The organism is Pseudoalteromonas sp. SWYJZ19, from assembly GCF_015864375.1.
Taxonomy (GTDB): domain Bacteria; phylum Pseudomonadota; class Gammaproteobacteria; order Enterobacterales; family Alteromonadaceae; genus Pseudoalteromonas; species Pseudoalteromonas arctica.
Map to the genome: position 1 here is coordinate 1 of NZ_JADYXI010000002.1, position 57,671 is coordinate 57,671.

The following is a 57,671-nucleotide window of genomic DNA, read 5'->3' on the forward strand; positions in this document are numbered from 1 at the left end:
TTTACTTAATAGAGGTTTTAGGTAATGCCCAGTATGTGAACGCTCACATTCGGCTACTTCTTCAGGCGTACCTGCAATCAGTATTTCACCACCGCCAGCCCCGCCTTCAGGCCCTAAATCGATAACCCAGTCTGCTGTTTTAATCACATCAAGATTATGCTCAATAACAACAATGGTATTGCCGTGATCGCGCAAACGATGAAGTACTACAAGCAGCTGTTCTATATCAGCAAAGTGTAAGCCTGTTGTTGGCTCATCTAATATGTAGAGTGTTTTACCTGTATCACGCTTTGACAGCTCACGCGCTAGTTTTACACGTTGCGCCTCACCACCAGAGAGAGTAGTAGCTGCTTGTCCTAAACGCACGTACGACAAACCAACGTCCATCAATGTTTTAAGTTTACGTGCAATAGCCGGTATTTTATCAAAGTAATCATGCGCGTCTTCAACTGTCATTTCGAGTACTTGGTGTATGTTTTTACCTTTGTATTGTACTTCGAGTGTTTCGCGGTTATAGCGTTTGCTCTTACATACATCACACGGTACATATACATCAGGTAAAAAGTGCATTTCAACTTTAATTAAGCCGTCACCTTGGCACGCTTCACAGCGTCCGCCTTTAACGTTAAAGCTAAAGCGACCTACTTTATAGCCTCGTGAGCGTGCTTCTTGTGTGCCTGCAAATAATTCACGAATACCGGTAAATATACCAGTGTAGGTTGCTGGGTTTGAACGTGGAGTTCGGCCAATCGGGCTTTGATCAATATCGATTACTTTATCGAAATGATCTAAACCGCTAATTGATTTATACGGTGCCGCTTCGGCAGTTGTTGCGCCATTTAGCTCTGTATGAGCAAGTTTAAATAAGGTGTCGTTTATTAACGTTGATTTACCTGAGCCCGATACACCTGTCACACAGGTCATTAAACCAAATGGGATTTTTAAATCTACATTTTTAAGGTTATTACCCGTTGCGCCAAATAGCTCTAGCCATTTTTCGTTCGTTGGGTGACGTTCTTTTGGTATTTCTATTCTACGTACGCCTGATAAAAACTGGCCTGTAACCGACTCTTTACTTGCTAAAATATCGTCGCGCGTACCTTGAGCAATAATATGCCCACCATGAACACCTGCACCAGGGCCAATATCAATAATATGGTCAGCGGCACGAATAGCATCTTCATCGTGCTCTACCACAATAACGGTGTTACCTAAGTCGCGTAAATGTACCAATGTTTGTAATAAACGGTCATTATCGCGTTGATGCAGCCCAATAGATGGCTCATCTAGGACGTACATTACACCTACAAGGCCTGCACCAATTTGGCTCGCTAAGCGAATACGCTGAGCTTCACCACCTGATAGTGTGTCGGCGCTGCGCTCAAGTGATAAGTAATTTAGGCCAACGTTAATTAAAAACGATAAACGGTCGCGAATTTCTTTTAGTATTTTTTCAGCTATTTGGCCTTTTTGTCCGGTTAGCGTTAACCCTTCAAAAAACTCCATAGCTTCACCAATACTCATGCACGTGATTGCAGGTAAGTTGGTTTTTCCAATAAATACATTTCGAGATTCTTCGCGTAAACGCGAGCCATTACAGCTAGGACATGCTTGGCTTGTTTGGTATTTAGCAAGCTCTTCGCGTACTGAGTTTGACTCAGTTTCGCGGTAGCGGCGATTCATGTTGTTTAACACGCCTTCAAACTCATGATTGCGCGTAATTAAATCGCCACGGTCGTTACGGTAATTAAACGCAATTTTAGTGCTACCAGAGCCATCTAAAATAATTTTTTTCGAGTCGTTGTCTAAATCTTGATAAGGCACATCTAAATCAAAACTATAGTGCTCTGCAACGGCTTGAAGCATTTGATAGTAATAAAAGCTGCGTTTATCCCAGCCTTTAATTGCACCGCCGGCAAGACTTAACTCAGGATTATGCACCACACGGTTAGGATCAAAATATTGGCGTATGCCTAATCCATCACACGTTTGACACGCACCCGCAGGGTTATTAAACGAAAACAAACGAGGCTCAAGTTCGGTCATTGCATAGCCACAAGTGGGGCAGGCAAAATTTGCTGAAAATAGAATCTCTTCAGCGCTGCTATCGTCCATATATGCTACATGTGCAACGCCGTTCGACATTTCAAGAGCGGTTTCGAACGATTCTGCTAAGCGTTGCTGTAAGCCATCTTTTACTTTAAATCTGTCTACAACAACTTCTATTGTATGTTTTTTATGGAGCTCAAGTGTTGGTGGATCAGACAAGTCACATACTTCACCGTCTATACGGGCGCGAATATAACCTTGGCTTGATAGCTGCTCTAATAACTTAACATGCTCACCTTTACGCTCTTTTACTATAGGCGCAAGCAGCATTAATTTACTGCCTTCAGGCAGTGCCAAAACAGTATCTACCATTTGACTAACGGTTTGCGCAGCAAGTGGTAAATCATGTGTAGGGCATCGTGGTTCGCCAACGCGGGCAAACATAAGTCGTAAATAATCGTAAATTTCGGTAATAGTACCCACAGTTGATCGTGGATTATGAGACGTTGATTTTTGCTCAATAGAAATTGCAGGAGAGAGGCCTTCGATGTGATCTACATCAGGCTTTTCCATAAGCGATAAAAATTGTCTTGCATACGCAGAAAGTGATTCAACATACCGGCGTTGTCCTTCTGCATAAAGTGTATCAAATGCAAGTGATGACTTCCCCGAACCAGATAGACCAGTAATAACTATTAATTTATCACGTGGGATGGTTAGGCTGATGTCTTTTAAATTATGCGTACGGGCGCCTCGGACTTCAATGTTTTCCATGCTATCTCGTTTATTACCAAAATTATTTACTCAGTATCGCATAATACGAAGCAATATTAATCCTTGATCAATGAAAAATCCTTACTTATAGGCGATTAATTATTGCCAAGCTTATGGTAGAATCCCAACCTCAATTTTTCATAGAGTAAGATCACGCAGATAATGACCGCATCTTCACTTAATTCACGAGAAAAACGCGCCGCAGTATCGCTGGCGAGTGTGTTTGCATTTAGAATGCTCGGCTTGTTTATGCTGATGCCTGTATTGGCTATTTATGGACAATCGCTTGAAGGTTTTTCGCCTATTTGGATTGGTTTTGCCATTGGTGCGTATGGTTTAACGCAAGCCGTATTGCAAATACCTATGGGTCGATTATCCGATAAAATTGGTCGTAAAAAGGTTATTGTTGGTGGCTTAGTCGTATTTGCTATTGGCTCTGTAGTTGCTGCATTAGCTGACTCTATTCAAATGGTTACCGTAGGCCGCGCTCTACAAGGTATGGGCGCAATAGCCAGTGCACTACTCGCGTTTGCTTCAGATTTAAGCCGCGATGAGCAACGACCAAAGGTAATGGCCGTTATTGGTATGAGCATAGGAATGAGCTTTGCCTTTGCTATGCTACTTGGGCCAATTGTTGCAGCTTCGTGGGGTATTGCGGGTGTATTTTGGTTGACTGCTATTTTAGCTGTTTTTGGTATATTTATAGTGACTATGCTAGTGCCAAATGCGGTAAATAAAGCGCCCAAAGGCGATACATTAGCAAGCTTTAGCGACATTAAAAAACTAATTAAGCACCCTCAGTTAGCACGATTAAATGCAGGTGTATTGCTATTACACTTAACGCTAACCACAATATTTGTCGTACTGCCGAGTCAATTAATTAAAGATGGCTTAGTTGCCGACCATCACTGGTATTTATATATTCCAGTGCTATTTTTAGCATTTTTATTAATGGTACCAATAATGATTGTGGCCATTAAAAAAGAGAAAGAAAAACAAGCATTTATTGGCTCGGTAGCCTTGTTAACTATTAGTATGCTAGCAATGTCGGTATGGGTTAATAGTGTAGTAGGCATTGCTGTGTGTATGCTGCTTTATTTTGTGGCGTTTAACTTTTTAGAAGCCACTATGCCTGCGCTTGTATCGCGAATAGCACCTGCAAGCCAAAAAGGTTCAGCAATGGGTGGCTACTCATCTAGCCAGTTTTTAGGCGCCTTTTTAGGCGGTATGTTAGGTGGCTATGTAGCACAAACAACAACGACACAAGCTGTGTTTGCGGCAGCAGCACTTGTTGGGTTAATATGGCTTATTATTGCGTGGAAAATGCAAGTCCCACCCAAAAGTAAAGTTATTAGTTTAATGACCAAATTAGATTCTGAAGAGCATGCTCAAACACTTGCTTCTCAGTTAGTTGCTTTACCAGGCGTAATAGAAGCAACTGTGGTTCGCGATGAAAGTCGCAGCTATTTAAAGATTAATGATAAAGAATTTGACCTAGACCAAGCACGTAAAGTAGCTGGTTTAATCTAACATTTATAGGAGATGGTTCCATGGCACGCGGTGTGAACAAAGTAATTTTGGTTGGTAATTTAGGGCAAGATCCTGAAGTTCGTTATATGCCTAACGGCAATGGTGTAGCAAATATTACCTTAGCAACTTCGGATAGCTATAAAGATAAAAACACTGGCCAAATGGTTGATAAAACTGAGTGGCATCGTGTTGTGTTCTTTGGCAAATTAGCTGAAATTGTTGGTGAATATTGTCGTAAAGGTTCACAAATTTATGTTGAAGGTAAACTTCAAACACGTAAGTGGACCGATCAACAAGGCCAAGAAAAATACACTACAGAAATAGTTGTAGATGGCTTTACTGGTCAAATGCAAATGTTAGGCGCACGTGGTGGCGATCAGCAAAGTGGTGGTTACCAAGGTAATCAGCCGCAAGGTGGACAACAAGGTGGTGGTTACCAAGGTAATCAGCCGCAAGGTGGTCAACAAAGCGGTGGTTACGGTCAAAATAACCAAGGCCAAGCTGCACAGCAAAGTGGCTATAATCCGCAGCAACAAGCCGCACCAGCAGCACAACCAAAACCGGCTCCAGCACCACAGCAGCAAAGTAATCAATATCAGCCGCAAGGTGGTTATGCACCACAGCAAAAAAGTGCACCACAACAGCAAGGTGGTTTCGCTCCTAAACCACAAAGTGCTCCGCAAGGTGGCGCATCAAACCCAATGGAACCAACCATTGATTTTGACGACGATATCCCGTTCTAGTTTTCTAACTTTTACAGTGTAAAGATTTATTATAGAAAAGCCCCGTTCATACGGGGCTTTTTGTTTTTATGAGGCTTGTATTAGTTGATATATAAATGATTGCAATCTATCCTCTACAGACTTTTTTTGAACGAATCTATGAGAAATATGAAAACCTATTTAGCGACTGTATTTCTTTTTTTTCAGCTACTGAGCCTTAATGTACAAGCGCTTATATCGCAAACAAATATTTCAGATACAATTGCTTCAAAAAAAATAATTCAAAAAAAAATCTCTTCAAAAAATACAACCCAAGTTTTACTTATAAACTCTCTAAACCAAGATTCTCCATGGCAGCAAAGTGTCGAGAGGGGATTACGTTCTGAATTATTAGAGCGCAATGCCGGTTTTGATCTTTTTATTGAAAATATGGACGTTGGTCGATTCAATGAAATGCGACAAAAGCGATTGATGAAGGCTTATTTACAACAGAAATATTACGATAAAAGAATAGATATAATTATTAGTCGAGGCGTTCCTGCTGCCTCATTATTATCTGAATTTGACACCTTATTTACAGGGATTCCAATAATATACCTAACACCGGGTGGTAAGTTTAAAGTACCAAAAAATGAAAATGGAATTATTATTCGACCCAAACTAAATTATAAGCAAGGGGTGATAAACGCTGTTAACTTAACAAACCCTAAAAAGTTAATTGTTATCCTGGATAGAAAAAGTGGTATAGGGTCTAATTTTTACCAACATCTTATGCCGATTATTAATAGAGACTTTTCGCATTTAACGCTAGAAAAATGGTTTGATTTACCTGCCGATGAGTTAATAAATAAAGTAAATAATGCGCCTGCTGATTCAATAATACTATTTACGCCGATTTTTAGACGTTATAACGATACGGTACTTAGCCCATTTCAATTTGTGGAGCGACTAACAAGTAACAGCTCTGTTCCTATTCTTAGTTATTGGCATTCACTGTTAGGTTCGGGGATTGTTGGAGGATATTTGCTATCTGGTGAAAAAATAGGCGCTCGAGTTGCCGAATCAATAGTTTTTTTTGATAATAATAAATATTTAGAACCGGTAGATAGCGATCAGTTAAGTACTTACTATTATGATTTTAAAAAATTAAAAAAGTTTGAGATAGCCTCCCAAAATCTTCCTGAACATTCCATTATTATTAATAATCAACCTTCATATTTCGAACAAAATAAAATGCTTATTTATAGCGCAATTGCAGTAATCACAATATTGAGTGGTTTTTTAGCTTTTGTACTACTTTTAAATAGTAAGCGGGTTCAATTATTAAAGGAACTTGATAGCGAAAAACTTAAATTAGAATATAGAGTTGAGCAGCGAACGGAAGAGTTGTTAATTGCAAAAAATGAAGCTGAACATTCAGCGTCAATAAAATCAGACTTTTTAGCTAATATGAGCCATGAAATTAGAACTCCAATGAATGGTGTTATTGGACTTACTAATATTTTATTAGACAGCAATTTACCACCAGAACAAAAACAGTATTTAGATAAAATAAAATATTCTTCTGACCAGCTGCTCATTGTAATTAACGATATTTTAGACTTTTCAAAAATTGAGTCTGGAAATATTAACCTTGAGGAATTTCCTTTTTCTGTAAATTCGGTTGTTGACTACATAAAAGCAACTTTTGATGAGCTAGCTCAAAGCAAAGGGATTACATTTGATATTGTCATTGGTAAAGAGGTTAAACTTGATTTAATAGGTGATGTAGTTCGAATAAACCAAGTACTGCTAAATTTATGCTCTAACGCAATTAAATTTACTACACACGGCTTTGTATCTGTATTAATAGAATCAAAAAGATCGTTAGCTGATCCTAAGAGCGTTTGTTTGTATTTCATTGTTAAGGATTCCGGTATTGGGATTGCTGAGCAAAGCCTTACCGATTTATTTGAATCTTTTACTCAAGCTGACAGCTCTACAACCAGGAAGTTTGGCGGCACAGGTTTAGGTTTAACTATAAGTAAGCGTTTATGCCAATCGATGGGTGGGGATATAACGGTAAAAAGTACTCAAGGTGTAGGTAGTGAATTTATAGCTTCGATTAAGGTGAAATTGAATAACCAAGCGTTGATTGATAACACTCCCGACCTAACTTTTACTGATCCGTTTGAGGTATTAATTGTAGATGATAATGAAGATGATCTTAAGGTAATTGAAAATCAGCTAACGGCTATGGGGCTGGTATGTACGGCCTGTCAATCTGCTAAACAAGCTATTGATATTATTGAGCAGAATAAAGAAAAATTTAAAGCCATTATTGTTGACAGGGCAATGCCAGCGATGAGTTGCGAAACCTTTTTAATACGTATTCATAGTATTAGCCCCCAGCTTTATAGCAAGATTATCGTACTTACAATGAGTGATGAAAGTTTAATTAATGATGCAGGCAAGAAAGTCAGTATACAAACTATTTTGCATAAACCTGTATATACGAGTGTTTTGTATGAGGCGATTGAACGTAAAGTGGTGGGCTCTATAAATAAAGCACCTGTAGCCAATATCGTCAGTGAAAAGTCACTGGCGGGTATCAAAATATTAGTTGTGGAAGATAACTCGATCAACAGAATAATCGTTACAAATATACTTGGAAATGCTGGTGCCCAAATTCATTTGGTCGACAATGGATTGGAATGTATTCAAATAGTAAAATCGGAAGCGTTTGATATTATTTTGATGGATATTCATATGCCTATAATGGATGGTGTTGAGGCGAGTCAAATTATTCGTAGTGATAATGACGAAACTATCGCAAACATCCCAATAATCGCCTTAACAGCTAACGTTATGAAAGATGATATTACACGATACTTATCCATTGGCATGAATGCCCATGTTGCAAAACCAATTAAAGCGCAAAAATTACGTGAAACTATAATCCTCTGCTTGAGTAAATAGTTGAGCCATTAAAATTAACTATATCAAATATCTACCATAATACCTCCCATTGTCTTGAGCTAATTTTAAATAACTTAAAAGTAAATTTTATAAAATAGAGTTTGACTCATAGGTCTTTATGTGTGAAATTTCATATATACGTTTTTTCATATACTTGTTTTTACCAAAGGTTGAGTTATCAATGTCAGAAGTTAATGGGTTACCAAATACAAATAAAGCACACAGTGTTGTTCCACTCACATCAAATTTTAACGTTAGTTTTTCTGAGCATAAACCTAAAATTTTATTGTTATATGGCTCATTAAGAGCGCGTTCTTATAGCAAGTTAGTTATAGAGGAGAGCGCTCGTTTATTAACGCATTTTGGTGCTGAGGTTAAAATTTTTAACCCTGAAGGTTTACCTCAAACCGATAGTGAAGATGAATCACACCCTAAAGTACAAGAGTTGCGAGATTTAATGCTTTGGTCAGAAGGGCAGGTATGGTGCTCACCAGAACGTCATGGCTCGATGACGAGTATATTCAAAAATCAAATTGATTGGATCCCTCTTAACCTAGGAGGTGTAAGGCCAACGCAAGGTAAAACATTAGCTGTGTTGCAAGTTAGTGGCGGTTCGCAATCATTCAATGTGGTGAACCAACTACGAGTATTAGGGCGTTGGATGCGCATGGTAACAATACCTAATCAGTCGTCAGTGCCACAAGCGCACTTAGAGTTTGAAGAAAATGGACGGATGAAACCCTCTGCGCTCTACAATCGGATTGTTGATGTTATGGAAGAGCTGATTAAATTCACTTTATTATTGCGAGATCAAAAAGATTACTTTGTAGATCGCTATTCTGAACGAGTGGAATCTGCAGAAGATCTTAGCCAACGCGTTAATCAACGCTATATTTAGGGGAGATAAATGGGATTATTTGAGCGGTATCTTTCTGTTTGGGTAGCCTTAGCAATCGCTGTTGGTATTTTTACAGGCTCAATAATACCAGAGCTATTTATACTCATAGCAGGCTTTGAATATGCGTATGTAAATATAGTAATAGCGGTACTTATTTGGCTAATGATTTACCCAATGATGGTTCAAATTGATTTTTCATCTATTAAAGACGTAGGTAAAAAACCAAAAGGACTATTACTAACCGTTGTACTTAATTGGCTTATTAAACCATTTACAATGGCGTTTTTAGGTTGGCTATTTTTTAAGGGTATATTTGCAGACTGGGTCGACCCAAAAACTGCAACTGAATATATTGCAGGCATGATTTTACTGGGTGTTGCGCCATGTACGGCTATGGTTTTTATTTGGAGCCAACTGACTAAAGGCGACGCTAACTATACGCTAGTGCAGGTATCTATTAACGATATTATTATGATATTTGCATTTGCACCCATAGCAGGTTTATTGCTGGGTGTAACCGATATAACAGTACCATGGGATACGTTATTTTTATCTGTGGTGTTATATGTACTTATACCGTTAATTTTAGGGGCGGTTACGCGTAAAAAGCTAGATAAAGCCGGGGATCATTCTCGACTCAATCAGTTTTTGAGCATTATGAAGCCCTATTCTATTGTGGGTTTATTAGCGACAGTCGCTTTATTATTTGGTTTTCAGTCACAAACTATTTTAGCCAACCCCGAAGCGATTGTACTTATAGCTATTCCGCTACTGATTCAAACCTATGGTATTTTTGCTATTGCTTATTTTGCCGCAAAAAAAATGAAGCTAGAGCACAATATAGCTGCGCCAGCGTGCATGATCGCAACATCTAATTTTTTTGAGTTAGCAGTTGCAGTGGCTATTTCATTGTTTGGTTTACACTCTGGTGCTGCACTTGCAACCGTAGTAGGTGTGTTAGTTGAAGTCCCTGTAATGCTAAGCTTAGTGTATTTTGCTAACAAAACACGTCATTGGTTTAACTAGGGCTAGAGCATGATTGCTATGCTGGATGGTTTCAATTGCGAAACATCTAATATTAACTTAAGCCTGAGGAGTTAAATTTAATCTATTCATAAAAGAAAGGGCATAGTTGTTTGTTTTTGTAAGTTCTCGTTTATTTTGGGCTTTTTTGTTTAGTGCTATTAATAAACGTTTAAACTTAGTTTATAGCCTTGTACTTCTATAGATATTGAACAACACTTTAGTTAATAATTTAACGGGTGGCAGGCTATGCAAAAGAGTAAAATCTGGCTTTTCAAGTACTTCAAAGGTATCTCTTTTGTCTTATTTTTAATGATGCTTATTAGTTTTAATTTCGTTTTAAATGATGCATTACATCAAAAAGTTCATGCTTCTGGGCAGCAGTTCGTTAAACACGTTTACGAGCTGAATTTATCCCCTTCTATAAACAATGAAGTGTTGGCTGCATTAGCTAAAAGTGAAGGTTTTGTGTTGGAGGTGCCAAAGCCTGCAGAGCATGTTAGGCATTTAGTGAATATAGAGCGCGAAGTTTTTTCTTACAAAACATTAAGTTTGAGCCTCTATCACTATCCTGCTTGGGTAACACAAAGTTACTTATTTATATTGCTAAACTTGATCATATTAGGCGCCGCTGGCTGGTCTTATCGCTGGTGGGGGTTATTGAATGTAAGCCGTAAAATTACGCCCAAAAATACAATGATACAACCTACTAAAATTATTGAACAAAAACAAAATAAAATACGATTAATTAAACAAGTAAAAAAATGCGAATTAAGTTCTTTGTATGGGGTTAATAGAGCATCACATAGCTTATTTTTACTCATTGAATGTGACTTTGATAAGAAAACCGATAAAGAAGCTATTTTTAAAGTGTTAATCACTAGAAAATTGACTGAATTTAAAGATGTGTCGGTAAAAATACTAAATTCCAGTTACTTAGCCGTCACCTTGCCACATATACCTACTCCCGAGTTAGACAGCTACGTTGAAAAGCTTCATCAGTGCGTGTTTTTACTATGCCAAAATTATCAAAAAAGTATAACTCATAAAAACATTAAAATAGGTGCGTGCGACTATCGATTAGGCGCAGATAAAATTGCGGTTTATCAGTTAGCAAAATCAGCACTTATGCTATCGCAAAACAGCTCAGTGCAGCACTTTCACCGCTTAGCGTTAAATTACTGTCAAGAAAAACCACTTTCTAGTAAGCAAGTTATCGAAAATATTAAAAAGAATAAATTTATATTATTCTTCCAGCCTTTATTTGAGCTCTCTAGCGGGGAAATTTTAGAACATGAAGCTCTTATCAGGGTTAGGCATAGCCAACTTGGTTTACTAGCTGCTCGTTATTTTATTAATCAGGTTTATAGTAATCAAGACGCTTTAATATTAGATAAAGCAGTAATAACACAAGTTAAAAAGCTAATGCTGAGTGAACCTTCGGCCTTAACAGTTAGTGTAAATCTACACCCTAAAAATTGGTTTAATACTGTATTTTGGGAGTGGTTAGCCAATCAAATGGCAGAGCTTAAGTTAAATACTAAATTACAATTTGAAATAAGTGAGGCAGAATTTTTTACTCATAGAGAATCGATAACTAATGCACTTAATGTAATTAAAAAAAGCCGTTCACAAGTTGTGATTGATAATGTAAAAAGTAGTGAGAAAGTAGCTGTATTAGCTAATTATAATCAAGTATGCGGACTTAAATTATCATACGAACTAATTCATTTATTAAATGAAAAAACTCAAAATCAAAGGCGAATAAAAAAGATAGTTGAAGCCGCAAACCTTTTAAATTTACCTGTGTATGCAGTTGGCGTAGAGACTCAAAAAGAGTTGTTTACGCTTGCCAAATTGGGAGTAGTAGGAGCTCAAGGGTTTTACTTTTCAGAGCCACTTCAAGAGTTTACGCAAGCGGTATTTAATTAAATTAATCCTCTATATTTAAGTCCATTTAGCCCCTGAAGCCCGCCAGTATGAACCGCAATAATTTTACTCCCAGATGGGAAATAATCTTGCTCGATAAGTTGCCATAATGCATACATCATTTTCCCGCTATAAATAGGCTCAAGTGGTAGATTATGTGTGCGGCTCATATCTTGGCAAAACTGCCATAACTCAGGTAAAAACTTACCATAGCCGCCACCATGAAACTCTGTGAGTAACTGCCAGTTGTTTTGATTATTAGCTTTAGCGCTCAGCTTTTTTATTTCTTCTTTTAAATAATTAGCTTGTTTTAATACCGCAATGCCTATTACCTTTGTTGTCGGAGCGCTACCTTCGATTAATCCAGCAAGCGTGCCGCCACTGCCGGTAGGGCACACTAAGTAGTTATGCTCAGGTAAGCTTTGTACTAACTCTTTACATCCTAATAAGGCGTGCTCGTTTGTACCACCTTCAGGAATAATATAAGCATTTGGAAAGCGCTCTTGCAGAGCATTAAGGTAATCGGTGTCGTGGCGTTTTCGATACTCTATACGATTAACTACATGTAGGTTCATACCACAATGTTTTGCAAATTGGATTGTTGGGTTGTTGTTATCCAGTTCAGGTCCGCGAATAATCGCGCGAGTTTTTATATTAAATTCTTTTCCGGCAGCTGCACAGGCGTGAATATGGTTTGAAAACGCACCACCAAAAGTCAGAAGTTCTGTTTTATTTATCTTTTGCATGTACGCTAAATTATATTTCAATTTACGCCATTTATTGCCACTTATTAGCGGATGGAGCAAATCATCACGTTTTATACCTAAATAAAGATTTCTCTTTTTTAGAAACGAGCTATCTATTTGTTGAATATAGTTATTTTCATCTATTTTGAATATTTCATGCATTTTGTTGGTTTTCAATTTGGCAAAGTAGTTAAAATGTACGACACTTATTTCATACACAATTAACAATAGTAGCTATATGAAAGAAAAGCTGTTTTCATGGTTAAATCGTAGTTTAGATCCAAATACAGCTATTGGTGTTGCAACTTACGCAGATACTGTTAACGCAGTATGTTTAAAAAAACAACGCGACCAATGGATGGTTCACAGTTCTCACAGTGTAAATGTGTCTGAGCAAACCGATTATACCGCTGCAATTGTTGCTTGTACAAATGAGGTTTCTACTGATATTTGTGCAGTTAATTTAGTCATACCGCACTACTTTTATCAAATAGTGCAAATGGATAAACCAAACCTTAGTGATGAAGAAATTATTCAGTCACTCCCTTGGACTACAAAAGGTTTAGTTGATATAGCTTCTGAAAATATTGTGGCTGATTTTATCGATTATCCAATAACGTTACCGATGCAAAGCAGTAAAATGAATGTGTTTATTACGAATAAGCTGCAACTACTTCCGTTTATAGACAGTTTTGAACAAACTAAACCTGTTTTGCGTGCAATGACCTCTGAAGAAATGGTTTTAGTTACCTTGTTTGGCTCATACAAAGAGGCGCATATGCTGATTGTGCAACATGCTAATCATGAACCTCGAATCTTAATTATTCGTGATGGGCAATTAGTATTAGCTAGGCGATTAAATGGTTTTTTGGGTATTTCAGATAAGGATCAAAATCAAGAATTGGTAGAAGCGTTAGGATTAGAAATTCAGCGTTCTATGGACTTTTTTGAAAGCCAGCTCAAGCAACCACCAATTCGCAGCATTCAGTTACAGTGCGATGATTTATCCTCATTAACTCTTAGAGCCGGGCTTGCAGAGTTTTTACAAGTAAAAGTTGTAGATTTTGAGTCTAACTTAGAATTAGCGCAGCAATTAGAGCCAAATTTTTATTATGCGCTTGGGGCAGCCTATCAATTAACAGATCCTGAGTCTGTGCTATGAAAACCCGGATTAACTTTTATCAAAAAACCTTACGCGTACGGCGAGACCCAGTCCCTTTGTCTGGAATGATTACGTTGTGGTTAGGTGCGCTATTAATTATTTCAATCACGTGGGCTTTTTACAGTTATAAAACATATTCTAGTGAGCTTGATTTAGAACAAAATAGGCAATACCTCAAACAAGGAAAAGCTCAGTTAGAAGTTGTAAAACAGCAGTTAGCAGAGAAACAAAATAAAACACTCTTTATTAATGAGCTAAAAACACTTCAGCAAGAGGTTTTGCACAAGCAGCAAATATTTAGCTATTTAGAGGAAAGTTCAGATCAGTCTGCAACCGATTACGCTCAGGTAATGCACGATTTAGCGAAGTATCATGAATCTAATATTTGGCTGACCCACATTAAGTTTGTAGGGCAAAGTGTGACGCTTCAGGGTCAAACATCGCAATCAAAATTCTTACCAATTTGGTTTGATAATTTAAAACAGTCGCCATTTTTTATTGATAAAGAGTTTTCAGTTTTAGAGTTATCTACGCAAGCAGGTGTGAGTGAATTTAATGTAGCGACAGACCTTAGTGATGAGGGCGATAAACCATGAGCCAAACAATAAGTAGCCAGAATAATAAAAATAAAGGTTGGCCATTATGGGTCAAATACCAAGCTCAGTTTGCATCGCTGCAAAAACGTGAGAAGTATTCCACCTTATTTGTTGGTTTGTTTATAGTGATTTACCTCGGTCTCTGGTTCGTTATTTTTCCACAGCAAGATGAAGTTGCCAACATACGTTCAAAGCACAATACAACGCTGCAAGAGTTACAGCAGATAAATGCGCAACTCTCCATGTTAAACCAAGCACTAAACTACGACTACACTAAGGTTTTACGCGGTCAAATTGCACAAACCAGAGATGAATTAGCCGAAATAAATAATCAACTTAATAGTTTTAGCCAAGGCTTTGTAGCTGCTAAAAATGTACCTGCCGTTTTAAAAGATTTGCTCGTAGATAGTAGCGACGTAAAAGTGAGTAGCTTTAATGTAAAACCAGCACGGGCTATCGATGTAGAAAAACTAGGTGAACATGATACGCAAACATTATTTTTTGAGCATCAGATGGTAGTTACTTTGCAAGGTAGCTACTTTAGCTTACAAAAATATTTAGCCGCATTAAAAAATAATCAAGATAAGTTATTAATACAAGAGTTTAGTTATCAGGTACTAGAGTACCCTCAGGCTGAATTAACTTTACAAATTGCTACAGTGAGCGCTAATGAAAAATTTATCGCGTTATAGTATTTGTACTTTGGCTTTTTACATTATTGCGCCGAGTGCGCTTGCGCAACTTCGCGATCCGACTCAGCCAAATATGTTCGTGAGTAACAATAGTCCAGTTAAGCAAAGTACAGAACTTAAATTGCAATCTATTATTAAAAACAGTACAGCATTTAAGGCCATTATTTCAGGCCATATTTATCGAGTTGGTGATGCTGTAGATGATTTTCGGGTGCTAAGCATTAACTCAAAACAGGTTGTGTTAGCAAATGATGATAAACAAATAAAATTAGAATTATATGACTATGAAATTAAAAAATAATTTATCTCACCCGTGGCTTGTTCTTCTATTGTTACCTACATTTTTAACTGCGTGCCATAGCTTTAAACCAGGTAAAGAGGTTAAAAATCATATAGAGCAAGAGTTATCTGAAAGACCTACAGAGGCTAAAGTAATTGCGCCTTTACAAATGCCAAGCGAACTTACACAAAGCTTATTGTCATCTATAAATAATGAGCAAACTATAAGTGATGATTTATCTATAAAGCGTTTTGATGTCGCAGCAAATGATGTCGAAATAGGCGCTTTTTTTGCAGGCTTAACAGACGATACCCCTTTTAGTGTTGCTGTGCATCCTGAGGTAAATGGCACAATTAATTTAAATCTTAAAAGCGTTACGTTTAATGAAGTCATTAATGTTATTAAGCGTATGTATCCTTTAGATATTGTTAATGAAGGACGAATTGTACAAGTACTACCAGCCAAAATGCGCACAGAAACAATACCTGTAAATTATTTAATGATGCAACGCCATGGTCAGTCTACAGTGAGTGTTGTTGCTGGTGGGGTGAGTCAATTTGCACAAAGTGGCAGTGGTTCGAGTGGTTCAAGTTCAGGTAATAGTAACCAGCAAAATAGTGAATTTGGCGGCGATAATCAAAGCTTAGATTTGAATGGTTCTCGAATCCAAACAATTAATAAAAACGATTTTTGGAAGGAATTAGAAGTTGCCCTTAAGTCTTTAATTGGCGCAAGCGATGGGCGCTATGTTGTTGCAAGCCCACAAGCTAGTTTGGTAACCGTAAATGCATTACCAAGCGAAATTAGTCAGCTAAAAGAGTTTTTACGTCAAAGCCAAGAAAACCTACAACGCCAAGTTATTCTAGAAGCAAAAATAATAGAAGTAACCTTAAAAGATGAGTACCAACAAGGGGTCAACTGGGAGCGCATAGCCAGTGGTTTAGAAGGCGGTATTTCGTTTGCTACAACAGCGGGTTCTACAATTAGCAATAGTATTTCGGCTGCCATTGGCGGAGCGTCATCGCTGACAATTCAAAAGGGTGACTTTAATGGGGTTATTAATTTGCTAGAAACCCAAGGTGATGTGCAAATGTTATCTAACCCTCGCGTTACGGCTACAAACAACCAAAAAGCAGTTATAAAAGTAGGGCAAGACGAATACTTTGTTACTAATGTATCAAGTACGACGGTAACTGGTACTGCTACAACTACCTCGCCTGAGATTGATTTAACACCGTTCTTTTCTGGTATTGCGCTTGATGTAACGCCGCAAATTGACAAGTACGGCTCAGTCATCTTGCATGTTCACCCTTCAGTAACTGAAACAGAAGAGCAGCTAAAGGTAATTACTTTAGACGATCAACGTTTTGAATTACCTCTAGCGCAGAGCAACATTCGAGAATCAGATACCGTTATTCGCGCTCAAAGTGGCGAAATAGTGGTTATTGGTGGTTTGATGCAAACGTCAACACAGGATGAAGAATCAAAAACACCCGTGCTGGGTGATATCCCCATATTTGGCAACTTATTCAAAAGTATTCGTAAACGCCAAGAGAAAAAAGAACTAATTATTTTAATCAAACCAACCGTTGTTATGCCCGATACTTGGAAAAAACAACAAGGTGAAAGCCGTCAGCTTTTAAAAACATGGTATGAAAACTAACTATGTATTTAAGCTTTTTTAATTTAAGTGAAATGCCTTTCACGCTAACCCCTAACACACAATTTTTTTGTGCACTTGAACCGCACCACGAAGCGATGCAAGTGCTAACAACAGCCATTGAAATGGGTGAAGGGTTTATTAAAGTCACCGGTGAAGTTGGGACAGGTAAAACGTTGCTTTGTAGAAAGCTATTAAACCAACTTGAGCCAGATTACATTGTGGCTTATTTACCTAACTCTTATTTAAGTCCTGAAGAGCTTAGATGGGCGATTGCAATTGAACTGGGTATGGATGTAGATAAAGCATTGGACCAACAAGCACTAGGGCAGCTTATAAATCATCACTTACTCGACTTACAAGAAGATAATGAACGCGTAGTGCTTTTGATTGATGAGGCGCAATGCTTGAGTTGGGAGACTCTAGAGGCGTTGAGATTATTTACAAACTTAGAAACAGAAAGCGAAAAGTTGATTCAAGTTGTGTTATTTGGGCAACCTGAACTTGATGAAAAACTGGCAAACAATAAAGTAAGGCAGCTGCGCCAACGTATCAGTTTTTCGTATAAATTACGGGCGATGACTGGCGCTGAGGTTGTTTATTATATTAATCATCGCTTACAAGTTGCAGGGTTTAATAGGCCTCCTTTATTTAATAATAGTATGGGGCTTAAGATTGCCAGAGCAAGTCGTGGAATTCCTAGGTTAGTTAATATTTTATGCCACAAAGCACTATTACAAGCTTATGGGGAAGGGTTAAATACAATAACAAATCGCCATATTCAGCTTGCCATAAAAGATACCGAAGACTGCGCAAAATATCGAACCGGTCAATATTGGAGCTACAGCGCGTTAATGTTTAGTGTTTTAGCTATTGCTGCCATATGGGTATGGAGGCAGTGGTTATGAGCGTTATAAATAATATGCTTAAAAATATTGAGCAACGTGAAGCTAAACAAGTGAATATTCAAGAAGGTATAAGCGTAAAGCCAATATATGATGTAAAAAACATTGTATTTAAAGCCGCAATTTTACTTATTATGCTAAGTGTCATTTTTTTAGCATACCTGTATTTACCGACCGCCGACAAAAAAGAAACTCAACGTGAGTCTGTGCTACCACAGCAAAAAATGGTCGCGGTTTTGAGCTCTAATTTATCTGATTCTCAAGATGAAAAAAGCACTGTAGAGCCTTTAGTTGAGCAAGAAGTTGTGAAGAAGGCTGTGCAAGTTGAGCAAATAAAACCAGAAGTGAATGATTTAGCTGAATCCAAGTTGAGTGAAGCAACATTACTGGTTTCTCAACCAACGGCTGAGCCGGTTGTAATTGCCGAGGTTAAACAAAGCCCTGCACTAGCTAAAGATAATGTGTTAGTGGCTAGTGAAGCTATTGTCAGCAAGCCAAAAATTACTTCAGTGACTAAAACTAAGCCACAAAATACTATGATCAAAAGTGCAGCAGAAACTAAGTCACCACAGGCTTTATTAGTCGAGCAATTAGCAGCAGCTAAACAGGCAATACAGTTTGGCTTATACAACGAAGCTATTAGTGATTTAAACATTATTTTAGCGCAATCGCCTTTACATGTTGAGGCTCGAAATTTACTGGCTGCAACTTACTTTAAACAACAAGATATAAATTCGGCAGAGCAGGTTTTGCAATCAGGTATTCGCCAAAACCCTAACGTACTTGAATGGCGTGTAATGCTAAGCAAAATACTCATTATGCAACAACAGTATGAAGGGGTATTACTGCTTTTAAGTGATGAATTTGAATCCCAGGCGAATCTTGATTTTTGGGTGCTGCAAGGTACTGCTGCGCAAAGTGCGAGTAAGCACCATAAAGCACTTGAAAGCTTTAAACATCTTACACAGCTCCAGCCTAGTCAAGCAAAGTGGTGGCTTGCACTTGCAACCTCAAAAGATGCACTAGGAGAGTACCTCGATGCTAAACAGCTTTATAAGGTGGCTCTAGATTTAGGTGGGTTAAATACCGCTATGACCCAGCATGCATTACAGCGTTTAGTTGCACTAAAGGAGGCCGTATGAGACCTAGTTTAAAAATGCGCTTAGGCGATTTACTTGTTCACGAACACATGATCACCGAAGCGCAACTAAGTGAAGCATTAAATGTTCAAGCTGCAACGGGCCGTAAATTAGGTTCGACACTTATTACACTTGAGTTTATTAGTGAGCCACAATTATTACGCTTTTTAGCGCAGCAATTACAGGTACCTTTTTTAGATATATCACAGCGAAAAATATCACACGATGTATCTAAGCTTTTATCTGAGGTTTATGCACGTCGCTACAGAGCATTAGTAATTGAAGACAATGGTGACTCTGTTTTGGTCGGGATGAGCGATCCTGCTGATTTAAGGGGCCTTGATCAACTTGCGACTATGCTTGCTCCTAAACGAATAGATTTAGCTGTTGTACAAGAAAGCCAAATCATGGCTGCGTTTGACAACGTATATCGCCGCACAGATGAAATTACCAACTTTGCAGCACAACTCCATGAAGAATATCAAGACGTAGAAGAATTTGATTTAAACTCTTTAGGTGATGAGACATCTGATGCAACCGTCGTAAAGTTACTGCAATCAATATTTGAGGATGCTGTGCAAGTTCGCGCATCTGATATTCACATTGAGCCAGATGAAGGTTTGCTTCGCATTCGTCAACGTGTAGATGGAATATTACAAGAGCACACTCTTAACCAAGTAAAAATAGCATCGGCACTAGTGCTACGTTTAAAGCTTATGTCGGGATTAGATATATCTGAAAAACGCCTCCCTCAAGATGGCCGGTTTAATATAAAAGTGCGCAGTCATAGTATTGATGTGCGCCTATCTACCATGCCGGTTCAGCATGGTGAATCAGTTGTAATGCGTTTGCTTGATCAATCTGCAGGATTACTATCGTTAGATGAAACAGGCATGCCGGCACACATATTAAAACGTGTGCGCAGCATTATAAAACGTCCACATGGCATGGTTTTAGTTACTGGGCCAACAGGCTCGGGTAAAACAACCACACTTTATGGTGCATTAAGTGAGTTAAACCAACAAGAAAGTAAAATTATTACAGTAGAGGATCCCGTTGAGTATCGTATTGGCCGTATTAACCAGGTACAAATAAATAATAAAATAGGGCTAAGTTTTGCCAGTATTTTACGGACCGCTCTAAGGCAAGATCCTGACATCATAATGGTTGGCGAAATGCGTGACCAAGAAACCGTAGATATTGGATTAAGGGCCGCTTTAACAGGCCACCTAGTACTATCAACGTTACATACCAATGATGCAATTACCAGCGCTATGCGCTTAATCGATATGGGTGCACCGGCTTACTTGGTGGCAAGCTCCCTACGCGCGATTATTGCTCAGCGATTAGTAAGGCGGGTATGTAATGATTGTAGAGTACCGTACTTGCCAGATCGCCAAGAAATAAGTTGGTTAAAATATTTAGGCGAAGAGATTACAGATGCTCAATTTTCTAAAGGGCAAGGTTGCACTGCATGTAATCACACTGGTTATAAAGGACGTGTAGGTATTTTTGAGTTGCTCGAAATGGATGATGCAATGATGGATGCCTTACGAGTTAACGACACACAAGGTTTTGCGAAAGCCGCTAAAAATAGCGCAAACTTTTCGCCACTCTCAGCAATGGCATTAAATTATGCTAAGAAAGGTATTACCTCTTTAGATGAAGTATTTAAAGTGGCTGAATATATCCCCGAAATAGTAGGGGATATTGATGCAACTATATAGCTATAAAGCGAAAGACAGCAAAGGTGTATTAGTAAAAGGCCAATTAGAAGCAAGTAACCAAGCTGGTGTAGCTGATAGTTTAATGAAGCGTCAATTTATACCCATATCAATTTCTTTAGTTGAAACAAAAAATAACATTAAAATTTTCGATAACTTATTTGTCGAAAAAATAACGCTAGACGACATGATTATGTTTTCTAGGCAAATGTATTCGCTACTAAAAGCAGGTATTCCAATTATACGAGCAATGGTTGGATTGGCAGATACAACACAAAATAAAGAATTCAAAAATGTATTGATGGAAGTTACTAGGCAGCTTGAGCAAGGCCGTGACTTATCCAGTGCAATGGCCATGCATAACTTGGTGTTTAGCCGTTTAACCGTGTCAATGGTGATGGTTGGTGAAGGTTCTGGCCGATTAGAGGATGCTTTTTATCAACTCGCTATTTATTTTGAAAAAGAACAGGAAACCCGCAAACGTATAAAAGCAGCAATGCGCTACCCTACTTTTGTTATTTTGGCTCTTGTAGCAGCTATGGTTATTTTAAATATTTTTGTAATTCCTACCTTTGCTAGCATGTTTGCCAAATTCGATGCCGAATTGCCGTTAATGACTCAAATATTAATTGGTACTAGCAGCTTTTTTGTTAATTACTGGTGGTTATTGTTGGTAATGGGTATTGGAGCGGTATTTGCGTGGAAGCGTTATTTAAATACAGAACCAGGACGTTTTAAGTGGGATCAATATAAATTAAAAATTCCATTTATTGGCGATATTTTAAAACGCACATTGCTTGCGCGCTACAGCCAAAGTCTAGCTATGGTATTGCGCTCTGGTGTACCTATGACCACGGGGTTATCGCTAACAGCGCATGCCGTAGATAATAGCTATATGGAAAAAGCGATTATTACTATGCGCCAAGATATAGAAAAAGGCGATAGCTTACTTAGAGCCTCAAAAAGTTCTGAGCTGTTTTCTCAGCTTGTATTACAGATGGTCGCTGTAGGTGAAGAAACCGGTCGGGTTGATGAGTTACTTCAAGAAGCAGCTGATTATTATGAGCGTGAAGTTGATTATGATTTACGAAGCTTAACTGCAAAAATAGAACCTATTTTAACTGTGTTTGTTGCCATTATGGTGCTGATTTTAGCGTTGGGTATTTTTATGCCTATGTGGAACATGATGTCGGCAATCAAAGGGAATTAAGGTGAACACAACCATAGCTTACTCAAAAGGTTTCTCATTATTTGAATTAGTTATTGTTGTTATTTTACTGGCAGTAATTTTGAGCTTTGCTATACCTCAATATATAGGTATTAAAAATCAAGCGCATAATGCAAGCGTAGATGCTATCGCAGGTGGTTTTTCATCGGCTGTTGGCATGGTTAGAGGTCAATGGGAGTTAGAAGGGAGACCAAATAGTAAGTCAAATAAAACATTTGTTAATTATGGAGGAGTAATAGTTGCTGTTGATGGATCGTTAGGTACACCAACGGGTGATGGAACAGAAAAAAAAGATACTCGCGCAGAGTCTATAAATCCTCATAAATGCCGCCAAGTATTAAATGCAATTTTACAAGATGCACCAAGTAGTACCTCAAGTAGTGAAATATCGATAATAAAAAGTGTAAGTTTTTTAGTTAGGTACAATGCAGAAAGTACGCAATGCGTCTATTATTTAACTCATACCATTGATATTAAAAGTATACCTACCAATACGGGTGAAATATCAGGTTTAACAGGTTTTTCATACTTTGCTAAAACAGGCAAAGTAAAAATATTTAAAAACTAAGTAATTAAAAAGAGGCTTATCTATGAAAACGCAATCGTTAAAAAGTTTACCAATAAATAAACAAGCAGGTTTTACACTTGTTGAATTGATCATCGTAATTGTTATTTTAGGCATTTTAGCCGTTACCGCAGCCCCTCGTTTTTTAAATTTGCAAGGTGATGCGAATGCTTCAACACTTGAAGGTGTACAAGGGTCGATTCGCAGTGGTATGAATATTGTGAATGGTAAGGCACTTATTGCTAATATACAAAATAAAGCAGAAACAGATACTCCAACACCTATTGTTGAAGGCGTAGCAATTCGATTTGGCTACCCAGTAGGGACTATTGATGCATTTGAGGCATTTTTAGATATAGATTTTGCAGATGTAACCGATGATCCTACTATCGCTGATAGTACTGACTTCAATTTGTCAGGAGGGGATGATGCTACAACTCCAGTCATTATTTATCCAAATAGCTACCTAGTCACAGATTCTTGTAAAGTTACTTATACTCCAGCTTTAAACAAAGATACTCCAGCAACAGTCGCTATCGATGTTAGCGATTGTTAATATTAAATGATAAGCAGTAGTAAGCAACGATTGCGTGGCTTCACACTCATTGAGTTAATTATTACTCTAGTGATATTGGGAATACTGTCGGTAACGGCAGTTCCCAAATTTCTGGGCAGCTCAACAGAAGATGCATACTCATATCGAGACCGTACATTAAATGCACTGAGAACAGTGCAGTTACGTGCAATGCAAAATACAGCAACAACAAGTTGCCATACTCTTTATATAACCTCCACACTTATTGCTCCCCCCACACCTGATACATGTATTGGTGGCGCTGATACCAACAACACCGATCATTTAGTGGTACAAATAAACACGCAAAGAAGTGATATAACATTTAGCGCTTTAGATAGTAACGCGAATATATTTACCCAAATTAGTTTTGATCCTTTAGGTAAATCAAATCAAACCTGTACTTCGCAGTGTCGAATAGACGTTGGATTAGCTGGCGTATGCATAAGTGATGAAGGGCTTATATATGCGTGCCCTTAAAGTAAAAGGTTTTACTTTAATTGAGCTTATTATTGGCATAGTGATGTTTGCTATTGCATTAAGCATTATTACCGCGCTCATTGCCCCGCAAGCAAAAAAAAGTGCAGAGCCAATTATTGCTTTAAGAGCCTCTGAATTTGGTCAATCACTAATGAACGAAATTCAAAGTAAATCGTTTGATGAGCACAGCGATAGAAGCGCACCTTTTAGGCGTTGCGGCGAAACAACCTTGGGTGCTGAGCCTTGTACCGCAGAGGGCAATTTAGGCGTCGATAACTTAGGGGCTGGCCTAGAAACCCGAACCAGTTATAACGATGTAGATGACTATATTGCACTTTCTAACCAACCTATTACAAATAGTTTAGGTGAGGTGTTAAGCGAATACAGCGACTTTAATTTAGTTGTTACTGTTGAGTACGATAGCGACTTTAACGAATCGACCACCAACGATGGCACAACCTTTAAGCGCATTACTATTGAAGTAACATCACCCTTAGGCGAAGTTTACGGATTTAGTGCATATAAAGGGAATTACTAATGCAAAGAGCTAAATACCAAAATGCATTTACCCTTATAGAGCTATTACTTGTCATGGTTATTATTGGTGTTTTAGCCGTAAGTGCATTTTCGTTTATTGGTGCTGGGGTCAGCATTTACTCACAAGGTGTTGAACGCCAAGAAGCAGTAGCTCAGGCCCGCTTTTTAATAACGCGACTTAGTAAAGAACTTCGCCACGCTACGCCTAATTCATTAAGGCTCTCTTGCGATAACAGTACTAGCGGAGCATGTAGTGCTCAGCAGTGCTTAGAATTTACGCCGTTTTTATCAGCGACTCACTATACAAATTACCTACCTACCGTAGCGCCTTTTAATGTTAGCGCTGTTGATTTTGAACTTAATAATTTAACGCAGCCGCAAGCTGGAGATTGGGCAACTATTTACCCATTAAGCAGTGCTGATATATATGATGAAAATAATAGTAAGCGCTTGCAAGTATCAGCATTTAATAGTTCAGCGAGCGAAATTGATGAGTGGCAATTTAGTAAAGCATTTGCCCAAGAGTCGCCGAGTAAACGCCTTTATTTACTTTCAGAACCGGTAAGTTTTTGCGTTGAAGGGCAGTATTTATATAGATATACCAATTACGGTTTTACTATTAATCAATTAGATGCCGTGAGCTTACAAATAAGCAGTGGTGTTAAACGTGATTTATTAGGTATTTACATTGCCAATAATTTAGCGAGCGATTTATTTTTTACTCTTGATGCGCTCTCCTTACAAAGAAACGCTGTGCTTAATGTGAATGCGCAAATGCAATTTAACGATACTGAAGTAATGAACTTTAATCATGAGGTACATATTCCTAATGTACCTTAAAAAAAATCCTCACGGAAAAGCCTTAGCCAGTAAACAAAAAGGGAACTTAATAATTGTTTCTTTGGTAATTATTGTTGCTTTATTAGCACTAGGATTAGCATTAGTTAAAGTGCTTTCTGGTGCATCTCAACAAAATACAATTGAGTACTATGGGGCTCGCGCTTTTATGGCAGCACAAAGCGGCCTAGAAAGTGGTTTAACGCAACTATTTCCAATAAATAGCTCAGTTCAAAGCTGTACATCAGTTACTACTGATTTAACCTTCCAAGCTGCATATTTAGCTAACTGTAAGGTCGAAGTGAATTGTAGCGAATATATAGGCTTACCCGATAGCAGTACGGCGAATGGACTTGTGAATATATATTATCTACAAAGCAGTGCAACGTGCGCCGCAATTGATTGCCCTGCAGGGAGTAGCTGCAGAAAAGATTATTGGCAAACACAAAGAACGCTCAGTGTGGAGGCTAAAACTTTACCATGATGAAAAATGCATTAGTCATTATATTTTTTAGCTGCGTGTTGCTTTGTAATTACGCAAACGCGGTACCGCCTAAAATTGAAGGGCGCTATATTGAGCTGCAAGACACATACACATCACCTATTTGGACAAAAATAAATTTTCAACAGCAATACATAACACCTCCTGCTGTTTTTATGCTCTCAACAAACCAAGGCGGAAACCCCGCAATAATAAGAATACGTAATATAACCACAACCAGCTTTGAGGCACTACCTCTTGAGCCTTCGGGTGAGGATGGTGAGCACGTTACGATGGGAGCTCATTATTTGGCTGTTGAATATGGCGTACATGAGTTTCCTGATGGAACAATCATGGAAGTAGGAAGTACCGATTTATTATTAGAGCTACAGTATGGTCCTAAGTCAGGCTTCTCCCCATTTACGCCAAAAGGTTATAAACAGTTAATCTTTGCTGAGCCATTTTCACAAAGGCCGAACTTTTTCCATTCATTACAAACGCTCAACAGCATAGATAGTAATCCACCTACTCAAGCATTAGTGCCTTTTTTGACCGTTGCAGTAGAAAGTAATTCTTTATCTGCTAGCGGCGTTAATATTGCTTTAGAAGCATCTGAAACAGCACTTGGGCTTATAAAAACCGAAACTGTTGCCTATATGGCCGTAGAGCCTGGAAGTAACCGCACATTTTCTGATGATAATGGCGTTGAGGTATCGTGGGAAACTTTTTTCACAGGCTTTGAAGTTGACGGCTGGAGCAATGGCTGTAATTACTTTAGTTTTACTAATAACTTTAGTGTGGCTCCGTTAGTTGTAGCAAGTAAAAACTCACGCCAAGAAGACGATGGCGGGTGGCTACGCAGCTGTAACCTAAGGACCGACAGGTTAGGGCTAGTTGTTGACGAAGATCGTGATGGCGATAACGAGCGCCGTCACGTAAACGAGGAAGCATCAATACTCGCCATGACCAGTACCTTTGTATTTAATGGTGATATTTTAGATTGTGATACGTTATTCCCAGGCGCTATTTCTACTTATAACAATGGTGAAGTGCAGCTGGTGCAGGGAGTAGAAATAACCGATGGTAATGCGCAGTTTGTCACCACCACAAGTTTAATTTCTACAGCGCTGACAAGCCCTCCTTTGTGTAATGGTCAGGCGTGTGTTGCTGGTGGTTATAACTCTTTAGAACCGAATCAAGCGGCGCAGGTGCCAACGGTTACAAATGATGGTAGCTCAACAGGGCCCGTACCTACTTCTTTAGCTGGCGACTATTATTACGATGAGTTGCAGTTAAGTATGCTGGAAACAGAGTACAGAGTAACAGCGCCTACACGTATTTTTTTAAAAGACACAACCTCACTTCTATCAACTTCATTTTTGAATATAGGTAAAACAAATATAGTAGTAGAAACTGGCGCGTACTTGGCTATTTATGTGGATGGTGCGGTTGCTATTGCAGCCGATGCAAATATTGCGGGCTATATTGTTGCAACTGGTGAGGTAAGAATCGCTCAAAATGTAACGTATCAGGGATCAATTACATCGGCTACTCAAATTATTACCGAAGGGAGCTCAACGTTTGACGCCCTACCAGTACCCGAAAGTATCCCTGGTTTTTGTGGTATTTATACACCAGAAACACTGGATCATTATCGTTTAACAATAAGCGATAACAAAGGTCTGACGTGTGAAGCTAAAGAAATGACACTAACAGCCTGCGCTAATGATGCCTGCGACTTATTATTTGCTGAGCCGTCTAGTTTAAACCTTTCTCCAGATAATAGTGGTCAGCAAAGTTGGGTTACGGGGGAGAATATTAATTTTACAGGATCAGCGGTTGTCGAATTTGCTAAACGCACCACAGGCAGTGTTACATTTGGATATAACACCGCTGATCCTTCTGCACCTCTTCGTTGTTATATCGGTGGTAATAATGTTGGTTTGAGTGGCTGTAAAGTTACGTTTTCTGATGCTGGATTTATTTTTAATAATGATACAGATGGAAATACTACAATTCCTACTCAGTTATCAGCAAAGCCTTCAAATACTGGATTTAATGCAAAAGCGCTATCTATTCAAGCGGTAAAAACAAATACCACTACGGGCGTATGCGAAGCTGCATTTCCCGCTGGTGGCGATGTAAGCTTAGATTTATCGTATACATGCAGTGCTGGTGCAAGTTGCTCTGATACGGTTTCACTTAGTAACAACAATAATACCTTTGCGGTCGAGCAAGCAGCTAAATCGTTCACGCTAAACTTTGATAGTGAGTCTAAAGCCCCGATTGTTATAAATTATCCCGATGCAGGAAAGTTGAGTTTAAACGTAAAAACCAACTTAATTTTAGACCCACTAACTAACTTATCAGTAAATTTAACGGGTAGTTCAAATGAATATGTCGTAAAACCATTTGGATTAGCCATGGAGGTAGCAAGTGATGGTTATGCAGCAGATGCCAATGGGAGCTTATTTAGATTAACGGGCGAAGCATTTGATTTAAAAATGAATGCGGTGCAGTGGCAAACAGGGCAAGACACTAACAACGATGGTTTCCCAGACAACTACAGCAATATTACAAATAACACCATTGCCAAGCATTTTATTACAGAGCAACCAATTGTAGAGGCATTACTTAAAGCGCCTACGCCAGGCATTCAAGGTACGCTTGAAGCGATGAGTACTGTTGCCTTTAATGACACAGGTAGTTTGAGTGAATCTATATCGCAATATAATTACGACCAAGTTGGCATAATTGATTTAACAGCAGGCCTTCAAGATGCCGATTATTTTGGTGCGGGAGATGTAAAAGGTGAGCTATATAACGTTGGTCGTTTTGCACCTTCGCAGTTTCAGGTAGTGGGGGTTCAAGCCGCCGCGCAATGCACGCAATACGGCAGTAATTTAACTTATCTTGATCAACCTTTTGAACTTGGCTTTACAGTACAAGCACAAAATCAAAATGGTGAGCTAATGGCTAATTATAAAGAGGGCTTTGATAAATCGAGTGTAGACGTTAATGCCGAAAATAATGAAGTAGGTAACTATGTACCTGCAACTAATTTTACTAGCCGCTTAGTAAACCTAGGAAATAACAACTGGGGAGATATAAGCGACGGCCAATGGCAAATGAGCCAACTCAACACGACACTTAAAAGATTAGGTGTAGGGCAAGCAGACGGACCGTTCGCTATGGTGAGCTTAATGGCAACGCTTTCTGACATAGAAGGAGCAACACTTATTGATGCAAATGATAAACCTAATACACAAACAGCATGCTCGGGTGGTTGTAATAGCGTACGACTAAATGCATTGCCAATAGAGTTTAGGTTTGGACGTTTAGTCCTTGGCAATAACGCAGGCTCCGATCTCGACCCTTTACTTATTCCTATGCAGGCTCAGTATTACAACGGCAGTGGATTTGTAAATAACGCTGAAGATAACTGTAGTGTATTTGATCATACCCAAATTACTCAAATATCACCTAGCAGCCCACAATTAACCTATAAATATGGGACTGGTGTATCTGGCCAGCTAGAAGCGGGAGTATATCCGCCAGATAACGGTATTTATGCACAGCCAAATGGTTTGGGTGAATTTACCTTAGAATATAATACTTATGATTGGTTAAAGTGGGATTGGCAGGGCGATGGAACACAGCTTGATCCTCGTACTATTTTACAATTTGGACGCTTTAGAGGAAATGATCGGGTTATTTACTGGCGTGAAACACGCGAATAGTTGTAAACTAATATAATAATTGAACAAAGCTTGTGTTTTGTGCTGCAAGTACATAGCATAAGGCTTTAATTATAAAAAATAATAACGACCAAATAATTGCCGCTTTTTGGGACTGGAATATATGCGAATTACTCCTTTATCTCTGTTAATTTCAGCTAGTTTGTTAGCTAGTAGTGCATTTGCACAAGACACAGCTACAGTGACTGGAATTGACTCAGAGATTAGTGTTAAACAGACAGAATACGATAACTCGACAAGAATACTTGAAAAACATCTTAAAGAAGAAAGTCAGTTACAAAATCAATTAGAGCTACTTCGTTCTCGTTCTACAGAGCTAGATAAAGAAAAAAACCAAGCGCTCGATGCGATGAACGAAATGTACCGTCGTTTAATTGACGATCCCACTATTAATATTAGTGCGGCTCAATCACGCTATCAAAAAGCGGTGATTGATCATAAGCAAAATAAAGATGACATTTCTATGCAGTTGGCGGCAATTGCATCCCACCGTAAAGATATAGAACAAATTCGTGTTGCTAAGCATACGCTTTTAAATACATTAGAAAGTTTAAAAGAGCAGTTAACTACAGCCCGCGTAGAGCGTTTACGTAACGAGTTTACACGTGAAGGTACGCTTGAGGTTAACCACACTATTAACTGTAAGCGAACAGAAACGCTAGCAGCATGTGAGCAACGCGGTCAGCAAATGGGTCTACAAAAAGCAACTAAACGCTTTGTTGATCAAATTTTTGCAAATCTAACAGAAGAGCGCATTGTTGAGCCAAAACGTAATTTGGCGGGCGCTCAAGTACAAATATTAAGTAGCCATGTAGTTAACAGTGCATTTAGCGGCCAAGGTAATTACAACGTTAACTTAAGCGTAACTATGCGCGGCGAAGTTAATAGCAGCCGTTTATGTAGCTTATTAAGCATAGATAACCGCTATTGTTCTGAGTACGGCACGCCACTTACGGCTGCTTATCAACCAGCGTATAACAATACATTTACCGATAGTCAGTTAACATTCAGTAATAGCGCGGATAATAGCAACACGGTGTCGGTTTCTCGTTTAAATGAGCAGCCAGTACGTGATTATTCAGTTAAACCTGCATCGGTGAAAAAAGATTACCCTTCTATCCTTAATAAGAAGAAGGATCAATCAGTAGAGCTAACATTACGATCAAACGTATACGACGATGAAGTGTTTATCGATGGTGTAAGCTTTGGCTCAACACGCTTGATTACACGTTTACCGCCGGGCATTCATAACATTGAAATACGTAAACTTGGTTATAAACCTTATCAAGCACGTGTTGATTTGAATAAAGCGCAAACAATTAATGCAAATTTAGTAAAAAAGCCTAAGTCGATTGCTGCACCGACCTATACTCGAGAGCAACCAGAAGTAACAACACGCCAGGTTAGTGAAAACGTTAATGTATTAAATGCAAACGTTGAAACGCCGGTTGTCGTTATTCCTGCAGGCAAATTTAAAATGGGCGATATTAACGGCAATGGTTTAGCTAATGAACGTCCAGTAATTGAAAAAGTAATAGCAAATTCTTTCGCTATGCAAAGTAAAGAAGTAACTGTGGGTGCCTACGAAAAGTTTGTAGCAAATACAGGTTATAAAACTCAAGCGGAAAAAAATAAAGGGTGTGCGTATTATTTAAATGGCGAACCAGTATGGGAAGCAAATTTAAATTGGCGTAATCCTGGTTTTGAGCAAGGCAGTGACTTTCCTGCTGTATGTTTAACTTATAACGATGCAAAAGCTTATGCTGAGTGGTTATCTGGTCAAACAGGACAGCAATTTCGTTTACCTAACGAAGTTGAGTGGGAATACGCAGCACGCGCAGGAACTGAAACAGAATACCCTTGGGGTAACGAAATTGGTAAAAACCTAGCTAACTGTGGTTGGTGTGGTAGTGAATGGTCAAACAGACGTGCATCACCAGTAGGTTCTTTTTCTCCAAATGCATTTGGATTATACGATACCGTAGGCAATGTATGGGAATGGACCGATAAAGAATCAGGTGAGTCTGATGTAGCAGTAAGAGGCGGAGCGTGGAACTTTGCACCAAGCCTTGCTCGTGCATCTACGCGTTTAATTTTAGCGCCTGATTTTAGATCTAACTACATTGGTTTTCGCTTAGTTCGCGAACGATAAAACTCAATTAAGGAAGCTTTGCTTCCTTTTTTCACAAATTCACAAAGGCGCTGCGCTTTATATTGCTCATATAGTTGAGCATGTTAAAGTGAGGCAGCTAATATAAGAACGTATTTCAAAGGTCATCCAGCCTCATGTTTAAAAAACTCCGTGGTATTTTTTCTAACGATCTATCGATCGACTTGGGTACAGCCAATACCCTAATTTATGTAAAAGACGAAGGCATTGTATTAAATGAACCTTCTGTTGTTGCTATCCGCCAAGAGCGTGCTGGTGGACCTAAAAGTGTTGCATCTGTAGGTACAGAAGCAAAGCTTATGTTAGGTCGTACACCGGGTAATATAAAAGCGATTCGTCCAATGAAAGACGGTGTTATTGCTGACTTTTTTGTAACAGAAAAAATGTTACAACACTTCATTAAACAAGTGCATAACAATAACTTTATGCGTCCAAGTCCGCGTGTACTAATTTGTGTACCGTGTGGTGCTACTCAAGTAGAAAAACGTGCAATACGTGAATCTGCAATGGGTGCAGGTGCTCGTGAAGTTTACTTAATTGAAGAACCAATGGCAGCAGCTATTGGCGCAGGCTTACCAGTATCAGAAGCAACAGGTTCTATGGTTGTTGATATTGGTGGTGGTACAACTGAAGTTGCTATTATTTCACTTAACGGCGTTGTTTACTCATCATCTGTTCGTATTGGTGGTGATAAGTTTGACGAAGCTATCATTAATTATGTACGCCGTAACTTTGGTAGCTTAATTGGTGAAGCGACAGCTGAAAATATTAAGCATCAAATTGGCTCTGCGTTTAAAACTGATGAGCCAATCGAAATTGAAGTGCGCGGTCGTAACCTTGCTGAAGGTGTTCCGCGTTCATTCACACTTAACTCGCACGAAATCCTAGAAGCTCTACAAGAGCCATTAATGGGTATTGTGAGTGCAGTAATGGTTGCGCTTGAGCAATCACCACCAGAGCTGGCATCAGATATTTCTGCACACGGTATGGTACTTACTGGCGGTGGTGCATTGTTAAAAGATTTAGACCGTTTATTAATGGAAGAAACGGGTATTCCGGTTGTTGTTGCTGATGATCCACTTACATGTGTTGCACGTGGTGGTGGTAAAGCACTTGAAATGATCGATGTTCATGGTGGTGACGTTTTTAGTTACGACTAATGAAATTAATGTTTGGACGCACAGTCTCTTTGCAACTGCGACTTTTTGTCGCAGTGCTTTTGAGTATCGTACTCATTGTTGGAGACAGATATACGCAAGGTGGTACTGTTGTTCGTACCAGCCTCAATACCTTAGTTAGCCCACTAATTTATGTTGCTAATTTACCCTACGAATTATTTAGCTTAAGTGCTAAAAGCCTGCATACGCGCGAGCAACTTCTTACTGAAAACGAAGCGCTGAAAAAAAAGCAAATGCTACAAAGCGAGCAACTTCAGCAGTATCAATTTCTAGCCAGAGAAAACCAAAAACTACGCGCCTTATTAGGCTCATCTGCAAAGCAATCAAATCGTAAAATTATTGCTCAAGTACTTTCTGTGCATTCAAACCCGTATAGCCATCAAGTTGTTATAAATCGTGGTACCACCGATGGACTTAGTGAAAGCCAAGCCGTAATTGATGAGATGGGTGTAGTAGGGCAATTAACTAAAGTAGGGTCAACTACGTCACGCGTATTACTCATGACCGACACTACGCATGCCACACCTGTGCGTATACTGCGTAACGATGTACGAACGGTTGTTGAGGGCATAGGTAAAATTAACGTCGTTAAGCTCTCTCACGTTCCGCACAGCTTAGATGTGCGAATTGGCGATGTACTTGTTACATCAGGATTAGGTGGCACATTCCCAGAGGGATACCCGGTGGCTGTAGTAACCGAAATAAATCGTGATGAAGGCCGCCCGTTTGCACAAGTTTTTGCAGAACCTATTGCGCAATTAGATCGCATTCGTTTGCTGGTTATTTTATGGCGTAATCAACAGGAGCAAATCAGCGATGATTAACCGTTATTCATTGTTAATTGCGCTAAGCATCTTTTTTGCGTTAATAATGGCATTAATGCCGCTCCCTTTTTCGTTTGAACCATTTAGACCTGACTGGGTTTTACTTGTACTTATGTATTGGTCGTTGGCAGTACCGCATCGTTTAAATATTGGTACTGCTTGGGTTGTTGGTTTATTAATAGATTTAGCATCTGGCTCACCGCTAGGTGTAAATTCGCTTACATTTTCAATATGTATATTTGTAACCGCGAGCAACTTTCAAAAAATTCGTAACTTTTCGCTTTGGCAACAAAGCTTATTAATTGGTTTGTTTTTAACGCTGTATCATTTAATGCAGTTTTGGCTAAATCACTTTTTGTTAGGGGTTTACTTTAATCCACAGTATTTATGGCCAGTAGCAACCGGAATGGTTAGTTGGTTTTGGGTGTTTTTACTACTTCGTAAATATCGCAGACATTTTAGGATCAGGTAATGACTACCGCAGTATATTTGGCATCAGCCTCTCCCCGTCGTAAAGAGTTATTAAGCCAATTAGGTGTCGAATTTACACAATTTAGTGTTGATGCAGATGAAAGCCCACTTCCAAACGAGCAACCTAGAGCACTTGTTGAGCGTTTAGCTCGCTTGAAAGCCCAAAGCGGTGTAGAGCTTGGGTATACAGATCGTCCCGTACTTGGTAGTGATACCGTGGTTGTTATCGATAACGAATCACTGGGTAAACCACGCGATAAAAACGATTTTACAAATACATTAAAACGCCTGTCAGGTAACACACATCAAGTACTTACCGCTGTAGCATTTGCGACGCAAAATGATGTAATTAGCTGCGTTGTAAGTACTGACGTTACTTTTAAAACCTTAACAGATGAAGAAATTAATGCCTACTGGGAGACAGGTGAGCCACAAGATAAAGCCGGCGGATATGGTATCCAAGGTTTAGGTGGTCGCTTTGTAACTCATATTGCGGGTAGCTATTTCTCCGTTGTAGGCTTACCTTTATATGAAACCGAACAATTATTAAAAACATTCTTAAGAAGGTAACATGAGTACAGAATTACTGATCAATGTCACACCGAGCGAAAGCCGTGTTGCCCTAATAGAAAACGGTGTACTGCAAGAAATACAGCTAGAGCGAATTGGTAATCTAGGTATTGTAGGCAATATTTACCTAGGAAAAATAAGCCGTGTACTTCCGGGTATGCAGGCTGCTTTTGTTGATATCGGCCTTGAAAAAGCGGCATTTTTACATGCATCCGATATTGTAAATAGTGCCTCTATTGTTGAAGGCGTAGACGACGTACCAATAAAAAAAGTACAAGACATTAGAGAGTTAGTTCGTCAAGGCCAATACATTATGGTGCAAGTGGTAAAAGATCCGCTAGGCACTAAAGGCGCAAGACTCACCACAGATATAACTATTCCTTCTCGCTATTTAGTGTTTATGCCAGATGCGACCCATGTAGGGGTTAGTCAGCGTATTGAAACTGAAGAAGAGCGCTCACGCCTTAAAAAAATAGTCGCAGAATATGGCGATGAAAATGGCAGCTTTATTGTACGTACAGCAGCCGAAGGCGCTAGCGAAGCAGAATTACGACACGATGCCGGTTTTTTAAGAAAACTGTGGGAAAAAATTACAGCTCGTCGCAAAAAAACCAGTAAAGCCAGTATCCTACACGAAGATTTAACGCTTGCCTTTAGAACCCTACGTGACTACGTAGGTGAAGACATGGAGCGCATTCGCGTTGACTCTAAACTTACTCATGAAGAACTAAAGTTATTTACAGAAGAGTTTGTCCCACAGCTTTCTCAAGTACTTGAGTACTATCCTGGTGAGCGACCTATATTTGATTTGTTTGACGTTGAAAACGAAATTCAAAAAGCACTACATCGCAAAGTTACCTTAAAATCGGGCGGTTATATAATTATTGACCAAACTGAAGCAATGACGACTGTTGATGTTAATACTGGTGCATTTGTGGGACATCGTAATTTAGAAGAAACAATTTTTAATACCAACGTAGAAGCAACCTCTGCAATTGCTCGCCAGCTTAGGCTGCGTAATTTAGGCGGTATTATCATTATCGACTTTATAGATATGGTAAGTGAGGATCATAAGCGCCGAGTATTACATTCACTTGAATCAGCACTCGCTAAAGATCGCACTAAAACAAATATCAATGGGCTTTCAGCACTTGGGCTTGTTGAAATGACGCGTAAACGTACACGCGAAAGCTTAGAACATATTTTATGTGATGTATGCCCGGCGTGTTCTGGTCGTGGATCGCAAAAAACAGTTGAAACAGTGTGCTACGAAATACTGCGTGAAATAGTACGCGTTAATCGAGCATACGCTGCCGATAAGTTTATGGTATATGCAGCGCCAGCTGTAAGTGAAGCCTTACTAAACGACGAGTATCATAACCTTGCCGAGCTTGAACTATTTATTGGTAAGCAAGTCAATATTCAAACAGAGAGCTTATACAGCCAAGAACAGTTTGATGTGGTAATGATGTAATGAAAGCAAAAGCGGTCTGTTTTTTTTGTTTTAGAAAATTATGGCAGACCTGCGCCATAATTTTGGTATTACTGGCCGTTATTGTTTCAATTTTAAAATATACCCTTCCGTATGCAAACGAATACAAAGGGAATATAGAAAGCTATTTACACGAAAAGTTTGAAATAAGCTTATCTATAGGTGAAATATCAGCTAGTTGGCAGGGCAGTGGTCCTGCATTAGTACTAGAGAATTTATCGTTTAAAGATAACGAAACTGCACCAATATCACTCACCATTGCTAAAACCAGCTTAGAGCTAAACTTATGGGAAAGCTTAAAAGCGCTGCAACTTAGATCTAATTATTTTGTTATTAATGGTTTTCATACCAGTGTAAATATTACCAACTTATTTAAAACCGGTGACAACGACGAAGTCTCTTTTGAGCAAAAAGAGCTAATTGAAGAACTGTTTTTGGGTAAAACGGGTCATTTTGCAATAGAAAATTCCAGTATTAACTTTGTTCTAGAAGACGGTAAAGAGCGTAAGTTACTCCTCAAAAATATTGTTTGGCAAAATGAAGATGAGCAGCATCTTGGTAGTGGGAGCTTAGCATTGCCGGGTATTTCGGTCGGTGATTTTGATGCGCGCATAGCACTTACTGGCGATACCCTAGAGCAAGTTGCGGGCGACATTTATGTGCAGGCTAACAAAGTCGATGTATCTAACTGGTTAGCGCAATATATAAATACGCAAAAGCAACAACTGCATAGCGATATTAATTTACAAGCGTGGCTAAAACTAGATAAAGGTTTTGTAAGCGATATAAAAATGCAGTGGCTACCAAGCTTTGTGCGTTGGCAGCGAGAAGAGCAAAGCCAACAAGTTAGTTTGAGTGAAGGTGGCTTTCACTTATACCCAGATCAAAATAGCTGGCACTTAAAAAGCACAGGTTTAACATTTAATAGTAACGATAAAGCATGGCCAAGTTTAGAGTTTGAAGCTCAACTAGGGGCGAAAAATGAAGTGTGGCTCCATCAAGTTGATTTTGAATTACTGAGTAACCTAGCAGGGCTAAGTAATTTTAATGCACTTGAACCATTTTTAGAGCGCCAACCTAGTGGGCAAATAGATCAAGCTTATTTAAATTTCTCTAATGCACAGCAATGGCAATTATGGTTTGAGGCTGACAATATTGGCTGGCAAGAATTAAGGTCGGTACCTGCAGCACAAGGACTTAGAGTAAATGGTTTACTTAATCAAAGTAGTGGTCGAATAAATTTATTTGGTGAAAATGGCACATTAGTTACAGGTGAAAGCTTTAGTAACGACATAAATTATAATCAGCTAAATGTAGAGCTAGATTTAGCTAAGCGAGATGATGGCTGGCATATAAGTAGTGACAATATATGGTTTGATAATGATGAAGTCACTCTTGCTGCAGAATTACAAATTAGTCTAACAGATGATCCTCGATTAGATCTTTACGCTGAAGCCTTCGCCACAGATGCCAAAATTGCAGGTCGTTACTTCCCATTAAAAGCAATGAGCCCTGAGCTCGTTAGCTATTTAAATGGCGCAATTAAAGGCGGAGAAGTATCTAAAGCACAAGTCTTATTTGCAGGACCTTTATCTGGTTTTCCATTCACCGGTGGTAGTGGCCAGTTTGGTGTATTAGCGCAAATAGACAACGCAACCTATGAGTTTGATCCTGATTGGCCTTTGGTCACCAATGCCGACGTACAGCTACATTTTGATAATGAGCGTATGGACATATATAGCCAGCAAGGTAAGTTGGTTAATTTAGATATTGGTAATAGTGTACAGGTAAGCATTGCAGATTTAATGCATGCTGATGAACTTATTGTGCAAATTGATAAAAAAGCACAAATGGAAAAGTTACATGACTTTTTTGCAGCGACACCTATTGCCAAACCTCTTGCTGAAATTTTTAAAGTTGTGCAGGGCAAAGGCGAAGCCGATGCCAGTATTGAGCTTTTAGTAGGCTCAAAGTTTAAAGGCGGGGCCAGTGTTAGCGGCAAGGTTAATTTAAATGACTTGCCAGTATTTATAGCAACGCCAGGGATTGAGCTTAAAAACTTAACTGGCGAGCTTAATTTTAAAAACGACAATATCACACTTAAAAATGCGACTGCGAAATGGTTGGGCATGCCGCTAACTATTAATTACAGCAGTAAAAGTGATGAAAAAAATTACCAAGCAAACATAGATATAAACGCCAAAATTGACGCCGATACACTAATAGATAGTGGGAAAGGTATATTAAAAAATTATTTAAGCGGGCAAAGTGATGTTGATATTGGCTTAGTACTTAATTTTACCGAGCAAGGCTTTAATTACCGTGCACAGGTAAACTCAGAACTACTTGGCTTAACGAGTAACTTACCCGCACCTTATAATAAAAATAGCGAACAAATGTGGGCGCTTGATGCGGTAGTACAAGGTGATGATATTTCTAATCTCATTACAGCAAACGCTAATCAACTGTTTTACTTTAATGCTATTTTAGAAAATGGAAAATCACAGTTTAGTAATGTCCATTTTGTGCTCGGAAAACAAGATTTAGGATTAAACCAAAAAGACTTAAGCGTAAATATAAATCTTGAACATAGTGAACTAGTGCCTTGGTTTGATCTGATTGATCAAATAATTAATGCTGGTAAAGCAAACCCAGATCAAGAATCAAAAGGGATTATGCCACCGCTTAATGAGGTGGTCGCAAATATAGGTTTACTTGATGCGAGTAACATCATTTTTAATGATTTTGAAATGCGTTTAGCACCATCAAAAGACGATTTATACCTAAAGCTAAATGCTAAAGAACTTAGAGCTGGGGTTTTTATCCCTACATCACAGCCTAGCCAGCCCATACGAATTAATGCCGATTACTTAAGGCTTAATTTTGCACCGCACAATGAGCAAGCACTTGAAATAACAGATGTACTTCCTGAGAAAGACTTGAGCTGGCTTACTAAAATACCTGCTATTGAGTTTGAATGTAGTGATTGCAAAATTGACCGCTACCAACTTGATAAAGTGAGTGCGTCATTATTAGGTGATGGAGAGCGTTTATCAATATCAGAACTTGTAGTCGATAAAGGCGATCATGTGCTGCGCACTAAAGGGCAGTGGCAAAATGGATTAACAACGCTAAGTGGCGAGCTTAAAAGTGATGACATAGGCGCATTGTTTGGTGAGTTTGATATAACCTCCGCGATTAAAGACTCAAAAGCCGATCTAAATTATGATCTTACTTGGCAAGCAGCACCTTATAATTTTGATGTGAAAAGTTTAAGTGGCGAGATAGCTTGGGATTTAGGAGAAGGTCACTTAACTGAAGTTAGCGATGGCGGGGCACGCGTATTTTCGTTACTGAGCCTTGATTCATTAGTACGCAAGCTGAAACTTGATTTTAGAGATGTATTTTCAAAGGGCTTTTTTTATAACAGCATGCAAGGCACTATGCAGTTAGAAAATGGTATCGCTTACACTAAAGATACCAAAATGGACGGCGTACCTGCCGATTTAACCATTAAAGGTTATGCAAATTTAAACACGCTTGATATAGATTATGACCTTGCTGTTGCGCCGCAGGTAACCTCGAGTATTCCGGTTATAGTTGCATGGATGGTAAACCCAGTAACAGGGCTTGCTGCCTTAGCAATTGATAAAGTTATTCATTCTGCGCGCGTCATCTCAGAGATCAACTTTAAAGTAACGGGTAAAATGAACGATCCTATTGTTCAAGAACTCGACAGAAAAAGTCGTGAAGTTACGCTTCCTCAAGCTGCGCAAAATCAGCCACAAGCATCAGTCGATTTAAAACTTAAAGATGCACAAGTAACAGTAACGCAATGAACAAAACTGAAATACTAAGCACTCCCACAATAGTTGCCCTGCAAATGTGTTCAGGGCTAAACCCTGATGACAACATAGCAAGCTTAAAGCGTGCACTTAAAACACTCCCCGCAACAAGACCATTACTTGTTTGTTTGCCTGAGGCTTTTTTAGTGTTTAGTAAAAGTGGTAACGATACGTTACGTGTTGCTAAGCAAGTTGAGCGATACAAACTACAACTTAGTGAATTGTGCCAACACCATAATATTTGGTTAAATGCAGGGACAATGCCTGAGCCATTTAACGAACATAAATATTATGCAGCATCGCACTTATATAATAATCAAGGCGAGCTGGTTGCAACGTATAACAAAATACATTTATTTGATGTAAACGTAGATGACAAAACCGGTAGCTACCGAGAGTCAGATTTTACCCAAGCAGGTAGCGATGTGGTTGTTGTTGATTCTCCCTTTGGTAAAATAGGCTTAACAGTATGTTATGATCTGCGCTTTAGTGGCTTATTCAACGAACTAGTACGCCAAGGCGCCGATATTATTTTAGTACCAAGTGCATTTACAGTCGTCACAGGACAAGCGCATTGGCAGCCATTATTAGCAGCTCGCGCAATAGAAACACAATGTTATGTAGTTGCAGCAGCTCAGTACGGTACACATGAAAATGGCCGACAAACATATGGCCACAGTATTATTATTTCGCCTTGGGGAAGTATCCTGAGTGAATTGCCAACAGGCACCGGTTTTATAAGCTGCAACGCAGATTTAGACCAGTTACAAAAAATTAGACGAGATATGCCCGTGCAGTCTCATCAACGATTTAGAGAGCATTTATTATGAATTCGGTTGAACAGCATTTACTACACGACAGCCAGCTAAATAGAGAAGAGCTCGAAAAAACGCTCGCTTACATACATCAGCATAAAGTGGATTACGCCGATTTATATTTTCAATCTAGCCACCACGAATCATGGGTGCTTGAAGACGGCTTAGTTAAAGAAGGCTCTTATAACGTTGAACGTGGCGTTGGTGTACGTGCTGTAAGCGGCGAAAAAACAGGTTTTTCTTACTCTGATGCAATAAATCTTGAAGCACTTAATAAAGCGGCTACAGCGGCTCGTAGTATTGCAGATGCCGGCGAAGATAGAGCGATTAAAGTATTTAGTGATGTTAAAGCTAAAGAGCAGTTTGCACCGCACCAGCCAATTTCGAGTATGAGCGATACCGACAAGGTGAGCTTATTACGCGAACTTGAAAACTATATTCGTGAGCTAGCACCCGATGCAGAGCAAGTAATTAGTTCAATGTCAGCGGTATACGAAGAAGTATTAATCGCAGCAAGTGATGGTACGTTTGCCACCGATATTCGCCCGCTTATTCGTTTAAACTGCTCAGTACTGCTTGAAAAAAATGGTCGCCGTGAACGCGGTGGAGCAGGTGGTGGTGCACGTTTAGATTATGGTTACTTTAAAGAAATTGTTGACGGTAAACCGCGTTGGATGGAGTTTGCCGAAGAAGCAGTACGCCAAGCTAAAGTAAATCTTGAGGCTATTGATGCACCTGCAGGCACGATGGAAGTTGTACTTGGTAATGGTTGGCCTGGCGTGCTTTTACACGAAGCGGTAGGGCACGGACTTGAAGGCGACTTTAATCGCAAAGGCGCGTCTGCGTTTAGTGGTAAAGTGGGCCAAAAAGTAGCATCTGAGCTGTGTACAGTTGTTGATGATGGCACCATGGCCGATCGCCGTGGCTCACTTAATGTAGATGACGAGGGCACACCAGCCGCTTACAACGTACTCATCGAAAACGGTATTTTAAAAGGCTATATGCAAGATAAGCTAAACGCGCGTTTAATGGGTGTAAGCCCTACCGGTAACGCTCGTCGTGAGTCGTATGCACATTTACCAATGCCTCGCATGACTAACACCTACATGTTAGGTGGTGAGCACAGCCAAGCCGATATTATAAGCTCAGTTAAAAAAGGGGTATTCGCGCCTAACTTTGGCGGCGGACAAGTTGATATAACGTCTGGTAAGTTCGTATTTAGCGCATCAGAAGCGTATTTAATCGAAAATGGTAAAATTACCCAACCAATTAAAGGCGCAACGCTTATTGGTAACGGCCCAGAAGTAATGCAGCAAATATCTATGGTTGGTAACGACTTAGCGCTTGATAAAGGTGTTGGTGTTTGTGGTAAAGATGGTCAAAGCGTACCCGTAGGCGTAGGCCAACCAAGCTTAAAAATAGATCAGTTAACAGTGGGCGGTACAGCATAAACAATATGAGCGCGAAGTAAGTTCGCGCTTTTTGTTTTAATGAAGGCGGGGTTTATGCCTCTCCTTCATCCTCTTTATTTTTTTCAGCCTCTTTGTACCATAACGCAAAAAAGCACTCTGTTAATTTGTGCTCTATCTCAAGCGCCTTTTCTGTCGGGCAAAACAAGGTAAAGCTTGCTTTAAATTCACCTAAATCGGTTGTACCAAAGTGAATTACTGGTTCTGGGCCAGATATTTTTGCATCAAGTTTACGCTCAATCATCGAATTATAACGGCTTGCTACTTCTTGAAACTCTTCGCAATACAGCTTAGCTTGCTCAGTTAATGTGTCGTGAATAGGGTACGGATTAAAGCTTTCTCTTCGGACAATAATAAAATGATGTGTAACAAAGCGTTTTACAAAGTTTAAGTTTTTAATAGAGCTGGTAATCAGCTTATTATTAGGAATATATATGGTTTTTCTTGAAAATTGATAAGTATGTATATCAATTTCATGCATGGTTGTTTTTATCCAATCCGTTTCAGCTACTTCACCAAAGTAATCACCCACTTGTATCCAGTCACCTACTCTAAATGGGCGAGTTGTTACGAGGTAAAAAAAGCCTATAACACACTGAATAAACTCACGCGTTGCAAGTACAATCGCTACAGCAAAAGCAGCAATAGAAAGTGCAAAGTTTTGAATTTCAGTAGACCATACAAATAGCAGCGATATCATCATTACAAAATTAATAAAATGCTTAATATTGTGTGCGATGTAACGAATATCTTTTTCTTTTTTTTCTGCGCGATTTTTAGCCAGCTTATCAACAAGTACTTTTAGTACAAATGCAATTGTGATCATTACAATTGAAAGAAGAAACGGATGCAGCAATATATCTTTAGTCATAATATCCAATTAAACGCGAGTTGATAAAAACAGGCTCAGTATATTGATTTATTAAACCAATTAGCAAATTTAGTGCAAAAAAAGTAACCAATAAAAATGGAGAAACGCTATTGAGTTACTTCATCAGTGCAATGTTTGTGATTTTTAGCCATTCTTTTTCGGCATATGAGTACAAGCTCAATGGCTGAAATAAAAATCAAAGTATAGCCAAGCGTTTCTATACCTTCTTCAACAATGTTTTTTACCGCACGTACATAGTCATCACCCATTACTGAATGCCAAAATGCGCCTTTGCCCATCATTCGCGAAAATGCGAGTAAAGTAACCATGCCTGATAAGCAAATTCCATAACTAGGAGTGAAGCTATAGGCTTTTAAAGCGTTAAAAATACTTCCTTTGTTTGTTATTAAATAAACAAACACGCCAGCTAAAATTGAATAGACGATACTTTGCCAAGCGCCATCAAAAAAGTATAAGTCGAGGTAGGTATCAAACTCTCTCACAAACATCATTGCCGATAACGCAGCAAGTAATACTGCCGGTATTTTGAGTTGAAAGTTAATTCGCGAAGCATAAAAAAATAAAATACAACTTAAAAAAGTTAAAACATCTTGCATATGTTCGGTAAGAGTTTCTTCACTGTAAAGTGCATACTGTTTTAATTCAAACCCTTCAAGTTGAATTAAATGAGCAACACCCGCTAGGCATAATAAATAAATAAAAGATCGCAGTAAAAACATAAATAACCAAGAGAAACTATAAATGCGCGAGATTCTAATTGTAAAAATGCCTTAAAGCCAAAACAAAATTTAAACTTTTAATATTTTTATCGGTCTAAAATTTTTGCTGTTAAAATAATGGCTTAGATATTTATTTAATGTTGAATGGATGTTTTTAATGTGACGTTTTAAGTGGTTTGTTGTGCAAAATATAACAAGCATTAAAAAGCCCTTACTAATTACTTAGTAAGGCTTTTTATAATTGAGCGCTTAGAGCTTAGAGCTTAGAGCTTAGAGCTTAGAGCTTAGCGCATCGTTACAAATTCTTCCGAGCCTGTCGGATGAATCGCAACAACGGCATCAAAATCAGCTTTAGTAGCGCCCATTTTCATGGCAACGGCAAAACCTTGAATCATTTCATCAACCGCAAAACCAATACCATGTAGGCCAACTACTTTTTCGTCAGGGCCGGCACATACAAGTTTCATTTTACAAGGCTGGCGATGTTTAGTTACCGCTGTGTACATAGCCGTAAAACCAGATTGATAAATTTTAACGTTTTCTTCGCCGTACTGAGAAATAGCTTCTTGCTCAGTTAAACCAATAGTACCAATAGGTGGATGACTAAATACAACAGTAGGAACTAAGCTGTAATCCATTTTTAAATCATCAGGTAGTTCTTTATTAAATAAACGCTCAGATAAAGTACGCCCTGCTTTTACTGCTACCGGTGTAAGTTCAATACCATTTTCGATGATATCGCCAACCGCGTATACATTTTTAGCTGTGGTATTTTGATACTCATCAACTTTTACAAAACCATCGCTGTTAACTTCTACGCCGGCAGCAGCGACATTAATTGCGTCTGTTGTTGGCTGGCGGCCAATGGCCCAAATTACTTGGTCAACGTTATGAGTTTTGCCGTTATCTAAATGCAGTGTTACAGAGCCATCATCTTCTTTAACCAATTTATTTGGTACAGAGTGAGTATGTAAAGTAGGGCCTTCGGCAGCCATTACTTCAACAAGCGTATCTACAATATATGGGTCAAAACTACGAAGTGGGGCATGCTTACGTACAAATAAATGTGTTTCAGTACCTAAACCATGTAATACACCAGCAAGCTCAACGGCTATGTAGCCTGCGCCAATAACTGCAACGCGCTTAGGTTGCTCTTTTAGCTCAAAGAAGCCATTTGAATCGATACCGTGTTCAGCGCCTTCAATATGCGGAATGCTTGGGCGGCCGCCTACTGCAATTAATATATGATCGGCTGTGTAGTGCTCGCCGTTTACTTCAACTGTTTTATTATCTACAAATTTAGCAAAGCCTTTAATTACAGTAACGCCATTGCTAGCAAGGCCACTGTCATAACCTTTATGAATTCGGCCAATGTAGGCTTCACGGCTTTCTACTAGTTTGCTCCAATCAAAGCCTTTAACTTCAACATTAAAGCCGTAATCTGGGGCATATAAATTAATTGCTTCGGCAACCTGAGCACCGTGCCACATTACTTTTTTAGGTACACAGCCCACGTTTACACATGTGCCGCCCATGTGTTTTGCTTCTATAAGTGCTACTTTAGCGCCACGCATTGCCGCTCTATTTGCAGAGGCAATACCACCACTGCCACCACCGATTGCAATATAATCAAAGTGTTGTGTCATTTTATGTCCTTAGGCGTTGAGTTTTATGCGCATTAGCATAACATTAAGTTTTAAAAATAAAGAGTGTTTAGGTGACCTATGTTTAGTAAAAAAACATTCGAATTTCTTGCTCAGCTTGATAAAAACAATAATAGAGACTGGTTTAACGACCATAAATCACAGTATGAGGAATACGTAAGAGAGCCCGCTTTAGATTTCATTAGGCAAATGCAAGCACCACTTGCTGAGGTTTCTAGCCATTTTGTCGCATCAGATAAAAAAGTGGGCGGTAGTTTAATGAGAATCTATAAAGACGCGCGTTTTAGTAAAGATAAAACCCCGTATAAAATTAATGTAGGGATTCAATTTCGCCATTTTATGGGAAAAGACGTACACGCCCCGGGTTTTTACTTTCACTTAGCAAATGACGAATGTTTTGTAGGTGCTGGTATTTGGCGACCAGAATCAAAGGCGCTTAACGCAATTAGAACCTGCATAGATGAAAACCCAAATAGCTATAAAAAAGCAATTTATGATGAGCAATTTAAATCTATATTTGAAATGTCAGGAGAATCGCTAAAACGCCCGCCAAGAGGTTTTGAAAAAGAGCACCCCTTAATAGATGAGCTCAAACGAAAAGACTTTATAGCCATTAGCCCACTTACTCAAAAGCAAATATGCAGTAATAACCTAGTTGATACGGTGTTAGAACGTTATAAAGTGGCCGACTCATTAATGGGTTATTTGTGTTTTGCTCTGGAGCAACCTTATTAAAATTAAACAACTTAAAAGCGGCTGAGTTGTTTTTTTACTTTTAGACCCAATTTAAAACGTAATGCATTAACGCAAAGAGAGTATTTATGAGCAACCCATTAATTGGCCTTGAAGGCTTACCACCATTTTCAAAAATAAAGCCTGAGTACGTAGTACCAGCACTAAAAGACGGTATCGAGCTTTGTCGTAAAGCCATTGATGACGTGTTAGCTAAAGGCTCGTATACGTGGGATGACTTAGTATTACCCCTTGAAGAAGCTGACGATAAATTATCGCGCATGTTCTCCCCTGTATCGCATTTAAATTCAGTAATGAATAACGACGAATTACGTGAAGCTTACGAGCAGTGCTTACCGTTAATATCTGAATATTCAACATTTGTAGGTCAGCATCAAGGTTTATACAACGCGTATAATACGCTTTATAACAGTGACGAATTTAAAACGCTGACGACAGCACAACAAAAAACAATTACTAATGCGCTACGTGATTTTAAATTATCGGGTATTGCTCTGGTGGCAGAACAGCAAACACGTTACGGCGAAATTAGCGCGCGTTTATCAGAACTTGCCTCAAAATTTGGTAACAACGTAATGGATGCCACACTAGCTTGGCACAAGCATATTACTGATGAGAGTGACTTAGCAGGCTTGCCAGAATCTGCTTTAGCACTTGCAGCTGACACAGCAAAAAGTAAAGAATTAGAGGGTTGGTTATTTACACTCGATTTTCCATCATACTTACCAATAATGGCTTACGCAGATAACCGCGAATTACGCAGAGAAACCTATACCGCGTTTTCTACGCGCGCATCAGATCAAGGCCCTAACGCCGGTGAGTTTGATAACTCTGACATTATGAGTGAGGAGCTTGCGCTTCGTCATGAACTTGCACAGTTACTAGGGTTTAACAGCTACGCTGAAAAGTCACTCGCGACTAAAATGGCCGAAACACCAGAACAAGTATTCTCATTTTTAGAAGACCTAGCAGCTAAATCAAAACCACAAGCAGAGCAAGAAGTGGCTGAGCTAAAAGCCTATGCTGAGCAAAAACACGGTATTTCTGAATTAGAAGCATGGGATTTTGGTTACTACAGCGAAAAGCTTAAGCAAGAAAAATATGCAATTTCAGACGAAGTACTACGTCCTTACTTCCCAGCAAATAAAGTGCTTAGCGGCTTATTCGAAACTGTTAATCGCTTATTTGGTATTAGCGTAAAAGAAGTTACTGACTTTGATACTTATCACAAAGATGTACGCTTTTTTGAAATTGTAGATAGTAGCAATACTCTACGCGGACGTTTTTATCTCGATTTATATGCACGCGACCACAAACGTGGCGGCGCGTGGATGGATGACTGTATGGGTCGTAAAGTACGCGCTAACGGCGAACTACAAACTCCAGTGGCTTATTTAGTGTGTAACTTTAATAAGGCGGTTGGCGATAAACCTGCGCTGTTTACTCATGACGAAGTAACAACCTTGTTCCACGAGTTTGGTCATGGTATTCATCACATGCTTACACAGGTTGATGCTGCTCCTGTTGCGGGTATTAATGGCGTGGCGTGGGATGCGGTAGAGCTTCCTAGTCAGTTTTTAGAAAATTGGTGTTATGACGAAGAAGCCCTGAGCTTTATTTCAGGTCATTATGAAACGGGTGAGCCGTTACCTAAAGAGTTACTTGATAAGTTACTTGCTGCTAAAAACTATAACTCAGGCGTACAAATGCTACGTCAAATTGAGTTTTCGTTATTTGATTTTAAAATCCATAACGATTACAAAGTGGGTGAGCAATGCCAAATTCAAGCAGTACTAAACGATGTACGTAGCCGCACATCAATCGTTAAACCGCCTGAGTTTAACCGTTTTCAAAATGGTTTTAGCCATATTTTTGCCGGTGGTTATAGTGCAGGTTACTACTCGTATAAATGGGCTGAAGTACTCTCTGCTGATGCATTTTCTAAATTTGAAGAAGAAGGTATTTTTAACGCTGAAACAGGGCAAGCCTTCATGCAAAATATTTTAGAAAAAGGCGGTAGCGAAGAGCCAATGGAATTATTTAAAAAGTTCCGTGGTCGTGAGCCAAATGTCGACGCGTTACTACGCCATAGCGGTATTGCTGTTTAAAAATTAATATTTAGCACAAACCAAATTAAAGCGCCTATATGGCGCTTTTTTATTATTTTAAAATTATTATCTAATAATTTTTAGTAATTTCATCCTACCGTACTATGCTTTTAGCACACCTAATAAAATGGACTAAGGCATGGCAAAGTTGGTATTGGCAATTGATGACGACAAGTATGTTCATCATATAATTGAAGAGTCTTTAGCAGGGTTTTGTAAAATAATTCATGCAAAAGATGGCGATGAAGGATTAAGGCTAACCAATAAATACAACCCAGATATTATTTTACTCGATATTGAAATGCCAGGTATGTCAGGTTATGACGTATGTAAAACAATAAAGCAAAGTCAAAATACTCAGGATATTCCCGTTATGTTTCTCTCATCTAAAATAGAGCTAAGCGATCGGGTAAAAGGTTATAGCGTCGGCGCATCTGATTACATTACAAAACCTTTTAATGCAGAAGAGTTAATAGCGCGAATAAAGGTACTTTACGAATATAGGCAAAAATGCGCAAAACTAAAATTGGATATAGTAAAAGCGAATAAAACAGCTGAAATAGCAATGACAGAGTCAGGCGATATGGGGCGTATAATGCGCTACGTTGGACAAAGTTATCACGCTAATAACTTTCAATCGTTGAGTGAATACTTTTTTACCTTTTTTGCTCCTTTAAATTTAGATGTTGTGGTGGTGTTTTGGTATCAAGGAAAAGGTATTTTTTACAGCCAGCAAAGTGGTGTTTGCCCGTTAGAACAAGAGCTGCTTGAGCAACATCGAAATGCTCAACGATTTGTTGATATTGGTAGCAGCACTATCATTAATTATCCCAAAGTGTCCCTTTTGATAAAAAATATGCCCGTTGATAACGATGCTTTGTATGGGCGCTACAAAGATCTGTTCCCGCATATATTAGAAGTAACCAACGAGAAGATTGTTACCATGGAAAGAAGCGAAAGCAGTTATGAGCAGGCAGCTCAAATAAGTACAGCCCTTCAAGATATTGTTAAGCAGTTAACTACTCAAAATGTAGAGCAAAACAAAAGTACTAAAGAGTTTATAGAGCAGCTACATGAACTTGACTGCGCTATTAAGCTACAACAAACACAAGCAAACCCTGCGGATCTCACTTTATATATATCTCAATTGGATCAAACAATGCAGTTATTTGTATCGGCTAATAGTGATTTAGCCTTTATCAAATATCAGCTTAAACAAGTTGCCGAAAGCCGCAATGAACTTATATCCAATTTACGTACTAAAGCGGAAGCCGCAAAGGTCAATACGAATCATCATAGTGATATAGAGCTATTTTAGTGCTTTAAAGTAAAGCGGTTGATATACTACAGGCGTATTTTATCGTCGGAGTTTATTGTGGTTATTCAGTGTGCTTTTAAAGAGTTACGCCCTTATTTAAATGAATTAGAAACACGCTTTGGTTTAGCCCAATGGGCGCAAAATTGTAGTGGCTTTAGCTTACATTACGATGATAAAGGGTTAAGTCTATTTAAAACCGACGAGCCTAAGCTAGGTGCAATTAACGTTGATTTTGTAACCGGTGCTGCCGCCCATAGGCGTAAGTTTGGCGGTGGTAAAGGGCAAGCAATTGCCAAAGCGGTGGGTTTAAATAAAGGTGCAACGCCTGTTGTACTTGATGCTACCGCTGGTTTAGGGCGAGATGGTTTTGTACTTGCCTCGCTAGGGTGCAAAGTTATATTACATGAACGTCACCCGGTTGTAGCTGCACTTTTATACGATGGTTTAAAGCGAGCCTATAGCGATATTGAAATTGGTTTGTGGATGAAAGAAAACATGAGCCTAATATTTGGCTCAAGTCATACTTTGCTCTCTCAATGCGAAAGCATGCCTGATGTTGTTTATTTAGATCCCATGTTCCCGCATCGCGAAAAATCAGCATTAGTTAAAAAAGAAATGCGCGTATTCCAAGAACTTGTTGGTGCAGACAACGACGCTGACGACCTACTTGATTTTGCCTATCCACTTGCCAGTAAGCGCGTTGTTGTAAAACGCCCCGATTACGCCCCATTCTTAAACGAAAAAACCCCAAGTATGCAGATCAAAACCAAAAAGAACCGTTTTGATGTCTATGTAAAAGCGGCAATGGTTTAAGCATCAAAACAAATAGGCGTTATATCCCTAGAACTTATCCATGTAAGAATCGTTATATTGGGTTTGATCATAGGATCTAGCCTTTTGAATCTAGGATCTTATTACATTTTCATGTTAGAATTTGCGCAATTTTTTGGCATAGCAAAGTAGCACAGTAATGATCTTAGATGATATTCGCATTGTTTTAGTTAACACGTCACATTCCGGCAATATTGGTTCGGCGGCTCGCGCCATGAAAACCATGGGTTTATCAAAACTTTATTTAGTTGATCCTGCTTGCGAAATAGACAGCCAAGCAAGTGCATTAGCTGCAGGCGCAACTGATGTTTTAGGCAATGCAGTTATTGTAGGTACCGTTGAAGAAGCTATCGCTGACTGTACATTAACGATTGGCACAAGTGCGCGTTCTCGTACGCTTTCGTGGCCAATGGTTGAACCACGTGAATGTGGTGAAAAGCTCGTTGCTGAAGCCGTAAATGGTCCTGTAGCGCTAGTATTTGGTCGTGAAAACAGTGGTTTAACTAATGAAGAATTACAGCTTTGTAATTACCATGTATGTATTCCTGCTAATCCAGAGTACAGCTCGCTTAATTTAGCTATGGCCGTACAAACACTTAGTTACGAAACTCGCATGGCATTTTTAAATCAACAACCTAAAAAGGTTGAAGAAGACGATGCAGTTTACCCAAGCTCAAAGCAAACAGAGTTGTTTTATGATCACCTTGAAGACACGTTGTTTAAAACAGGTTTTATCATCAAGCAACACCCTGGTTTAGTTATGACTAAATTGCGCCGTTTGTTTAACCGAGCTCACCCTGAAGATGCTGAAATGAATATTTTACGCGGTATTCTCACCTCAATTAATAAGGCTATCCCTAAGTAACTTAGGTATAGCTATTAGTTATAAAAGACCTAGACTAATTAACGCGCTAATACTTGACTAAATTACTCAGGTAATTACAATGGCTGTAATACTTGACCAAAGAGGTCAAGTATTGAAAATTTGTTAACTCTACAATTTAAAAGTAAGAGTTTCTAAATCAAATTTTTATCAAGTGATAATACTTGACTAATTTACTCTGGTAATTAAAATTTGCACTCTTTTGTGCAGGGGGCGTTATGAAGTTAACATCAAAAGGCAGATATGCCGTTACAGCTATGCTGGATGTTGCACTACACACAGGTGTAGGTCCTGTAGCCCTTGCTGATATTTCACAAAGACAAGAAATTTCTTTGTCTTACCTTGAACAATTATTTGCTCGTTTACGTAAAAATGGCCTAGTAAGTTCTGTTCGTGGACCTGGTGGTGGTTATTTACTAGGGCGTGAAGCGAGCGTTATCTCTGTTGGCGATATTATTAGCGCCGTAGACGAATCGGTCGATGCAACACGTTGCCAAGGTGCCGATACCGGCTGTCAGAGTGGTATGCGTTGTTTAACACATAATTTGTGGTCAGACTTAAGCGCACGCATAGAAGAATTTTTGAATAATATTACCCTTGCTGAATTGGTGGAAAAATCAGATGTGAAAGAAATAGCATCGCGCCAAGATAACAGTATTAATAATGCAATTAAGCAGTTGGAAAACATTCAAGTAAGCTGTCAACTTTAAGGTTGACCTGCAGCGGAGAGAGAAATGAAGTTACCGATTTATTTAGATTACGCAGCGACCACGCCTGTTGACGAACGTGTTGCTAAAGAAATGATGCAATGCCTGACAATGGACGGTAAGTTTGGTAATCCTGCGTCACGCTCACACCGTTTTGGTTGGCAAGCAGAAGAAGCTGTTGACCAAGCACGTACAGATATTGCTGATTTAATTAATGCAGACCCACGTGAAATTGTTTTCACATCGGGTGCAACAGAATCAAATAACCTTGCTATTAAAGGTGCAGCACAGTTTTACAAGAAAAAAGGTAAGCACGTTATTACCGCTAAAACTGAGCACAAAGCTGTAATCGACACATGTCGTGAACTTGAGCGCCAAGGTTTTGAAGTAACTTACATGGACGTTGAAGAAAACGGCCTACTTGATTTACAAAAACTTGCCGACACAATGCGTGACGACACAGTACTTGTAAGCATTATGCACGTTAATAACGAGCTAGGTGTAATTCAAGATATCGCGACTATTGGCGAAATGTGTCGCGAACGTAAAATTATGTTCCACGTAGATGCAGCGCAAAGCGCGGGTAAAGTACTAATCGACGTGCAACAGCTTAAAGTTGATTTTATGTCGTTCTCTGCACATAAAGTGTATGGCCCTAAAGGTGTTGGTGCACTTTACGTTCGTCGTAAACCACGTGCTCGCCTTGAAGCGCAAATGCACGGTGGCGGACATGAACGCGGTATGCGCTCTGGTACACTAGCTACTCACCAATTAGTGGGTATGGGTACAGCGTTTAAAATTGCTAAGCAAGATTTCGAAAAAGATCACGCACACATCAGCGCCTTACGTAATCGTTTAATCGACGGCATTATGGCTGATATGGACGAAGTATACTTTAACGGCACGCAAGACCAATCAGTACCTGGCATTGTAAACATCAGCTTTAACTTTGTTGAAGGTGAGTCGTTACTTATGGCAGTAAAAGACATTGCAGTATCGTCAGGTTCAGCCTGTACATCTGCAAGCTTAGAGCCTTCTTATGTATTACGTGCACTTGGCCGTAACGACGAATTAGCACATAGCTCAATTCGTTTTAGTATTGGTCGCTTTACTACCGAAGAAGAGATTGATTACACCGTCGAATTAATGAAAAACTCTATCGGTCGCCTACGTGAGATGTCTCCACTTTGGGAGATGCATCAAGAAGGTATTGATTTAGATTCAGTTGAATGGGCTCACCACTAATAGTGTGAGCACATACCCTAGCAGGTAATGAGGATAGAATAATGGCTTATAGTGATAAAGTAATCGACCACGTAGAAAACCCACGTAACGTAGGTACTCTAGATAAGAATGATCCGTCAGTGGCAACGGGTATGGTAGGCGCACCAGCATGTGGTGACGTAATGAAATTGCAAATTAAAGTATCTGCCGAAGGCGTTATTGAAGATGCAAAATTCAAAACCTACGGTTGTGGTAGCGCAATTGCTTCATCTTCACTTGTAACAGAGTGGGTTAAAGGCAAAACGCTAGACGAAGCAGCGACAATTAAAAACACTGATATCAGTGCAGAGCTTGAATTACCACCAGTGAAAATTCACTGTTCAATTTTAGCCGAAGACGCAATTCAAGCAGCAATTGCAGACTACAAAAGCAAACAAGCGAAGTAAGAAGAGAAACTCATGGCAGTGACATTGACAGATGCGGCAGCAAACCGCGTACAATCATTTTTAGCAAACCGCGGTAAAGGTTTAGGCCTGCGCGTTGGCATTAAAACGACGGGCTGTTCAGGTCTTGCTTATGTACTTGAGTTTGTTGACGATTTAAACGAAGACGATGAAACTTTTGCGGCTAAAGGTGTAACATTAATTGTTGACGCTAAAAGCTTAGTTTACATCGATGGCACAGAGCTCGACTACACTAAAGAAGGCTTAAATGAAGGGTTTAAATTTAGAAACCCTAATCAAGCAGATGAGTGTGGTTGTGGCGAAAGCTTTACCGTTTAAGCTTAAAATATCTTTGTAGTATAAATAAGCCCTGCCAGTTAATGTAGGGCTTTGTTATTTCTGAATATTATTGGTTGAAGTTATGCGTTACTTTGAATTATTTGCAGTCCCCGTTGATTACAATATTGATTTAGCAACGGTTAACAAGCACTACTTGGAATTACAGCGTACTGTACATCCAGATCGCCACGCGAATGCGAGTAGCCGCGATAAGTTAATGGCAGTGCAAAGCGCCGCCGAAATTAACGATGCGCTACAAACATTAAAGCACCCAGTAAAACGTGCTGAATATATGCTGAGCGAGCTAGGCGTTGATATTCGTGCAGAGCAGCAAACCTTGCAAGATCCAATGTTTTTAATGCAGCAAATGGAACTTCGCGAAGAGCTTGAAGAGCTAACATCGTCGCGCGATCCTGATACCGCCATTGCAAATTTTGAAAAACAAATTAAGCAATTAAACACGCAGTACAGTGCACAACTTGCCGAGCAACTCGCAAGTAACGATGAGCAGCAATATCAACTTGCCGCAGATAATATTCGTAAACTGAAGTTTGTTTATAAGTTACGTGACGAACTAGAGCGTATTGAAGACAGTTTATTTGACGATTAATTACTTGCTGCAAAGCGAGCAACACGAGTTTAAAGAGCATTATGGCATTATTGCAAATTGCTGAGCCGGGGCAGAGCGCGGCACCACACGAACATAAACTAGCGATTGGTATTGACCTTGGTACAACTAATTCATTGGTTGCAACAGTGCAAAGTGGCGAAGCCCGCACGTTAACTGATGATCTTGGCGCGGCTATGTTACCGTCGGTTGTTCGTTATCAAGCAGGCGGTATTACTGTTGGCGCAGAAGCTGCAAAAGCAGCAACGCAAGACCCTGCCAACACGCTTATTTCGGTTAAGCGTTTTTTAGGTAAAACTCAGGCTGAAATAGAGCAAAGTTATGGCCAGCTACCGTATGAATTTTGTGAGCACAATGGTGCACTAGCAATAGAAACTGCGGCAGGTAAAATCAGTCCAATTAAAGCATCAAGCCATATTTTAGCTGCATTAAAAGCACGAGCTGAGCAAAGTTTTGGTAATCAAGAGATTTTAGGTGCTGTAATCACAGTACCAGCGTACTTTGATGACGCACAGCGCCAAAGTACTAAAGATGCCGCAGAACTTGCTGGTATTAACGTACTACGTTTATTAAATGAGCCAACAGCAGCAGCCGTTGCTTATGGTTTAGATTCTGGCCAAGAAGGTATTATTGCTGTTTACGATTTAGGCGGTGGTACATTTGATATATCAGTACTTAGATTACACCAAGGTGTGTTTGAAGTAATGGCAACTGGCGGCGACTCAAGCCTCGGCGGCGATGACTTTGACTCACTACTTGTTGATTACTTTAAGCAGCAAACTGGTGTGTCAGCGTTGTCACCTTCGGTTTTACGTTTATTCATCAATAAAGCAAAAGCGTGTAAAGAAGCATTAAGCCAATACGCTAAAGTAAACGTGGGTCTTGAGTTTGACGATCAAAAATACACAGTAGAAGTAACACGCGAAACGTTTGACGAAATGGCTATGCCTCTCGTTAAAAAAACACTGCGTTCGTGTCGTCGTGCTGTAAAAGATGCTGGCATAGAAAACGACGAAGTACTGCAAGTTATTATGGTAGGCGGTTCAACCCGTATGCCACTGGTACGTAGCCAAGTACAAAGCTTTTTTGATAAAGAGCCGCTAACTTCAATCGACCCTGATCGTGTTGTCGCTTTAGGTGCTGCGCTTCAAGCCGACGTGTTAATTGGCAATAAGCCCGATTCTGACATGTTATTGCTTGATGTATTACCGTTATCGCTAGGTCTTGAAACTATGGGTGGTTTGGTTGAAAAAATCATTCCGCGCAATACGACGATTCCGGTAGCACGCGCGCAAGAATTTACGACGTTTAAAGACGGCCAAACAGCTATGTCATTACATGTGCTGCAAGGCGAGCGTGAGCTTGTTGATGATTGTCGTTCGCTTGCTAAGTTTAGCTTAAAAGGTATTCCACCAATGGCGGCAGGCGCTGCGCATATTCGTGTAACCTTTAAAGTTGATGCTGATGGCCTATTAAGTGTTTCAGCTATGGAAAAATCAACAGGTGTACAAGCTGAGATTCAGGTTAAGCCTTCGTTTGGTTTATCTGACGACCAAGTAGCTAACATGCTAAAAGAGTCAATGAGCAACGCTAAAGGCGACATGCAAGCACGTATGCTTAAAGAGCAACAAGTAGAAGCGTTACGCGTAATAGAAGCGCTTAATGCATCACTTGCAGCCGATGCTGCATTACTTGACGATATGCAACTTGCTAACTTACGCGCTGAAATTGCAGAACTGGTAAAAGTGCGCGAAAATGCACAAGAGCCTGGCGAAATTAAAGCAGCTATCGAAAAAGTCGATAATGCGAGTAGCGACTTTGCATCGCGTAGAATGGATGCATCAATTAAAAAGGCCCTTACAGGGCAGTCAGTAGACAACATTTAAGAGAGATTAGAATGCCACAAATTGTTTTTCTTCCACATCCTGAATTATGTCCTGACGGCGCTGCAATTGAAGCTCCTACAGGCCAAACGGTACTCGACGCTGCACTTAAAAATGGCATTAGCATTGCACATGCCTGCGAAAAGTCGTGTGCATGTACTACGTGTCATTTAGTGATTCGTGAAGGATTTGATTCACTACAAGAGAGTGATGAGCTAGAAGATGACATGCTAGATAAAGCATGGGGTTTAGAGCCTGAGTCACGCCTTGGTTGCCAAGCAATTATAAGAGATGAAGACTTAGTGGTTGAAATACCTAAGTACAATCTCAATATCGTTAATGAAGAGCACTAGTTTTTAACGATGTATATATTAAAAGCCGCTGTTTGATACAGCGGCTTTTTTGTTTCAAAAAAGCATTTATAAACACGTAGCAGCGACTTTATGTCGCGTTTTTAAATCTCAAACGTTTTAAGTTAAATTTTTCTAATCTCAAACTTGAACATCAAAATGATCACGTATTTTTCAGATTATATAAACGCGGGGTAAACCCGCTGCTAAGAGTTCAACCCAATCCCTAAAATCTATTTCGGAGGTTTATTTTGAGTAATCTTATTTTCTCAGACTCATTTATTAACGGCGAATTTTATAAAACTGATACGCACTTTAGCGTTAACGATCCCGCGACCGAAAAAAGTATTGTTGATGTAAGCGATATTGACGAGCAGGGTGTAAATAGCGCAATAGCTGCAGCTCAAGGGGCTTTTGTTAAATTAAAAGCGACGAATGCCACCGAGCGAAGCGAAACGCTGATGCGCTGGTATGAGCTAGTTATAAAACACAAACAAACACTTGCAGAGCTTATGACCAAAGAGCAAGGCAAGCCGCTCAAAGAATCCCTTGGCGAAATTAACTACGGTGCAGGTTTTATCAAATGGTTTGCAGAAGAAGCCAAACGTAGTTACGGAGATGTAATTCCGCCAACAGATAACTCGCATCGTTTAACTAGCTTTAAGCAGCCTGTCGGTGTTGTAGCTGGTATTACGCCGTGGAACTTCCCTGTTGCTATGGTTACTCGTAAAGTAGCTCCAGCTTACGCTGCGGGCTGTAGCTTTATACTTAAACCTTCTGAACATACGCCACTATGCGCTATCGCACTTGCTTATTTGGCCGATCAAGCTGGTTTTGTTAAAGGTGCA

General features: G+C 39.3%; 49 protein-coding genes (1 of these 49 running past the window's edge). 44 read left to right on the top strand and 5 right to left on the bottom strand.

Features of this window, described 5'->3' with window-relative positions:
- A partial coding sequence (gene uvrA, locus I6F45_RS01920) for an excinuclease ABC subunit UvrA (protein WP_197159538.1) occupies window positions 1–2,823 on the bottom strand: 2,823 nt, incomplete at its 3' end.
- 162 nt (window positions 2,824–2,985) lie between these two features.
- On the opposite strand from uvrA, the gene I6F45_RS01925 reads away from it, so the two are divergent.
- The 6 genes from I6F45_RS01925 (at window position 2,986) to I6F45_RS01950 (ending at window position 11,886) form a co-directional block, all read left to right on the top strand.
- Window positions 2,986–4,353, top strand: coding sequence for an MFS transporter (locus I6F45_RS01925; protein ID WP_010553785.1), 1,368 nt, complete (start codon window positions 2,986–2,988; stop codon window positions 4,351–4,353).
- A 20-nt stretch (window positions 4,354–4,373) separates the two neighbouring features.
- Complete coding sequence (gene ssb / locus I6F45_RS01930; protein WP_007586300.1) at window positions 4,374–5,096, top strand: single-stranded DNA-binding protein; 723 nt, start codon at window positions 4,374–4,376, stop codon at window positions 5,094–5,096.
- Between the two features lie 147 nt (window positions 5,097–5,243).
- Window positions 5,244–8,033, top strand: coding sequence for a response regulator (locus I6F45_RS21285; protein ID WP_231609590.1), 2,790 nt, complete (start codon window positions 5,244–5,246; stop codon window positions 8,031–8,033).
- 181 nt (window positions 8,034–8,214) lie between these two features.
- Window positions 8,215–8,931, top strand: coding sequence for an arsenical resistance protein ArsH (gene arsH, locus I6F45_RS01940; RefSeq protein ID WP_197159539.1), 717 nt, complete (start codon window positions 8,215–8,217; stop codon window positions 8,929–8,931).
- Window positions 8,932–8,940: 9 nt separating this feature from the next.
- Complete coding sequence (gene arsB / locus I6F45_RS01945; RefSeq protein ID WP_197140460.1) at window positions 8,941–9,957, top strand: ACR3 family arsenite efflux transporter; 1,017 nt, start codon at window positions 8,941–8,943, stop codon at window positions 9,955–9,957.
- 246 nt (window positions 9,958–10,203) lie between these two features.
- Window positions 10,204–11,886, top strand: coding sequence for an EAL domain-containing protein (locus tag I6F45_RS01950; protein WP_231609591.1), 1,683 nt, complete (start codon window positions 10,204–10,206; stop codon window positions 11,884–11,886).
- Here I6F45_RS01950 and I6F45_RS01955 read toward each other — a convergent pair.
- Window positions 11,883–12,791: a 1-aminocyclopropane-1-carboxylate deaminase/D-cysteine desulfhydrase gene (locus tag I6F45_RS01955; RefSeq protein ID WP_197159540.1), complete on the bottom strand. Its 909-nt coding sequence runs from the start codon at window positions 12,789–12,791 to the stop codon at window positions 11,883–11,885. The genes I6F45_RS01950 and I6F45_RS01955 overlap by 4 nt on opposite strands.
- A gap of 76 nt (window positions 12,792–12,867) precedes the next feature.
- Here I6F45_RS01955 and I6F45_RS01960 point away from each other — a divergent pair, with 76 nt between their 5' ends.
- From I6F45_RS01960 to tldD, 25 genes are all read left to right on the top strand, one after another.
- Window positions 12,868–13,791: an MSHA biogenesis protein MshI gene (locus I6F45_RS01960; protein ID WP_197159541.1), complete on the top strand. Its 924-nt coding sequence runs from the start codon at window positions 12,868–12,870 to the stop codon at window positions 13,789–13,791.
- Complete coding sequence (locus I6F45_RS01965; RefSeq protein WP_231609592.1) at window positions 13,788–14,387, top strand: PilN domain-containing protein; 600 nt, start codon at window positions 13,788–13,790, stop codon at window positions 14,385–14,387. The genes I6F45_RS01960 and I6F45_RS01965 overlap by 4 nt, the downstream gene beginning before the upstream one ends.
- On the top strand, window positions 14,384–15,079 hold the full coding sequence (locus I6F45_RS01970) for a hypothetical protein (protein WP_007586316.1): 696 nt from the start codon (window positions 14,384–14,386) through the stop codon (window positions 15,077–15,079). The genes I6F45_RS01965 and I6F45_RS01970 overlap by 4 nt, the downstream gene beginning before the upstream one ends.
- Window positions 15,057–15,380, top strand: coding sequence for a hypothetical protein (locus tag I6F45_RS01975; protein ID WP_007586318.1), 324 nt, complete (start codon window positions 15,057–15,059; stop codon window positions 15,378–15,380). Before I6F45_RS01970 ends, I6F45_RS01975 begins: the two co-directional genes overlap by 23 nt.
- Window positions 15,364–17,022: a pilus (MSHA type) biogenesis protein MshL gene (gene mshL / locus I6F45_RS01980; RefSeq protein ID WP_197119307.1), complete on the top strand. Its 1,659-nt coding sequence runs from the start codon at window positions 15,364–15,366 to the stop codon at window positions 17,020–17,022. The genes I6F45_RS01975 and mshL overlap by 17 nt, the downstream gene beginning before the upstream one ends.
- A 2-nt stretch (window positions 17,023–17,024) precedes the next feature.
- Window positions 17,025–17,927 (top strand): ExeA family protein, encoded by a 903-nt coding sequence (locus I6F45_RS01985; protein ID WP_007586321.1) that lies wholly within the window; start codon window positions 17,025–17,027, stop codon window positions 17,925–17,927.
- Window positions 17,924–19,066, top strand: coding sequence for a tetratricopeptide repeat protein (locus I6F45_RS01990; RefSeq protein ID WP_197159542.1), 1,143 nt, complete (start codon window positions 17,924–17,926; stop codon window positions 19,064–19,066). The genes I6F45_RS01985 and I6F45_RS01990 overlap by 4 nt, the downstream gene beginning before the upstream one ends.
- Entirely contained in the window at window positions 19,063–20,790 is a 1,728-nt protein-coding gene (locus I6F45_RS01995; RefSeq protein WP_024589866.1) for a GspE/PulE family protein, read from the top strand. Before I6F45_RS01990 ends, I6F45_RS01995 begins: the two co-directional genes overlap by 4 nt.
- Window positions 20,777–21,997, top strand: a complete 1,221-nt coding sequence (locus tag I6F45_RS02000) for a type II secretion system F family protein (RefSeq protein WP_165739283.1) — start codon at window positions 20,777–20,779, stop codon at window positions 21,995–21,997. Before I6F45_RS01995 ends, I6F45_RS02000 begins: the two co-directional genes overlap by 14 nt.
- Before the next feature lies 1 nt (window position 21,998).
- Window positions 21,999–22,583, top strand: coding sequence for a pilus assembly FimT family protein (locus I6F45_RS02005; RefSeq protein ID WP_197159543.1), 585 nt, complete (start codon window positions 21,999–22,001; stop codon window positions 22,581–22,583).
- A 22-nt stretch (window positions 22,584–22,605) separates the two neighbouring features.
- Entirely contained in the window at window positions 22,606–23,136 is a 531-nt protein-coding gene (locus I6F45_RS21510) for a prepilin-type N-terminal cleavage/methylation domain-containing protein (protein WP_165739287.1), read from the top strand.
- A gap of 6 nt (window positions 23,137–23,142) precedes the next feature.
- Window positions 23,143–23,634, top strand: coding sequence for a type II secretion system protein (locus tag I6F45_RS02015; protein ID WP_165739289.1), 492 nt, complete (start codon window positions 23,143–23,145; stop codon window positions 23,632–23,634).
- Window positions 23,621–24,172: a type II secretion system protein gene (locus tag I6F45_RS02020; protein ID WP_165739296.1), complete on the top strand. Its 552-nt coding sequence runs from the start codon at window positions 23,621–23,623 to the stop codon at window positions 24,170–24,172. Before I6F45_RS02015 ends, I6F45_RS02020 begins: the two co-directional genes overlap by 14 nt.
- The gene (locus I6F45_RS02025; RefSeq protein WP_197159544.1) at window positions 24,172–25,011 is read left to right on the top strand and encodes a PulJ/GspJ family protein; all 840 of its coding nucleotides are present in this window, start codon (window positions 24,172–24,174) and stop codon (window positions 25,009–25,011) included. Before I6F45_RS02020 ends, I6F45_RS02025 begins: the two co-directional genes overlap by 1 nt.
- Complete coding sequence (locus I6F45_RS02030; protein WP_165728129.1) at window positions 25,001–25,492, top strand: agglutinin biogenesis protein MshP; 492 nt, start codon at window positions 25,001–25,003, stop codon at window positions 25,490–25,492. Before I6F45_RS02025 ends, I6F45_RS02030 begins: the two co-directional genes overlap by 11 nt.
- Complete coding sequence (locus I6F45_RS02035; protein WP_197159545.1) at window positions 25,489–29,229, top strand: H-type lectin domain-containing protein; 3,741 nt, start codon at window positions 25,489–25,491, stop codon at window positions 29,227–29,229. Before I6F45_RS02030 ends, I6F45_RS02035 begins: the two co-directional genes overlap by 4 nt.
- Window positions 29,230–29,350: 121 nt before the next feature.
- A complete protein-coding gene (locus I6F45_RS02040) occupies window positions 29,351–31,399 on the top strand; it encodes an SUMF1/EgtB/PvdO family nonheme iron enzyme (RefSeq protein WP_007586336.1) in 2,049 nt (682 codons plus the stop codon).
- A 134-nt stretch (window positions 31,400–31,533) separates the two neighbouring features.
- Complete coding sequence (locus tag I6F45_RS02045) at window positions 31,534–32,577, top strand: rod shape-determining protein (protein WP_007586338.1); 1,044 nt, start codon at window positions 31,534–31,536, stop codon at window positions 32,575–32,577.
- Window positions 32,577–33,419, top strand: coding sequence for a rod shape-determining protein MreC (gene mreC, locus I6F45_RS02050; RefSeq protein WP_010553767.1), 843 nt, complete (start codon window positions 32,577–32,579; stop codon window positions 33,417–33,419). Before I6F45_RS02045 ends, mreC begins: the two co-directional genes overlap by 1 nt.
- Complete coding sequence (gene mreD, locus I6F45_RS02055) at window positions 33,412–33,891, top strand: rod shape-determining protein MreD (protein WP_007586341.1); 480 nt, start codon at window positions 33,412–33,414, stop codon at window positions 33,889–33,891. The genes mreC and mreD overlap by 8 nt, the downstream gene beginning before the upstream one ends.
- Complete coding sequence (locus tag I6F45_RS02060) at window positions 33,891–34,460, top strand: Maf family protein (RefSeq protein WP_165739304.1); 570 nt, start codon at window positions 33,891–33,893, stop codon at window positions 34,458–34,460. Before mreD ends, I6F45_RS02060 begins: the two co-directional genes overlap by 1 nt.
- Before the next feature lies 1 nt (window position 34,461).
- Window positions 34,462–35,934 (top strand): ribonuclease G, encoded by a 1,473-nt coding sequence (rng, locus tag I6F45_RS02065; RefSeq protein WP_007586345.1) that lies wholly within the window; start codon window positions 34,462–34,464, stop codon window positions 35,932–35,934.
- Complete coding sequence (locus I6F45_RS02070) at window positions 35,934–39,791, top strand: YhdP family protein (RefSeq protein WP_197159546.1); 3,858 nt, start codon at window positions 35,934–35,936, stop codon at window positions 39,789–39,791. The genes rng and I6F45_RS02070 overlap by 1 nt, the downstream gene beginning before the upstream one ends.
- On the top strand, window positions 39,788–40,627 hold the full coding sequence (locus tag I6F45_RS02075; RefSeq protein ID WP_165739309.1) for a carbon-nitrogen hydrolase family protein: 840 nt from the start codon (window positions 39,788–39,790) through the stop codon (window positions 40,625–40,627). The genes I6F45_RS02070 and I6F45_RS02075 overlap by 4 nt, the downstream gene beginning before the upstream one ends.
- Window positions 40,624–42,063: a metalloprotease TldD gene (gene tldD / locus I6F45_RS02080; protein WP_024594471.1), complete on the top strand. Its 1,440-nt coding sequence runs from the start codon at window positions 40,624–40,626 to the stop codon at window positions 42,061–42,063. Before I6F45_RS02075 ends, tldD begins: the two co-directional genes overlap by 4 nt.
- A 52-nt stretch (window positions 42,064–42,115) precedes the next feature.
- Here the strand turns inward: tldD and I6F45_RS02085 are convergent, their stop codons facing one another.
- The 3 genes from I6F45_RS02085 to gorA all read right to left on the bottom strand — a co-directional run bounded on the left by I6F45_RS02085 (window position 42,116) and on the right by gorA (window position 45,338).
- Window positions 42,116–42,952, bottom strand: coding sequence for a mechanosensitive ion channel family protein (locus I6F45_RS02085; protein ID WP_024594472.1), 837 nt, complete (start codon window positions 42,950–42,952; stop codon window positions 42,116–42,118).
- A 107-nt stretch (window positions 42,953–43,059) separates the two neighbouring features.
- Window positions 43,060–43,692 carry a hypothetical protein gene (locus I6F45_RS02090; protein WP_024594473.1) on the bottom strand — a complete coding sequence of 211 codons (633 nt, stop codon included), beginning with the start codon at window positions 43,690–43,692 and terminating at the stop codon, window positions 43,060–43,062.
- Window positions 43,693–43,976: 284 nt separating this feature from the next.
- Window positions 43,977–45,338 carry a glutathione-disulfide reductase gene (gene gorA, locus I6F45_RS02095; RefSeq protein ID WP_024594474.1) on the bottom strand — a complete coding sequence of 454 codons (1,362 nt, stop codon included), beginning with the start codon at window positions 45,336–45,338 and terminating at the stop codon, window positions 43,977–43,979.
- 78 nt (window positions 45,339–45,416) lie between these two features.
- On the opposite strand from gorA, the gene I6F45_RS02100 reads away from it, so the two are divergent.
- From I6F45_RS02100 to I6F45_RS02160, 13 genes are all read left to right on the top strand, one after another.
- Window positions 45,417–46,091: a DUF2461 domain-containing protein gene (locus I6F45_RS02100; RefSeq protein ID WP_197140450.1), complete on the top strand. Its 675-nt coding sequence runs from the start codon at window positions 45,417–45,419 to the stop codon at window positions 46,089–46,091.
- An 86-nt stretch (window positions 46,092–46,177) separates the two neighbouring features.
- The gene (gene prlC / locus I6F45_RS02105) at window positions 46,178–48,217 is read left to right on the top strand and encodes an oligopeptidase A (RefSeq protein WP_197159547.1); all 2,040 of its coding nucleotides are present in this window, start codon (window positions 46,178–46,180) and stop codon (window positions 48,215–48,217) included.
- 139 nt (window positions 48,218–48,356) lie between these two features.
- Window positions 48,357–49,535: a response regulator transcription factor gene (locus I6F45_RS02110; RefSeq protein WP_197159548.1), complete on the top strand. Its 1,179-nt coding sequence runs from the start codon at window positions 48,357–48,359 to the stop codon at window positions 49,533–49,535.
- A gap of 57 nt (window positions 49,536–49,592) precedes the next feature.
- Window positions 49,593–50,348 carry a class I SAM-dependent methyltransferase gene (locus I6F45_RS02115; RefSeq protein WP_010554084.1) on the top strand — a complete coding sequence of 252 codons (756 nt, stop codon included), beginning with the start codon at window positions 49,593–49,595 and terminating at the stop codon, window positions 50,346–50,348.
- Window positions 50,349–50,505: 157 nt separating this feature from the next.
- Window positions 50,506–51,231: a tRNA (cytosine(32)/uridine(32)-2'-O)-methyltransferase TrmJ gene (gene trmJ, locus I6F45_RS02120; RefSeq protein ID WP_024589846.1), complete on the top strand. Its 726-nt coding sequence runs from the start codon at window positions 50,506–50,508 to the stop codon at window positions 51,229–51,231.
- A gap of 236 nt (window positions 51,232–51,467) precedes the next feature.
- Complete coding sequence (gene iscR, locus I6F45_RS02125) at window positions 51,468–51,959, top strand: Fe-S cluster assembly transcriptional regulator IscR (RefSeq protein ID WP_007586371.1); 492 nt, start codon at window positions 51,468–51,470, stop codon at window positions 51,957–51,959.
- A gap of 24 nt (window positions 51,960–51,983) precedes the next feature.
- On the top strand, window positions 51,984–53,201 hold the full coding sequence (locus I6F45_RS02130) for an IscS subfamily cysteine desulfurase (protein ID WP_002958425.1): 1,218 nt from the start codon (window positions 51,984–51,986) through the stop codon (window positions 53,199–53,201).
- A 41-nt stretch (window positions 53,202–53,242) separates the two neighbouring features.
- Complete coding sequence (iscU, locus tag I6F45_RS02135; protein WP_007377675.1) at window positions 53,243–53,626, top strand: Fe-S cluster assembly scaffold IscU; 384 nt, start codon at window positions 53,243–53,245, stop codon at window positions 53,624–53,626.
- A gap of 12 nt (window positions 53,627–53,638) precedes the next feature.
- Window positions 53,639–53,962, top strand: coding sequence for an iron-sulfur cluster assembly protein IscA (gene iscA / locus I6F45_RS02140; protein WP_007377674.1), 324 nt, complete (start codon window positions 53,639–53,641; stop codon window positions 53,960–53,962).
- Between the two features lie 82 nt (window positions 53,963–54,044).
- On the top strand, window positions 54,045–54,572 hold the full coding sequence (gene hscB, locus I6F45_RS02145; protein WP_007586374.1) for a co-chaperone HscB: 528 nt from the start codon (window positions 54,045–54,047) through the stop codon (window positions 54,570–54,572).
- A gap of 41 nt (window positions 54,573–54,613) precedes the next feature.
- Window positions 54,614–56,476 carry a Fe-S protein assembly chaperone HscA gene (hscA, locus tag I6F45_RS02150; RefSeq protein WP_165741392.1) on the top strand — a complete coding sequence of 621 codons (1,863 nt, stop codon included), beginning with the start codon at window positions 54,614–54,616 and terminating at the stop codon, window positions 56,474–56,476.
- A gap of 11 nt (window positions 56,477–56,487) precedes the next feature.
- Window positions 56,488–56,826, top strand: coding sequence for an ISC system 2Fe-2S type ferredoxin (fdx, locus tag I6F45_RS02155; protein ID WP_007586379.1), 339 nt, complete (start codon window positions 56,488–56,490; stop codon window positions 56,824–56,826).
- 248 nt (window positions 56,827–57,074) lie between these two features.
- Window positions 57,075–57,671, top strand: the 5' portion of a protein-coding gene (locus I6F45_RS02160; RefSeq protein ID WP_197159549.1) for an NAD-dependent succinate-semialdehyde dehydrogenase. It continues 831 nt past the right edge of the window; the window shows 597 of its 1,428 coding nt (coding positions 1–597); its start codon is at window positions 57,075–57,077; its stop codon lies beyond the right edge, outside the window.

Excerpts from the sequence above, each read along its gene's own strand:
- I6F45_RS01925 (WP_010553785.1), top strand. The coding sequence starts at position 2,986 with ATGACCGCATCTTCACTTAATTCACGAGAAAAACGCGCCGCAGTATCG.
- ssb (WP_007586300.1), top strand. The coding sequence starts at position 4,374 with ATGGCACGCGGTGTGAACAAAGTAATTTTGGTTGGTAATTTAGGGCAA.
- I6F45_RS21285 (WP_231609590.1), top strand. The coding sequence starts at position 5,244 with ATGAAAACCTATTTAGCGACTGTATTTCTTTTTTTTCAGCTACTGAGC.
- arsH (WP_197159539.1), top strand. The coding sequence starts at position 8,215 with ATGTCAGAAGTTAATGGGTTACCAAATACAAATAAAGCACACAGTGTT.
- arsB (WP_197140460.1), top strand. The coding sequence starts at position 8,941 with ATGGGATTATTTGAGCGGTATCTTTCTGTTTGGGTAGCCTTAGCAATC.
- I6F45_RS01950 (WP_231609591.1), top strand. The coding sequence starts at position 10,204 with ATGCAAAAGAGTAAAATCTGGCTTTTCAAGTACTTCAAAGGTATCTCT.
- I6F45_RS01955 (WP_197159540.1), bottom strand. The coding sequence starts at position 12,791 with ATGCATGAAATATTCAAAATAGATGAAAATAACTATATTCAACAAATA.
- I6F45_RS01960 (WP_197159541.1), top strand. The coding sequence starts at position 12,868 with ATGAAAGAAAAGCTGTTTTCATGGTTAAATCGTAGTTTAGATCCAAAT.
- I6F45_RS01965 (WP_231609592.1), top strand. The coding sequence starts at position 13,788 with ATGAAAACCCGGATTAACTTTTATCAAAAAACCTTACGCGTACGGCGA.
- I6F45_RS01970 (WP_007586316.1), top strand. The coding sequence starts at position 14,384 with ATGAGCCAAACAATAAGTAGCCAGAATAATAAAAATAAAGGTTGGCCA.
- I6F45_RS01975 (WP_007586318.1), top strand. The coding sequence starts at position 15,057 with ATGAAAAATTTATCGCGTTATAGTATTTGTACTTTGGCTTTTTACATT.
- mshL (WP_197119307.1), top strand. The coding sequence starts at position 15,364 with ATGAAATTAAAAAATAATTTATCTCACCCGTGGCTTGTTCTTCTATTG.
- I6F45_RS01985 (WP_007586321.1), top strand. The coding sequence starts at position 17,025 with ATGTATTTAAGCTTTTTTAATTTAAGTGAAATGCCTTTCACGCTAACC.
- I6F45_RS01990 (WP_197159542.1), top strand. The coding sequence starts at position 17,924 with ATGAGCGTTATAAATAATATGCTTAAAAATATTGAGCAACGTGAAGCT.
- I6F45_RS01995 (WP_024589866.1), top strand. The coding sequence starts at position 19,063 with ATGAGACCTAGTTTAAAAATGCGCTTAGGCGATTTACTTGTTCACGAA.
- I6F45_RS02000 (WP_165739283.1), top strand. The coding sequence starts at position 20,777 with ATGCAACTATATAGCTATAAAGCGAAAGACAGCAAAGGTGTATTAGTA.
- I6F45_RS21510 (WP_165739287.1), top strand. The coding sequence starts at position 22,606 with ATGAAAACGCAATCGTTAAAAAGTTTACCAATAAATAAACAAGCAGGT.
- I6F45_RS02015 (WP_165739289.1), top strand. The coding sequence starts at position 23,143 with ATGATAAGCAGTAGTAAGCAACGATTGCGTGGCTTCACACTCATTGAG.
- I6F45_RS02020 (WP_165739296.1), top strand. The coding sequence starts at position 23,621 with ATGCGTGCCCTTAAAGTAAAAGGTTTTACTTTAATTGAGCTTATTATT.
- I6F45_RS02025 (WP_197159544.1), top strand. The coding sequence starts at position 24,172 with ATGCAAAGAGCTAAATACCAAAATGCATTTACCCTTATAGAGCTATTA.
- I6F45_RS02030 (WP_165728129.1), top strand. The coding sequence starts at position 25,001 with ATGTACCTTAAAAAAAATCCTCACGGAAAAGCCTTAGCCAGTAAACAA.
- I6F45_RS02035 (WP_197159545.1), top strand. The coding sequence starts at position 25,489 with ATGATGAAAAATGCATTAGTCATTATATTTTTTAGCTGCGTGTTGCTT.
- I6F45_RS02040 (WP_007586336.1), top strand. The coding sequence starts at position 29,351 with ATGCGAATTACTCCTTTATCTCTGTTAATTTCAGCTAGTTTGTTAGCT.
- I6F45_RS02045 (WP_007586338.1), top strand. The coding sequence starts at position 31,534 with ATGTTTAAAAAACTCCGTGGTATTTTTTCTAACGATCTATCGATCGAC.
- mreC (WP_010553767.1), top strand. The coding sequence starts at position 32,577 with ATGAAATTAATGTTTGGACGCACAGTCTCTTTGCAACTGCGACTTTTT.
- mreD (WP_007586341.1), top strand. The coding sequence starts at position 33,412 with ATGATTAACCGTTATTCATTGTTAATTGCGCTAAGCATCTTTTTTGCG.
- I6F45_RS02060 (WP_165739304.1), top strand. The coding sequence starts at position 33,891 with ATGACTACCGCAGTATATTTGGCATCAGCCTCTCCCCGTCGTAAAGAG.
- rng (WP_007586345.1), top strand. The coding sequence starts at position 34,462 with ATGAGTACAGAATTACTGATCAATGTCACACCGAGCGAAAGCCGTGTT.
- I6F45_RS02070 (WP_197159546.1), top strand. The coding sequence starts at position 35,934 with ATGAAAGCAAAAGCGGTCTGTTTTTTTTGTTTTAGAAAATTATGGCAG.
- I6F45_RS02075 (WP_165739309.1), top strand. The coding sequence starts at position 39,788 with ATGAACAAAACTGAAATACTAAGCACTCCCACAATAGTTGCCCTGCAA.
- tldD (WP_024594471.1), top strand. The coding sequence starts at position 40,624 with ATGAATTCGGTTGAACAGCATTTACTACACGACAGCCAGCTAAATAGA.
- I6F45_RS02085 (WP_024594472.1), bottom strand. The coding sequence starts at position 42,952 with ATGACTAAAGATATATTGCTGCATCCGTTTCTTCTTTCAATTGTAATG.
- I6F45_RS02090 (WP_024594473.1), bottom strand. The coding sequence starts at position 43,692 with ATGTTTTTACTGCGATCTTTTATTTATTTATTATGCCTAGCGGGTGTT.
- gorA (WP_024594474.1), bottom strand. The coding sequence starts at position 45,338 with ATGACACAACACTTTGATTATATTGCAATCGGTGGTGGCAGTGGTGGT.
- I6F45_RS02100 (WP_197140450.1), top strand. The coding sequence starts at position 45,417 with ATGTTTAGTAAAAAAACATTCGAATTTCTTGCTCAGCTTGATAAAAAC.
- prlC (WP_197159547.1), top strand. The coding sequence starts at position 46,178 with ATGAGCAACCCATTAATTGGCCTTGAAGGCTTACCACCATTTTCAAAA.
- I6F45_RS02110 (WP_197159548.1), top strand. The coding sequence starts at position 48,357 with ATGGCAAAGTTGGTATTGGCAATTGATGACGACAAGTATGTTCATCAT.
- trmJ (WP_024589846.1), top strand. The coding sequence starts at position 50,506 with ATGATCTTAGATGATATTCGCATTGTTTTAGTTAACACGTCACATTCC.
- iscR (WP_007586371.1), top strand. The coding sequence starts at position 51,468 with ATGAAGTTAACATCAAAAGGCAGATATGCCGTTACAGCTATGCTGGAT.
- I6F45_RS02130 (WP_002958425.1), top strand. The coding sequence starts at position 51,984 with ATGAAGTTACCGATTTATTTAGATTACGCAGCGACCACGCCTGTTGAC.
- iscU (WP_007377675.1), top strand. The coding sequence starts at position 53,243 with ATGGCTTATAGTGATAAAGTAATCGACCACGTAGAAAACCCACGTAAC.
- iscA (WP_007377674.1), top strand. The coding sequence starts at position 53,639 with ATGGCAGTGACATTGACAGATGCGGCAGCAAACCGCGTACAATCATTT.
- hscB (WP_007586374.1), top strand. The coding sequence starts at position 54,045 with ATGCGTTACTTTGAATTATTTGCAGTCCCCGTTGATTACAATATTGAT.
- hscA (WP_165741392.1), top strand. The coding sequence starts at position 54,614 with ATGGCATTATTGCAAATTGCTGAGCCGGGGCAGAGCGCGGCACCACAC.
- fdx (WP_007586379.1), top strand. The coding sequence starts at position 56,488 with ATGCCACAAATTGTTTTTCTTCCACATCCTGAATTATGTCCTGACGGC.